At 45.2% G+C, this 50,417-nt stretch carries 40 protein-coding genes, 1 tRNA gene and 1 pseudogene; 17 read left to right on the forward strand and 25 right to left on the reverse strand.

What is annotated here, in order from left to right:
• Nucleotides 1-339: 339 nt before the first annotated feature.
• The 7 genes from QUA80_RS22165 to QUA80_RS22195 all read right to left on the reverse strand — a co-directional run bounded on the left by QUA80_RS22165 (nucleotide 340) and on the right by QUA80_RS22195 (nucleotide 7,167).
• Nucleotides 340-413, reverse strand: a tRNA-Val gene (locus tag QUA80_RS22165).
• A gap of 86 nt (nucleotides 414-499) precedes the next feature.
• Nucleotides 500-2,491, reverse strand: a complete 1,992-nt coding sequence (locus QUA80_RS22170) for a serine/threonine-protein kinase (RefSeq protein ID WP_333427228.1) — start codon at nucleotides 2,489-2,491, stop codon at nucleotides 500-502.
• Between the two features lie 259 nt (nucleotides 2,492-2,750).
• On the reverse strand, nucleotides 2,751-3,197 hold the full coding sequence (locus QUA80_RS22175; RefSeq protein ID WP_333427229.1) for an SRPBCC family protein: 447 nt from the start codon (nucleotides 3,195-3,197) through the stop codon (nucleotides 2,751-2,753).
• A 102-nt stretch (nucleotides 3,198-3,299) separates the two neighbouring features.
• Nucleotides 3,300-4,736, reverse strand: coding sequence for a 9,9'-di-cis-zeta-carotene desaturase (gene zds / locus QUA80_RS22180; protein ID WP_333427263.1), 1,437 nt, complete (start codon nucleotides 4,734-4,736; stop codon nucleotides 3,300-3,302).
• 60 nt (nucleotides 4,737-4,796) lie between these two features.
• On the reverse strand, nucleotides 4,797-5,168 hold the full coding sequence (locus tag QUA80_RS22185; RefSeq protein ID WP_333427230.1) for a type II toxin-antitoxin system PemK/MazF family toxin: 372 nt from the start codon (nucleotides 5,166-5,168) through the stop codon (nucleotides 4,797-4,799).
• Nucleotides 5,158-5,412: a hypothetical protein gene (locus QUA80_RS22190; protein ID WP_333427231.1), complete on the reverse strand. Its 255-nt coding sequence runs from the start codon at nucleotides 5,410-5,412 to the stop codon at nucleotides 5,158-5,160. Before QUA80_RS22190 ends, QUA80_RS22185 begins: the two co-directional genes overlap by 11 nt.
• Before the next feature lie 108 nt (nucleotides 5,413-5,520).
• Nucleotides 5,521-7,167: a DUF6930 domain-containing protein gene (locus QUA80_RS22195; RefSeq protein WP_333427232.1), complete on the reverse strand. Its 1,647-nt coding sequence runs from the start codon at nucleotides 7,165-7,167 to the stop codon at nucleotides 5,521-5,523.
• Nucleotides 7,168-7,410: 243 nt separating this feature from the next.
• Here QUA80_RS22195 and QUA80_RS22200 point away from each other — a divergent pair, with 243 nt between their 5' ends.
• From QUA80_RS22200 to QUA80_RS22210, 3 genes are all read left to right on the forward strand, one after another.
• Complete coding sequence (locus QUA80_RS22200) at nucleotides 7,411-7,764, forward strand: iron-sulfur cluster assembly accessory protein (RefSeq protein ID WP_333427233.1); 354 nt, start codon at nucleotides 7,411-7,413, stop codon at nucleotides 7,762-7,764.
• A gap of 118 nt (nucleotides 7,765-7,882) precedes the next feature.
• On the forward strand, nucleotides 7,883-8,299 hold the full coding sequence (locus QUA80_RS22205; protein WP_333245352.1) for a tetratricopeptide repeat protein: 417 nt from the start codon (nucleotides 7,883-7,885) through the stop codon (nucleotides 8,297-8,299).
• Between the two features lie 196 nt (nucleotides 8,300-8,495).
• Nucleotides 8,496-8,693 (forward strand): hypothetical protein, encoded by a 198-nt coding sequence (locus QUA80_RS22210; RefSeq protein ID WP_332984883.1) that lies wholly within the window; start codon nucleotides 8,496-8,498, stop codon nucleotides 8,691-8,693.
• A gap of 172 nt (nucleotides 8,694-8,865) precedes the next feature.
• On the opposite strand, the gene QUA80_RS22215 is transcribed toward QUA80_RS22210, so the two are convergent.
• Nucleotides 8,866-10,500, reverse strand: coding sequence for a DUF3352 domain-containing protein (locus tag QUA80_RS22215; RefSeq protein ID WP_333427234.1), 1,635 nt, complete (start codon nucleotides 10,498-10,500; stop codon nucleotides 8,866-8,868).
• A 148-nt stretch (nucleotides 10,501-10,648) separates the two neighbouring features.
• Between QUA80_RS22215 and thyD the strand changes: the two genes are divergently transcribed.
• Complete coding sequence (thyD, locus tag QUA80_RS22220; RefSeq protein WP_333427235.1) at nucleotides 10,649-11,575, forward strand: thylakoid membrane protein ThyD; 927 nt, start codon at nucleotides 10,649-10,651, stop codon at nucleotides 11,573-11,575.
• A gap of 710 nt (nucleotides 11,576-12,285) precedes the next feature.
• Here the strand turns inward: thyD and QUA80_RS22225 are convergent.
• The 8 genes from QUA80_RS22225 to QUA80_RS22260 form a co-directional block, all read right to left on the reverse strand.
• Nucleotides 12,286-14,028: an EAL domain-containing protein gene (locus QUA80_RS22225; RefSeq protein WP_333427236.1), complete on the reverse strand. Its 1,743-nt coding sequence runs from the start codon at nucleotides 14,026-14,028 to the stop codon at nucleotides 12,286-12,288.
• A gap of 278 nt (nucleotides 14,029-14,306) precedes the next feature.
• Nucleotides 14,307-15,581 (reverse strand): response regulator, encoded by a 1,275-nt coding sequence (locus QUA80_RS22230; RefSeq protein ID WP_333427237.1) that lies wholly within the window; start codon nucleotides 15,579-15,581, stop codon nucleotides 14,307-14,309.
• A 244-nt stretch (nucleotides 15,582-15,825) separates the two neighbouring features.
• A complete protein-coding gene (locus QUA80_RS22235; protein ID WP_333427238.1) occupies nucleotides 15,826-21,285 on the reverse strand; it encodes an AAA family ATPase in 5,460 nt (1,819 codons plus the stop codon).
• 165 nt (nucleotides 21,286-21,450) lie between these two features.
• Nucleotides 21,451-22,572, reverse strand: coding sequence for a 3-oxoacyl-ACP synthase III family protein (locus tag QUA80_RS22240; protein WP_333427239.1), 1,122 nt, complete (start codon nucleotides 22,570-22,572; stop codon nucleotides 21,451-21,453).
• A gap of 129 nt (nucleotides 22,573-22,701) precedes the next feature.
• Complete coding sequence (locus QUA80_RS22245) at nucleotides 22,702-24,540, reverse strand: thiamine pyrophosphate-dependent enzyme (protein WP_333427240.1); 1,839 nt, start codon at nucleotides 24,538-24,540, stop codon at nucleotides 22,702-22,704.
• Between the two features lie 84 nt (nucleotides 24,541-24,624).
• Nucleotides 24,625-26,187 (reverse strand): long-chain fatty acid--CoA ligase, encoded by a 1,563-nt coding sequence (locus tag QUA80_RS22250; protein ID WP_333427241.1) that lies wholly within the window; start codon nucleotides 26,185-26,187, stop codon nucleotides 24,625-24,627.
• A gap of 7 nt (nucleotides 26,188-26,194) precedes the next feature.
• Nucleotides 26,195-26,527 carry a hypothetical protein gene (locus tag QUA80_RS22255; RefSeq protein WP_333427242.1) on the reverse strand — a complete coding sequence of 111 codons (333 nt, stop codon included), beginning with the start codon at nucleotides 26,525-26,527 and terminating at the stop codon, nucleotides 26,195-26,197.
• Between the two features lie 230 nt (nucleotides 26,528-26,757).
• A complete protein-coding gene (locus tag QUA80_RS22260) occupies nucleotides 26,758-28,455 on the reverse strand; it encodes an aromatic amino acid ammonia-lyase (protein ID WP_333427243.1) in 1,698 nt (565 codons plus the stop codon).
• 434 nt (nucleotides 28,456-28,889) lie between these two features.
• Here QUA80_RS22260 and QUA80_RS22265 point away from each other — a divergent pair, with 434 nt between their 5' ends.
• Nucleotides 28,890-29,261 carry a helix-turn-helix transcriptional regulator gene (locus QUA80_RS22265; RefSeq protein WP_333427244.1) on the forward strand — a complete coding sequence of 124 codons (372 nt, stop codon included), beginning with the start codon at nucleotides 28,890-28,892 and terminating at the stop codon, nucleotides 29,259-29,261.
• A gap of 232 nt (nucleotides 29,262-29,493) precedes the next feature.
• On the opposite strand, the gene QUA80_RS22270 is transcribed toward QUA80_RS22265, so the two are convergent.
• The gene (locus QUA80_RS22270; protein WP_333427264.1) at nucleotides 29,494-30,435 is read right to left on the reverse strand and encodes a glutathione S-transferase family protein; all 942 of its coding nucleotides are present in this window, start codon (nucleotides 30,433-30,435) and stop codon (nucleotides 29,494-29,496) included.
• Between the two features lie 208 nt (nucleotides 30,436-30,643).
• Nucleotides 30,644-31,546 carry a hypothetical protein gene (locus tag QUA80_RS22275; RefSeq protein WP_333427245.1) on the reverse strand — a complete coding sequence of 301 codons (903 nt, stop codon included), beginning with the start codon at nucleotides 31,544-31,546 and terminating at the stop codon, nucleotides 30,644-30,646.
• A 331-nt stretch (nucleotides 31,547-31,877) separates the two neighbouring features.
• Here QUA80_RS22275 and QUA80_RS22280 point away from each other — a divergent pair, with 331 nt between their 5' ends.
• The 5 genes from QUA80_RS22280 to QUA80_RS22300 all read left to right on the forward strand — a co-directional run bounded on the left by QUA80_RS22280 (nucleotide 31,878) and on the right by QUA80_RS22300 (nucleotide 35,270).
• A complete protein-coding gene (locus tag QUA80_RS22280) occupies nucleotides 31,878-32,819 on the forward strand; it encodes a class I SAM-dependent methyltransferase (protein WP_333427246.1) in 942 nt (313 codons plus the stop codon).
• A gap of 145 nt (nucleotides 32,820-32,964) precedes the next feature.
• The gene (locus QUA80_RS22285) at nucleotides 32,965-33,873 is read left to right on the forward strand and encodes a macrolide 2'-phosphotransferase (RefSeq protein WP_333427247.1); all 909 of its coding nucleotides are present in this window, start codon (nucleotides 32,965-32,967) and stop codon (nucleotides 33,871-33,873) included.
• Nucleotides 33,874-34,072: 199 nt separating this feature from the next.
• Nucleotides 34,073-34,198 carry a hypothetical protein gene (locus QUA80_RS22290; RefSeq protein WP_333427248.1) on the forward strand — a complete coding sequence of 42 codons (126 nt, stop codon included), beginning with the start codon at nucleotides 34,073-34,075 and terminating at the stop codon, nucleotides 34,196-34,198.
• A gap of 248 nt (nucleotides 34,199-34,446) precedes the next feature.
• Nucleotides 34,447-34,716 carry an ACP S-malonyltransferase gene (locus QUA80_RS22295; RefSeq protein ID WP_333427249.1) on the forward strand — a complete coding sequence of 90 codons (270 nt, stop codon included), beginning with the start codon at nucleotides 34,447-34,449 and terminating at the stop codon, nucleotides 34,714-34,716.
• 230 nt (nucleotides 34,717-34,946) lie between these two features.
• A complete protein-coding gene (locus tag QUA80_RS22300) occupies nucleotides 34,947-35,270 on the forward strand; it encodes a hypothetical protein (RefSeq protein ID WP_333427250.1) in 324 nt (107 codons plus the stop codon).
• Nucleotides 35,271-35,451: 181 nt separating this feature from the next.
• On the opposite strand, the gene QUA80_RS22305 is transcribed toward QUA80_RS22300, so the two are convergent.
• Nucleotides 35,452-36,804, reverse strand: a complete 1,353-nt coding sequence (locus QUA80_RS22305; RefSeq protein ID WP_333427251.1) for a cytochrome P450 — start codon at nucleotides 36,802-36,804, stop codon at nucleotides 35,452-35,454.
• A gap of 346 nt (nucleotides 36,805-37,150) precedes the next feature.
• A complete protein-coding gene (locus QUA80_RS22310) occupies nucleotides 37,151-37,351 on the reverse strand; it encodes a hypothetical protein (RefSeq protein WP_333427252.1) in 201 nt (66 codons plus the stop codon).
• Nucleotides 37,352-37,542: 191 nt separating this feature from the next.
• On the opposite strand from QUA80_RS22310, the pseudogene QUA80_RS22315 reads away from it, so the two are divergent.
• Nucleotides 37,543-38,760: pseudogene (locus QUA80_RS22315) on the forward strand (ISAs1 family transposase).
• 471 nt (nucleotides 38,761-39,231) lie between these two features.
• Here the strand turns inward: QUA80_RS22315 and QUA80_RS22320 are convergent.
• On the reverse strand, nucleotides 39,232-39,639 hold the full coding sequence (locus QUA80_RS22320; protein ID WP_333427253.1) for a hypothetical protein: 408 nt from the start codon (nucleotides 39,637-39,639) through the stop codon (nucleotides 39,232-39,234).
• Nucleotides 39,640-40,112: 473 nt separating this feature from the next.
• Between QUA80_RS22320 and QUA80_RS22325 the strand changes: the two genes are divergently transcribed.
• Nucleotides 40,113-41,042 carry a serine/threonine-protein kinase gene (locus tag QUA80_RS22325; RefSeq protein ID WP_333427254.1) on the forward strand — a complete coding sequence of 310 codons (930 nt, stop codon included), beginning with the start codon at nucleotides 40,113-40,115 and terminating at the stop codon, nucleotides 41,040-41,042.
• Here the strand turns inward: QUA80_RS22325 and QUA80_RS22330 are convergent.
• From QUA80_RS22330 to QUA80_RS22340, 3 genes are all read right to left on the reverse strand, one after another.
• Nucleotides 41,036-41,662, reverse strand: coding sequence for a J domain-containing protein (locus tag QUA80_RS22330; protein WP_333427255.1), 627 nt, complete (start codon nucleotides 41,660-41,662; stop codon nucleotides 41,036-41,038). The genes QUA80_RS22325 and QUA80_RS22330 overlap by 7 nt on opposite strands.
• Nucleotides 41,663-41,792: 130 nt before the next feature.
• A complete protein-coding gene (locus tag QUA80_RS22335; RefSeq protein WP_333427256.1) occupies nucleotides 41,793-42,386 on the reverse strand; it encodes an ATP-dependent Clp protease proteolytic subunit in 594 nt (197 codons plus the stop codon).
• 237 nt (nucleotides 42,387-42,623) lie between these two features.
• A complete protein-coding gene (locus QUA80_RS22340; protein ID WP_333191593.1) occupies nucleotides 42,624-43,283 on the reverse strand; it encodes an ATP-dependent Clp protease proteolytic subunit in 660 nt (219 codons plus the stop codon).
• A gap of 72 nt (nucleotides 43,284-43,355) precedes the next feature.
• Here QUA80_RS22340 and QUA80_RS22345 point away from each other — a divergent pair, with 72 nt between their 5' ends.
• The 5 genes from QUA80_RS22345 to thrB all read left to right on the forward strand — a co-directional run bounded on the left by QUA80_RS22345 (nucleotide 43,356) and on the right by thrB (nucleotide 47,436).
• A complete protein-coding gene (locus QUA80_RS22345; protein WP_333427257.1) occupies nucleotides 43,356-44,591 on the forward strand; it encodes a VWA domain-containing protein in 1,236 nt (411 codons plus the stop codon).
• A 155-nt stretch (nucleotides 44,592-44,746) separates the two neighbouring features.
• Nucleotides 44,747-45,313: a Uma2 family endonuclease gene (locus QUA80_RS22350; RefSeq protein WP_333427258.1), complete on the forward strand. Its 567-nt coding sequence runs from the start codon at nucleotides 44,747-44,749 to the stop codon at nucleotides 45,311-45,313.
• Nucleotides 45,314-45,317: 4 nt separating this feature from the next.
• Complete coding sequence (locus tag QUA80_RS22355; protein ID WP_333427259.1) at nucleotides 45,318-45,794, forward strand: tetratricopeptide repeat protein; 477 nt, start codon at nucleotides 45,318-45,320, stop codon at nucleotides 45,792-45,794.
• 52 nt (nucleotides 45,795-45,846) lie between these two features.
• A complete protein-coding gene (locus tag QUA80_RS22360; protein WP_333427260.1) occupies nucleotides 45,847-46,416 on the forward strand; it encodes a Uma2 family endonuclease in 570 nt (189 codons plus the stop codon).
• 87 nt (nucleotides 46,417-46,503) lie between these two features.
• Nucleotides 46,504-47,436: a homoserine kinase gene (thrB, locus tag QUA80_RS22365; protein ID WP_333427261.1), complete on the forward strand. Its 933-nt coding sequence runs from the start codon at nucleotides 46,504-46,506 to the stop codon at nucleotides 47,434-47,436.
• An 89-nt stretch (nucleotides 47,437-47,525) separates the two neighbouring features.
• Here thrB and QUA80_RS22370 read toward each other — a convergent pair.
• A partial coding sequence (locus tag QUA80_RS22370; RefSeq protein WP_333427262.1) for a WD40 domain-containing protein occupies nucleotides 47,526-50,417 on the reverse strand: 2,892 nt, incomplete at its 5' end.

Consider the following 50,417-nt stretch of genomic DNA (forward strand, 5'->3'; position numbering starts at 1 on the left):
TTACTTATTATCTCGGATGATTCACTTTTATCCCCTCCATCTGCCTATGTGCCAGTTGGGGGTGCGGAATGTGGGTTAAGGATTAATTTAATTGCTGGAATTTACAATTATGACCTGTATTTATCATTACAACAGGCGAGTACTTGATATTTTCGCAGGAAGTCTAACCAGTTAAAAGCGCGGCGTAAAAAGTCGAGGGCGGACTTGGCTGATATGGAGGTGGTTTTGGAAATACTTAGCTATGCTCAAGAGCAAGATTGAGCGACAGATGAGCGGAAAAAGGAACTTTTGCTAGGACGACAAACCTAAAACCTTTGACCGCTAAAGCATGGAAATTCATGGACACAACTGGACTCGAACCAGTGACCCCTACGATGTCAACGTAGTGCTCTAACCAACTGAGCTATGCGTCCTCACGAATTCTTAATGTAGCAGAACATTCGATCGCCTGTCAAGCATAAATATAAGATTTTTTAGGCTGGCACTCTTGAGATCGCCCCTAATCCCCAATCCCGCGCCAAATCTTCACTGTTCGATCGCCCGCACCGCTAGCCAAACTCCTTCCATCCGGACTAAACGCCACCGACAAAACCTCCTCCCCGTGGCCCGTCAGAATTTCCAGCAAACCCCCCGTGCCGGCATCCCACAAATAAATGGTGCCATCCCGACTCCCCGTCGCCAAAACCAGACCATCGGGACTAAACGCCACACACAAAACATCCCCAGAATTGTCCCTCATACTCCGCAACAGCGTTCCTCGCCCCTGTGCATCCACCCGCCACAGCTTCGCCGTACCATCCCGACTCCCCGTCGCCAAAATCAATCCTTCTCCTACTCCCCCCCTTACCAAAGGGGGGCTGGGCGAGTTCGCAGCAAAAACGATCGCCCGCACCCAATCCCCGTGCTCTGCTAAAGAACAAATCGATCGACCATTTTGCCAATCCCACAACTGCACAGTCTTGTCCCGACTGCCACTTGCCAACAACTCCCCGCCAGGACTAAAAGCCACAGCCTCCACCCCGCCAGCGTGACCCGTCAAAGCCGACATCCGCCTTCCCTTATTCAAATTCCACAACTGCACAGTTTTGTCCCGACTGCCGCTAGCCAAAACCTGACCGTCCCGACTGAATGCCACAGCATAAACCCTGTCTTCGTGACCCCGCAAAGCGTACCACCACTTACCCTTATTCAAATCCCAAATTTGAATTGTTTTGTCCCGGCCACCACTAGCCAAAGTCGCCCCATCAGGACTAAACGCCACACAAGTCACCCAGTCAGAATGACCCGTAAGAGTGTACCACCGCTTACCCGCATCCAACTTCCACATCTCGATCGTCTTGTCCTCACTGCCGCTAGCTAAAGTCGCGCCATCGGGACTGAAAGCTACCGACGTGACAGCACTAGAATGCCCTACCAGAGTATAAACACACCTCCAAGTGGGCGCGCGTGCGGGCCGGGCCCGCTGCATCCGCGGCACAGGTATAATTGTGCCTGCAACCGTTGGCGGCACAGCATTCTGCACCGCAGGCGTCCTCTGCGGCACGGAAATTTTAGGCGCTGGTAGGGGCGATGCCCCCGTGCCCGCCCCCGCCGACTGCAAATCTTTCAATACCTCAGCTACAGATTTGTAGCGGCGACTGAGACTCGGTTCGATCATTTTGTCGAGGATGCGGCTTAATTTCGGATCGATTTGAACCTTCAAAAAGTCTCGCCAAACCCAAGCATCTTGATTGATATCGAACAAATCAAAAGGAGATATTTGAGTCAGCAAATAAATGCAAGTTACTCCCAAACTGTACAAATCGCTGGCATAAACCGCTTGACCTCTAATTTGTTCCGGCGCGACGAATTCGGGAGAACCGATGACTGTACCGGTTTCTCTCAAACCCTCCACAACTTTTGCAGCGCCAAAATCAACTAAAACTAATTCCCCGGTTAATGTGGGGTAAGTATAAAGGATGGGAGTTTGAGAAATGCGGCGGATAATATTGGGCGGTTTAATATCTCGGTGAATTACACTGCGATCGTGCACGAACTGCAATACTGGCAATAAATCCTTCAGCAGACTGAGAATCTGGCTTTCGCTGAAAGGCCCAGTCCGCACCAACTCTTCCTGTAAATTGTGACCTTCTATAAATTCCTGTACCAAATACTGATAGCGTTCCTGCTGAAAGTGCGCCAGCAGTTCGGGAATTTGGGGGTGTTTCCCCAACTCGTCCAGCCGCACTGCTTCTCGGTTGAATAATTCTGCTGCTTTCTCGCTGCTGCTGGTACCTTGAGATAGGGGGAAAAACTGTTTAATTGCACAGCGCGGTTTTGAGGGTTTGTCTTCATCTACTGCTAAAAAAGTGCGGCCGAAACCGCCGCGCCCGAGGGGTTTGATGGCGCGGTAACGCTCTCTGAGCAACAGTTTGGAGCCGCAATTCAGGCAGAATTGGGTACGATCGGCATTTTGCGGCTTTTGACAGGTGGGGTTTAGGCAGTAACTCATAACTGAACCGAGAAGGAATCAGCAGCATCTCTCTATGATACTGAGGGAAAAGGGCGATCGACTCTCGCGTTACAATTATATTTCTGGACGCACGGGCGAACAGAAACCCAGTTTTTAACCAAAATATTTGCTTAAAACGGTCAATCTCGGTTCAAAAACCCGGTTTCTTGGTTCTGGTGCATAAGTCCTAAATTAGAACTTAAAAAACTAAAGTCATGACTACAAACTGGTTAGTAGTCATGAGTTTAGTCCTCATAATTTAAGATGTCGCTTTCACCTTCAGAGCATACTCTTTAAACCTTTCCAAGTCAGCCTGAATTGTCGATTCAACCACGCGGCCGAGAAATAGGTTATCCATCAATTTTCCCAGCCAGCCGGGAATTCCGTAAGCCACTGTCAGCTTGACGATACTGCTGTCTTTGCGATCGTAAAATCTTACCGCACCTCGATTTGGTAAGCCGTCTACCGATTCCCATTGAATTATCTGATGCGGAACTAATTTGAGAATCCGAGAAAGCCAGCTAAATTCTAACCCGCCAGTTGCGAGTTTCCAGCGAGACAATTCTGGATTTTCTTCGAGAACATGAACAGATTCTATCCACTTCATCCAGCGCGGCATTTGCTCTAAATCTGACCAGAGTTGCCACGCTAATTCGATGGGAATTGCCACTTCTACTTGGACGCTGTGTTCTAACCAATCAGTCATGCGATTTTAGATTTTAGATTTTAGATTTTAGATTGAAGAATTGTTTCTTTTTTGTTCCCAGGCTATGCCTGGGAACGAGAGAAAACGAGAGAGGACTAATGACTAATGACCGTAAGCTTCGAGAATTGCCTTAGCCGCTTGATGGCCTGAAAGTGTCGCTCCTTCCATGCTATCAATGTAGTCTTGCTGAGTGTAACTTCCTGCTAGAAAGAAATTGGCGATCGGAGTTTTTTGAGCGGGGCGGAAAACATCCATGCCCGGTGCTTCGCGATACAAAGATTGAGCGAGCTTAACTACACTGTACCATGTCATATTTAATTCCCGCGCTGAGGGGAATAAATCCTGAACTTGCTTGAGTACGTGTTGGGCGATCGCCTCATTGCTTTGTTTGATAAACGGATCTCCCGGTGTCAGCACCAACTGCAACAGCGAACCTTGTCCTTCTTGATAATAATCCTTGGGACTTGTCAGCGCCAAATCTGCAAAACAAGAAAAATCTGCATCTGCTGAATATAGCAAATTATCGATTCCTACAGCATGACTCAACTGTTTGCGCTTGGCTTCGTCTTCCAGTTCCGTTACCCAACCGTCGAACCGCAATTGTACAGTCGCCACCGGCACCGCATCTAATTTATAAATGTTGTCAAATTCTGACCATTTGCGCCAAGCTGGGGGCAATATTTTCTGAATTCCCGGCACGTCGCAGGCGAAAACGTAAGCGTCTGCGGTAATATTTTCTTCTGTTTCGCCGTTAGCTACTACCAAGCCTGTCACGCGGGTTTCTTCGCCTTCTTCAAACTGAATTTCTCGGACTCTGCGCCGCGTGTAAATTTTGGCTCCTTTCTTTTCCAAATATTCCACAATTGGTTTGTGCAAATATTCGTTGGGAGAACCGGCCAGCATCCGCATGACAGAGGCTTCGGTTTTCGATGCAAAGAATTGAAATATTGTCAACATACACCGGGCTGAAATATTTTCAGTGTCGATAAAACCCAGTGCGTAGGCGATCGGATTCCACATTCTTTTGAGCGAGTTTTGGTTGCCACCTTGGCTGCGGAACCAGTCAGCGAAGCTAATTTTATCCAAATCGCGGATAGTTTTCATTGCCCCGTCAAAGTCTATCAAACCCCGAACGATCGGGCTAGTTCCCAGGGCGATCGCATTTTGAATTTTGTCTTGTACGGATAGCTGGGATGTAGTAAAAAATGCCTTCAATCCGTGAAACGGAGCACCGACGGGGAAGCGAAAATCCAAAGAACCAGTTTCGCCGCCTCGATTGATAAAAGTGTGGACGTGTTCTTTGAGGAGCAAATCGTCAAAAGCTCCCACTTTTTTCATCAGGGCAAATAAGTTATAATAGCAGCCGAAGAAGACGTGCAAACCCATTTCAACGTGATTGCCGTCGGGATCTACCCAACTGCCGACTTTGCCGCCGACAAAGGGGCGGGACTCAAAAATTTCTACTTCGTGGCCGGCCTCCACTAAATCGACTGCTGTGGTCATTCCAGCCAGTCCCGCACCTGCGATCGCAACCCGCATTTTACCTATCCTTTCCAGTATTTTTACAGATTGTAACAAATTTTAGAATTTCCGAAACATTCAAAGTTCATAAATGCCGATCGACACTTGTACAGCCCTCTGAATTCTTGCTAGGACATCAGCACTAAGTTGACCGTAAGGGCCTTGTTCTAGGAATGTCTGGCGCAAAGCAGAAACGTTTTCACATACAGCTAGAGAATCAGCTTGCAATCCTCCCTCACCCGCAGGAATCAAGACACGAGTAGGATTTTCTACTCCTGCAACGTTACTGGTGAAAGGAACAACAATGACAGAATCCGTAAACTCGTTGCGGATATCGGGGGAAACCACAACTACAGGTCTTTTTTTGGTATCTCCTAACTGACGCAAAGCCCTTGAAAGGTAAATCTCACCTTGGCGAGGATAAGTGTTAGCTTTTGAGTTAGAGTCCATCGCTGCTCCATGTTTCTTCTATCTGTTCCTCTACCAAATTAAACCATTCTTTTTCATCCTCAATATCTTCTTGGCTGCGGTTTTGATAAAATTTCCGCAACTTATCTTCGATTTGCTTAGCGTACCAGAGACGGAGAGCCTGCTCGATCGCCTCCGTCCAATTATCAGTAAATTGCTCTATTTTATCCGCGAATTCAGCATCAATGGCGACTAATACTTCTCGCTTTTGAGTAGAATTTGACACAATCATTCTCCTGAATAATTTAAAAACTACGGTGCGCTGCGGCGCACCTTACAAATTACTTTTACCTCTTCCTTCTCACAACACTCAACACTCAACACTCAACTAACTTTAAAACATCGGCATCAACTGAAGCGGCCCAATTCCCAAGTCTTTAGCAGACACCCAGCGCACCTCAAACAAAGCGACCATATCCTTAAACTGAGGCTGACCGCGAGAAGCACCCATCAAGCCTTTAGCAATTACCAAACCGCACCAACCGTTGGTAAATTTACAGCGGCGCTCCCACTTTTGGCGAGCTTCCTGATGCACCGGATCGTTTTCATTAAACTCCCCAAACAAATACAGATCCCCATTTTTAGCTTGCAAAATACCCAAGTCGTACTGCTCATCTTGAAAAGGATCTTCGCCCGGATTAAAACAAATTGCCTTCACTCCTCCAGCTTCCTTCAAATCTTGAATCATAGTTTTCGCCTTCGGATGAGAAGTTTGGATCATCACCACCGGCAAACCATCTCCGGCGCTATTAATATCAGTTTCTGCACCTTGGTGAAACTGGGCAGTTGCCCGCAGAAACTCTACCGTTTCCCAAGGTACGACGCCCAGACTCAAAAATGAATTTTGCGGCACCAAATCGTCCCGCAGCAGCGGCATTTCAAATTCATCATCATCCTCATCATCATCACCGTCATCACCGAGCATCTCTAATAATTCGTCAGACACCTCGGGCATCGTCGAAACTTTAACGGATACCTGTTGAATTTCTCCGTCAGGCTGCGGAACAGGGATGCGGTAGCGGCTGCTAAGACTGGGAAAGGTCTCTGCTCCCAATTTCCGGCGGCCGTTGCGGAAAAAGCGGTGAAATGCTTCGAGAGCAACTAACATCGTGAGGGCTTCTTCTTCGTAAAGAATCGATCGCAATCCTTCTAAAGGATGCAGGTTGCCGAAATTTGGTTCAATTTCCGATGGAGGCAAATCGGCTAAATCAATTTCTACACCATCGTCCTCATCAATATCTCCTGCACTTTCAAAGGTGAGAAACAAACAGTCTTGCCCTAAAAAAGCCTGTTCTAAATCTTCAAAAGATTCATCGTTGACGACTCGTTCTCGAAACCGCTTCAAGGATTCTAGAGAACGGTACAGTAAAACTCCGTAATCCATTCTGCCTTGCCCCAATACGGAAACGTAGAGGCTGGCGACATCCCACTGATTGATTTCAATAGATATAATTTGGTGTTCGCTCAAAGTCCGCCACGGAGCGTCGTGCCAAATTTGAGCAGCTTTTTCCATTAAAACTTCAGCATACTGAGGGGGCAACTCAGGAGGTCTGTTGGTCGCGACCTCTTCCATGCCGCGAAATATTTCGTCAATTAGGGGCAATTCCGGCACGTAGTCAATGGAAATGCCTAAATCTTGAAGTACGCCCCGCAGATAAAATTGAATTTCTCGGTTTTTGACTACTATTTTTTGGGGGCGGACTGCGGGAGCCGGACTTTGGGGATGTTCCATTGCCCGTAGCAGGGCCCGGACGATCGCCTCTGGGCCGGCATCTGGGCCTACCATGTCCATAGCCCTCACGACTCCTTCGGAGCCATCGACCCAGAGAATGCACTCGCCACCAGCTTCTAGAACGTCATCGTCATCTATCATCAGGTGTGAGTCAGCATTAGATAAGGGTCGGCGATCGCCCTCCCACACGCTGGGAATTTGAGGTAAGTTTTGTAGCCGACGAAGAGTAGAGCGATTCAGCGCTGCCATAGAGTAAGCCCGTTGGGTGAAGCATTGTTGCGGTGCCGGTAGCCGGTCAACCGCTGCTTCTCAATCATAAACCCTATAGGGGGAGAGGACATCGAGCTTGGGAACGAGGCTCCACGGGAATTAAAAATTAAAAGCTCGATATTCAGCCTCAGCATCTAACTGAATGCCTTCTGGCGAATGGCTGTACAATGGACGAATAAGATCAAACTCTTAGCATTAGACAGTCTCAGGAGTTCGGCAATTATGACTCAAGCCATTTCACAAAAGCGGGGCATTCAAATGACGGACTCTGCAGTCCGTCAAGTTTTAGCTCTGAGAGAAAAACAAGGTAAAGACCTCTGCTTGCGCGTAGGGGTGCGCCAGGGCGGATGCTCTGGAATGTCCTACGTGATGGATTTCGCAGATCCGAGCACTGTGAAAGCCGACGATGAAGTGTTCGACTACGACGGTTTTCAGGTAGTTTGCGATCGCAAGAGCATTCTTTATCTCTACGGTTTGGTGCTCGACTTCAGCGATGCTATGATCGGGGGCGGCTTTAAGTTTACAAACCCCAACGCAACTCAAACTTGCGGCTGTGGCAGTTCTTTTTCTGCATAAATTGGAAAATAGGGCATTGGGAATTGGTAATTGCTGAGAATGCCTCGAACTGCCTTGCGGCGTCCCGCACCCAATGCTCTTTTCCATCTAAAATCTCAAATCCCAAATCTAAAATCGAATGACCCCTGAAGAATTGTTTAAAGACGGTTTCGATCGCTACCAAGCTGGCGAAGCCCCCGCTAACCTGATCCCCGTGTTTAAAGAAGTGTGCGAGAAAGCTCCCAAAAATGGCAATGCCTGGGCTAGCCTCGCGTGGCTCTACCTGTTGGAAAATAAACCCGCACCAGCTCAAAAGGCAGCGAAAACAGCCGTTAAATTGAACCCTCACGACCCGCAAGCTCGCATCAACCTAGCAGTCGCGATCCTCGACCTCAAAGAGAAAGGGGTGCGCCCCCACGTAGAAGTAGCTCAGCAACTCCTGATGGCTTCGGAAGAGTTGCTCGACGAAGTTAAAAAAAATTTTGAAGAAGGATTAAGCAGAAAACCGGACTGGAAGAGTCTCGCCCGCGTTAAGCAGTGGCTGTTTGAGCCCTAACCGCTCAAACAAGTCGATTTTTGGGCGGGGATCGAGGGAATCGGCTTTGCGGTTTATTACGACATCGTAATAAATCAATAAATAACTTTATGGAAAACTCAGGAAGTCAGTGCTAGTATTTGAAAACTTAGACGATTGACAAATCCGCTCAGCGGTTTTCATACTTCACTACCATAATACTAGGAGTTGTAAAGACATGAGCACTGAAAGCCACGTTAACATCAAGCCAGCAACCCGCAACCACAAAGGTTTCTTTATTCAGCCCGCTTCTTACAAGTTGATGAGCATTGATAAGTCCGGCTGGGCATTGATTTGCATGGACAAAGCAGTTTGTCACTATGTAGATCCGGATGATTTGCAATTGCCGAATAAATCGGGAATGTCTGAAGGTTAATTCTGAAGTTTTGAGAGACTTTAAGATGCTTTATTTGAGTAGCTGCCCTCCCCAGAGAGGCAGCAACTTTTTTTTGAGCAACTTTTTTGGTCTGAAGGAAGTTGGCCAACGGGCAGTGTAAGGGATTTAACGGATAGAAGGATAGAAGGAAGAATTACTGATTCCCGATTAACTAATTGTTAGATTTCTTCAAGGCAAAAAGCATCTCCAACTCAGCATTTGTCGGTTGTGTAGAAGCTGTAACTACGCTAACTCCTCGGAGAGAATTCAGCAATTCAGCGGTGGGCGGCGAAACTAAATTTGGCTGTACTGCGAGCAAATATTGGTTAGCCCAAGACATGGTTTTTTCCATATCTATATAAAAGTAACCTTGGTTGGCTTGCGGTAAAGAAGTGGCGATCGCCTGAAAACTCGGACTGCTGCTTAGCGGTTGCGGTGGCGTCGAAGTAATCACATCAACTAAAGGCCCGCCGAAAGCTACAAACACGGAATTTTCATTCAGCCAACCGTGCCCGAATAAAGTGCCTTGCTGGGGTATTTGCCACTCGGTAACTTCTTTGCCTTGAACTTGTCTGGGGGCGACACTGACTGTAGGATTGCTTTTGGCGATCGCATCGAGTTTTTTCAATGTTGCTTCGGCTGCAGGGCGATCGCTGGTTTCAAAAATCATCGCCGCCCCCATGCCCAACTGAGACAAAATGCCTTGATTGGAACCGATCGCCCCGATCGCAAATTCCCCATTCATCCAACCAAAAACATCCCGATCCGCATCCAAATCCAACCGCTTAAAACTATCCCTCACCTGCTGAACTCCCCTGTCAACTTCCGGGCTATCTTTTGCCTCGGCGGTTGCTTGCGACCAAATTTTATCGATTCCCTTGCCACCAATTAAAGCAATAGTTTCATCCGGAAATTTGGGCAACAATTTCGATGCCAATTGTGGATTTTGCTGAACGAATTTAGGGTCTAACTGAGCAATAGTTTTTACCCTCAATCCCTCACTATCCGCCCCTATTCCCGCAACCAAAGACTTGACCTGTTTGAACTGCGAAAACACTGTCCAAGGCAACTGCATATCTGCGGGCAAATTAGCTTTCAATTGCTCAATTGCCGCAGGATAGTCAGCAATATAAACAGTGGCGATCGGATTTTTGACACCAGCACTCTCTGCAAAAAACTTAGTTGTGCTCTGCTGCGTAGCGAGAGAGGGTTCTCCTGTAAAAGTATCGATCGCCAATTCCACAGGCTTTTTCAAAGGAGCCATCACTAATTGGTCGTTCAGCAAAGCCACACTGTAGCGCTTGCCAGTTGGCTCTGCAATCTCGTAAATTTTAACTCCTTTATACTCGGTTTCTTGAGTAGTTGCACCCGGCTGAGATTTTAATTTATTCGCAAAATTCCAAGCGCTAATTTTATTGTTGACGCTGACTACAACCAGCAGCTTGGGAGGCTCGGTTTTCGCTGCAGCATCAGGGGGCAGCAAAGCGACCATCACCCCCCCCAGCCAAGGCTTTAAGTCCCTGTCAAAGTCAATTTGAGTGCCTGCCAAGCTTTGTTCTTGAAAGGCGTTCAAACCCTGACCGACCAACTTTTGAGCCCCAGGGGTGCCAAATCGCTGCAAATGTGACAGCGCTTGGGGATTGGGGGAGATGAACGCGGCCATCATTGCTTCGTCGGGCACAACTTTGGCGCTGTCTTGAGGGTTGAATACTTTGTTCTTCAAACCCTGGAAGTAAAAGTAGACCGCGGCGCTACCTGCTGCGACGATGGAGGCAGCAATTAGAAGCTTTGGTTTTTTTGCAGGCATTGTTTTTAATCCTCGCGTCCTTTATCAGTTTAATGAAAATACACTTGGCTTGTGTGGAGGCGATCGAGGCTGCTGTTTATTTTTGTATAATTCAAAACAAGTTTGGACGATCGTCTAAAATACTAAAAATGTGCATTGCGGGTAAAAGATGAAAGTAGCGATCGCGGGAGCAACGGGATTTGTAGGTAGCCGACTGGTGGAAAAGCTGCAAGCTGCGGGACATCAAGTTGTGGTTTTTAGCAGGGATGCGGCGAAGGCTGGGCGAGTTTTTCCGGCTTCAGCTTATCCGAATTTGGAAGTTGTCGCCTACACTCCTGCGGAGTCTGGTGATTGGCTGCATTCGATCGCGGGCTGCGACGCTGTTGTCAATTTAGCAGGAGTGCCGATTGCGGAGGAAAGGTGGACCCAGGCGCGCCAGCAAGAAATTCTGGACAGTCGCAAACTGACGACGGCAAAATTGGTCGAGGCGATCGTCAATGCTAATCCTAGGCCATCTGTGTTAGTTAGCGCATCGGCGATCGGCTATTACGGAACCAGCGAAACCGCTGAGTTTGACGAAACGAGCCCTGCCGGAAACGATTTTTTAGCAGCAGTGTGCAAAGACTGGGAAGCAGCCGCCCAACCTGCAAAAAATGCGGGAACGCGGCTGGCAATTTTGCGGCTGGGGATAGTTTTGGGAATGGGAGGCGCGCTGGCAAAAATGCTGCCACCTTTTAAACTATTTGCAGGCGGCCCGATTGGCACAGGAAAACAGTGGTTTTCTTGGATTCATCGCGAGGATGTGGTTGATTTAATTTTGTACGCTTTGCAAAATCCGCAAGTTGAAGGAGTTTTGAATGCGACAGCACCGAATCCGGTGCGGATGAATGAATTGTGCCAAACTTTAGGAGAAGTTTTGCAGAGGCCTTCTTGGTTGCCGGTGCCTAGTTTTGCTTTAGAAATGCTCTTGGGAGACGGGGCAAAAGTTGTTCTGGAAGGGCAGAAAGTATTGCCGAAACAAACTTTAGCTAGCGGTTTTCAATACCAATATCCGACCCTGAAATTAGCACTCGAAGAGATTTTATCTGGAAGTTAAATTCCCCCGTTACCCTCGTTTCCAGGCTCTGCTCATTGGTGACAACTTAAGCCTCCAGTCCGCCAGGGACTTAAGTCCCTGGCTAATAGCTTAAGTCCACAGCAAGGAAGACTGATGAGTTTAAAAGTCTGCTTCTGGGTTCTCCTCGCTGTGGACTCAACAGGACAAAAACTCCGTTTTAAGCCCAAATAAAGCCAAAACAGGCTTTATTTGAAACAAATATAGCGGTTCTCAGAAAGATGAGGTACGTAGTTGGGCTTTAGCCCTCTTAGTGTAGTGGTTATATAAGCTGTCAGTCATACCTCATCTTTTTGAGAAAGGCTATATAGCCTTTCGAGCGAAAGATGAGGTGCTATCCGGCATAGGCCTGGAGTGGGCATAGGGCCTAGGCCTGGAGCGGGCATACCTCACCACGCTTGAGAACCGGTATACATGGAATATGCTGTATATAGCCTTTCGAGCGAAAGATTCGCGGACGTAGTTGGGCTTGGGCCCACGTTTAAGTTGTTATATAATCTATCAATCACACCTCATCTTTTTGAGAAAGGCTATACGTTGAGAGTAAGTTGTTACTATCCATGATGCTGTTCCCCGCGAGCGCGGCAGCATTAGTCACTAAATAATCAACTTCTGTTGCGGTGGAACAAGCCGGAGCATTCATGACGATAGCGACTGTTTTTGATATGAGTTTGCCTTGAAATATCCGCCGTTTAAGCATCGCCCAAGAGCGTTGCAGCCCTCAACAAAGCAACAGCCCCTTCCTCCTCCAAAGGCCGCGAGAAAAAGTACCCTTGATAGGAATTGCATCCCAAAGAACGGAGTATAATTAGTTGCTCTTGCGTCTCCACCCCTTCTGCGATTGCCTCTAATTCCAAAGAACTCGCCAGATTTAAAATTGCCTCCAGCAAAGTCAAATTTTTCCCTCCTTCCTCCACGCAGCAAACAAAAGAGCGGTCTATTTTGAGAGTATCAATCGGCAGCAATTGCAAGTAAGATAAATTTGAATAACCAGTGCCAAAATCATCCAAACAAACCTTTATATGCCGAGCTTTCAATAGCTCTAGCACCCCAGCAGCCTCCTCAGCATTTTCCATTAAAACACTCTCGGTAATCTCTAACTTCAAAAATTCGCCTTTTAAGTTATGCACTCGCAGCAGTGAGTCTAAAAGCGGCAACAAATTAGGAGCAAATAGCTGAATTCCAGATAAATTAACACTCATATTTAAAGGCAAATAGTTAGGGAATTGCAACTGCCATCTACTTAAACAAGCCACTGCTTCCGACAGTACCCACTCGCCTAGTGCCACAATCAAACCCGTTCTTTCCGCCACCGGAATAAACTCGCTCGGAGAAACCAACCCGCGGGTCGGATGCCGCCATCTTACCAACGCTTCAAACCCCACTATTTTACCCGTTGCAAAAGATACAATCGGTTGATAATTAAGATAAAACTGTTGCAAATTAATGGCATTTTGCAAGTCAGTTTCTAACTGGAGTAGCTCTAAAGCTCGCGACTCCATATCAATATTAAATACAACAGCGCTACCGGCACCCCGAACAAAAGCCTCATGCCTAGCCGCATCAGCCGCCCGCAGCAAATCTTCCGGCTCTTCTGTGCCTATTGCACCTAAAGCAATGCCAATACTAACACTAGAAAAAACCGCAGTTCCATTCAAGTTAGACGACATTTCTAAAGATTGGCGAATGCGTTCTGCTGCATCTAAAGCTAACTGAGAATTAGCAATATTTGCCAGCCAAATCGCAAACGCATCTTCTCCAACTCTTGCTATAAGATTCGCATTCAGAGCGCAACCCTCTAACCGCCGCGCTACTTCTACTAGCAACTGCTCTCCTCTAGAATGACCTAAACTATATTTAACAATTTGATAGCGGTTAAGCGTCAGAAAAAAAATAGCTTCTAAATGACCCAATTCTATTATATAATTCATGCCACTACGCATTTCCTTTAAGAGCAAATTGCGGTTAGGCAAACCCGTCAGCTCGTCGTAAAATGCTTGGTAGCGGATTTGTGCATTCGCTCTAGCAAGTTGCTGCTCTTTTTCCCTAGCAAGTCGCACAAACTCTAAAGTTTTATTAATGGTAATTTTTAAGTCATCAAAATCAATCGGCTTCGTTAAAAAATCAAAAGCACCCCTATTCATAGCTGTCCTAATATTTGGCATATCCCCGTAAGCTGAAACCACTACAGCTTTGAGCGTAGGGTCAATAGCTGGCAGATTCTCTAGCAAAGTTAAACCGTCCATTTCGGGCATACTAATATCAGTTAGCACCAAGTCAAAGGAGCCATCAGCTTGCAGTTTATCTAAAGCTTGGAGTCCATTAATTGCAAAATAAAACTCAAATTCTTGAGTCCTGATTTGATGCCGAAATAGCTGAAGGATTACATATTCTAAAAGTGGTTCGTCATCAATTACTAAGATTTTAGCTGTCATGGAATTGCTCTTGTTAGCAAGTAGCCAGGAGTTTAATTCTCTTGTAGGGGCAATTCCCCTGTGGTTGCCACCCTCTGATTGCCCCCCTGGGGTTGCAGCGTAAGTAAGTTTGGGGCAGGCATGGAGGCACTGCTGCTACAGAAAACTCATCATTTTCAGGACTTACGCTCAGAAACCGGGTTTCTCTGAAAAATTGAAGATTCTCACTAGATATCTACGAAGAAACCCGGTTTCTGGTCTCGACGTGCCTATGTCCTGATTTTATCAGTTTCCAACCCTTAAGTGGGAATTTCAATAATAAATTCAGTTCCCTCGCCTGGTGTAGAGTTACAACTGAGCCATCCCCCATGTTTTTCTTCAACAATAGACCGCGAAATTGACAAACCCAATCCCGTCCCTTTACCCACAGATTTTGTAGTAAATAAGTGGTTAAATACCCGCTGTTTCACCTCTTCTGTCATTCCCATCCCGTTGTCAGCAATAGAAATTATAACATGAGAATTTGAACGCTCAGTGATAATTTTGTCGCTCTCATCTGTAAGGAAAGTCCGAATCGTAATTTTATTAGGATTCACCTTAATTTCATCGCGGCTCCGCCCTGCATTCGACTCTTCCAATGCGTCAATGGCATTAGCAATGATATTTAAAAATACCTGATTTAACTGTCCGGGATAACACTCTAATGGTGGAATTTCTCCGTAGTCTTTGATCAATTTAATTTCGGATTTACCGTCATGCGCTTTGAGCCGATGTCTCAAAATTAATAAGCTACTATCAATTCCTTCATGAATATTGAAAGGAATTTTGGATTTAGTATCTGTCCGGGAAAAAGTCCTGAGAGAAACGCTGATTCCCCGAATGCGCTCAGTTCCTTCTTTCATAGAACTGAGCAGTTGTGGTAAGTCTTCTAAGAGAAAAGGGAGGTCAAGAGCTTCAATTTTAGTTTGTACCTCTGGATTATTTAGGGAGCTGTGTTGTTGATAAATATTGAGAGCAGCCATCAATTCTTGAAAGTAGCTTTCGGCGTGTTCAATGTTTCCTATAATGAAGCTAATGGGATTGTAAATTTCGTGGGCAACTCCGGCCACTAACTGGCCGACGGAAGCCATTTTTTCGTTTTGAATGAGTTGAGTTTGCACCTCTTGAAGTTCTGTTAAGTTTTGTCTGACTTGTTTGACAGTTTCTAAGGCTCTTTGAATGGTAATTTCCATGTCCTGAAAATCAATGGGTTTTGTCAAAAAGTCAAAAGCTCCCCGGTTCATGGCAGTTCTGATATTTTGCATATCTCCATAGGCAGAGATGACAACTGCTTTTAATGTATTGTCGATTTCTGAGAGCTTTTCTAGTAAAGTTAGCCCATCCATTTCGGGCATATTAATATCTGTTAGCACTAAATCGAAGGGTGGAGATTCTGCAATTTTTTCTAAGGCCTCTCTGCCATTGTGAGCAAAAACAAATTCAATTTCTTTGACCCTAATTTTTTGCCGGAATCTTTGTTGAATGACGTATTCTAAAAGTTGTTCATCATCGACGACTAGGATTTTGGCTGTCATGGGGAGCTATCCTGTATCCTCTGGTAGAAATAACTAGGGTCATTAGCTTCACTATAGCGGGTTGTTTAAAATTTGTAAAGGATTAAATTAGATGCGGTGTTTTAAAACCTATAAGCTGTGGCGGTCTTTAAATGGTATGTAAAAAAAAATCCAAGTCTTGTGGGGAGTAGGGGTAGGGCCAGAAAGCCCGCGCCGTGAATATACAATTTAAATGCGCGACAGCTTATCATTCACTAAAAATTATTTAACTTTTGGGCAAAGTAATGATAAATTCGGTGTAATTTTCAGGTTCGGTTTGTACTTCCAAGTTGCCTCGGTGTTGTCCAACAATAATATCGTGAGTGATGGATAAACCTAAACCTGTTCCCTGTCCGGGAGGCTTGGTAGTGAAGAAAGGGAGGAAGATTTTTTGTTGATTTTCTTTAGGAATGCCAATGCCATTATCACGAATGCGAATTTCTATTGCAGTGCCTAAATTTTTAGTGGTAATAGAAACAGTGGGATTGAAATCTGCGGTCATTTTAAATTGTTTAATATGGGAGGCATAGCAAGCATTATCAATGATGTTAATTAAAGCGCGGCTGAGGTCAGAAAAGGCAACATCTAGTTCTCCAATTGATTTGTCATAGTCAGTTTCAATGGTCAGATTAAAGGTTTTATCTTTGGCGCGAATGCTGTGATAAGCTAATTGTAAGGCTTGAGCGACGAGGGTGTTGATGTCAGTCATTTGGCGGTTACTGCCGTCGCTGCGAGCGTGCATGAGCATACTTTGAATAATGCTGTTAGCGCGTTGCCCTTGTTCGTTAATTTCGGATACGTTGCGCTTAAGATAAGTCAGGTTTTCGTTAATTAATTCCAGAGATTCTGAGTCAAAGTTTTGGGATAGGCGGCTTATTTCTTCTCCGATTTCAGATGTTAAGTCTTCTGAGAGAGTAGCAAGAGAGGTGACGAAGTTGAGGGGGTTGCGAATTTCGTGGGCAACACCTGCGGTGAGGGCTCCGAGGGAGGCGAGTTTTTCTGAGGCTACTATTTGTTTTTGAGCTGTTTTTAATTCGGCGGTTCGCTCTTCAACTTTTTGTTCTAGGGTTTCCGAATAGGCTGCAAGTTGTTGGTTGGCTTGTTCTAAGTTTTGGTTGAGTTGATTGACTTCTGCGTAGAGTTTGGCATTGGTAATGGCGATCGCAGCTTGTCCCGATAGCATTTGTAAAACTGTGAGTCTGTCAGCGGTAAATGCACCGGTTGTCAAATTATTTTCGAGATAAATAATCGCTGTAAGTTGACCTTGATTGAGCAGGGGCGTACACAAGATTGATTTGGGCTGATTTTGTTGGATGTAGGGGTCTTTTTTAAAGATTCCTTCGTGGCTGGCATCGTTTAAAACGACTGTTTCTTTAGTGCGAGCAACGTAGTTGATAATCGCGGCTGGAACTGCATTTTCTAGGAGAGGAACGGAAATACTTTCTTCTTCGGGCTGTTGGGGATTGGTCAATACGGTGAGGTCGTTACCTTCCACGATTCCGGTGGCTGAAATCACCCACTGATTCTCACTTGGGTTAGATGAAAAAGTGGGTTTGGTGAGCAATGAGCCGCGAGTAGCACCCGCATTTTCTATGAGAATGGTCATTAATTTACTTAGCAGTTCGCTGAGAACAATTTCTCCAGATAACGCCTGCGCTGCTTTCATAATCGTACCGAGGTCAAGTGCTGTTGAATTGCCGGAAGTAGAGGTTGTCATCCAGTTTGAGGTGGTTGTGCTAGTGGGGTCGAGACTCATAGTTTCAGGCTGTTGCGTGCGGGAGATGAGATGGGGATATGTTTCTTCTAAGTCTCTGACTTTGGCGATCGCTCCCCAGCGAATGTAGCAGTAATAGGCTTCGGTCATGTAGGTTTTGGCGACTTTTTCTCTACCGAGGGCGAGGTAAAATTCGGCAGCGCATTCGTTAGCGAGGGCTTCTTCTTGGATGAATCCTTGTTCTTTGGCTCCTTTGATGGCGCGATCGTAGTAGGTTGTTGCTGTCTCGTTTTGTCCTAATACTCGCGCTTTTTCTGCTTCTACGAGTTCGTATTTATGTTGGAAGTTCATCGGGGCGTGATGTGCCCAGGTTTTCATTTGTTTTTGATGGGTGGCGACTTTCTTGAGGTATTCTTTTTGTTCGGTTTTGGTGGTGGTGGGGTAGTGGGCGAGGAGGGCTAGGGAGTAGTAGAAGTTGTGTATTACAGACATCATTATCCCAGTCATATTTTCTTTGTATATTTCAGCTAATCTGGCAGTTTCAATAGAAAGAATATTTTTTTTAAACGAAAAAAATAAAATAAATTTAAACAAATAATTAAAAGCTATTGGCGTATTATTACAAGTTGCTAATATCTCTGAAATCTTGTTTTTTTCATCATCAATATTTTCTCCAAACAACAAAAACTTTTGTTGCTCTGATATATTATCCAGAAGATTTAACACAAACATTTGCATTGATTTGGTAGAATAAATCTGGCCAACTTGCTTATGCTTAATCATCATATTAATATATTGTGTTTGAATTTTAGCTACTGATTCTAAATGTTCCCCCGTAGCTAAAATGTGATTGCAGTAGCACCACGCAGAATAAAAAGTGTATTCTATATCTCCTGTTTCTAGTCCACTTTGAAATGCTTCAAGCAAAGGTTGTATAGTTGTTTGAATATGCTCTTTCCAATGCTTTATAAAACAATTAAAATACAAGTCAATTTTAGCTTTGAGTTCCTTAGCATGAAATTGTTCTACTAACCTAATAGCCAATTTCCCAAATTGATATCCAGAATCGATGTCAGACAGCACTCCACAAAGTAGCATTCCATAAGTCACATACCCCAAAGCAGACAAGGGCGAATTACCATATTGGAGAGAAAGATTGACCATTTTAAAGATAATCAGCGGAAACATCATCGGATTCGCCATGAAAGCAGCCGGAATGATAGCAACTAATATCCGCTGGGCTGCAAGCTTATATGGGTCATTCATTAATGGTAAAAAAGCTAAATCCTCAATCCGCTTACTGCCTATTGCTATTTTGTTGCGAATTAATCCTACTACTATGCTCAGTTTCGTTGGATTTCTAGGAAGGGAAACTCCAAGCAATTTCAGGACTTTTATACCCGTATCTAGCGCTGCTTGTGGTTGGTTTTGAGATAAATAAAATGGTATTCTTAGTTCATAAACCTTGATTGTTTCTAGCTGAGTTTTAGATTGGAACAAAACAACTTCTGATAGCTCTTGTGCTCGTTCAAAGTTAGTATTCAGGTATTCGGTTTCTAGTGTTTCTAAGTGAAGATTTCGCGTTAAATCGTAGTGATTTTGCCAGCTAGAGTCTGGCAGAAGTTCTAAACCTAGATTCAAATATCTGATAGCGGCTTCATAAGCTGTCGCTGCTTTTGCTTTTCGTCCAGCTATCAAATTAAAATTGGCTAGTTCATTTTTTTCTGACTCTTGCGTGATGAATTCCAACCCAATATTCAACTGATTAACAATATCAAATATATTCTCTTCCAGGGCAGTTTCCGCGTATTGCTGCAACAATAGCTTACCAATTTTCAAGTGAGTAATTTTTTTCTGATTTTCAGGAATCATTGAATAGGCTGCTTGTTGCACCCTATCATGTAAAAATCTATAGCTAACTTTGGATCGATCAAAAAGTAGCGTTCCTTGTTCTTCTGACTGAAAAGCCAAGGGAATTTTGTAGTCGTTACTAAGAGGTAAAACAAGACCAGATTGAAGTGCATACCACAATTTATCTGCTGTCTCTATCGGAGATTTTTCATTAACTATCGCGCAGACATCTAAGTTAAAACGGTTGCCAATACAAGCGGCTAATTGTAATATTTCCTGTGTAGATTCTGGCAGTTTTTGAATGTTTCTGGCTACGAGTTCCACAACGTTATAATCAGCAATGCCCAGGGATTTAATCTGCTTGATATCCCATTTCCAGGAACTTTTGATAAAATCAAATATTAGCAGTTGTTCTGAGTGTAGAGTCTTGAAAAGTTGTGTTAAGAAGAAGGGATTACCCTGAGTTTTATTGAAAAGTAGGTCTGCTAATTCTCTTGATTTGTTGTCTCCCTGAAGCGTATCGGCAACTAATTGACGGACGTTGCTAATATCTAACGCCTGGAGGACGATGTTATTTACAACCACGCCTGCTTTTTCTATCTCTTCAATGGTTTGAATTGTGGGATGAATTGGGCTAACTTCGTTATCTCGATAAGCGCCTATTAGTAACAGATATTCGCTATCGGTGTCTGTTATCAAGAGTTGCAGCAACTTCAAAGATGCTGAATCAGCCCATTGTAAATCATCGAGGAATAGAACAAGCGGATGTTCGGGTTTAGTAAATACATGAATAAATTGTTTATAAACCCGATTGAAACGATTTTGCGATTCAGTTGGGCCTAGTTGTGGTACTTCTGGCTGTTTGCCGATAATCAATTCTACTTCGGGAATTACGTCAATAATGACTTGTCCATTTTCTCCCAAAGCTGTTAATAGTTGCTCTTTCCAAATTGCTATATTTTCCGCATTTTCTGTTAATAGTTGTCGAATTAATTCTTGAAAAGCTTGAATTAAAGCGGCATAGGGAATATTCTTTTTAAATTGGTCAAATTTCCCAGCGATAAAGTAACCGCGTTGGCGAACTATGGGTTTATGCACTTCTTGGACAACGCAGGTTTTACCAATCCCTGAATAACCACTAACGAGCATCATTTCTGTTGAGCCAATTGCTACTCGTTCAAAGGCTGCCTTTAGGGTTGCGACTTCGGTTTCTCGTCCATATAGTTTTTGAGGAATGAGAAATTGACCGAATCGATCGATTTTTCCGGCTCTGAATTTTTTAATTTCTCCTGATTTTTCTAGTTGTTTAAGACATTCTTCTAAATCAGCTAAAAGTCCGCGAGTGCTTTGATATCTGTCTTCAGCAGTTTTGGCTAATAATTTCATTACGATATCAACAACGGCCTGGGGAATTTCTGGATTTAGCTGATTTAGAAGGGCGGGATGTTTGGCGATGTGACAATGCACCAATTCCATTGGGTCGTTAGAATTAAATGGTAGTTGACCCGTCAACATTTCGTAGAAGGTAATGCCAAGGGAGTAAAAGTCGGTGCGATAGTCAAGGGTGCGATTCATTCTCCCAGTTTGTTCGGGAGACATATAGGCGAGTGTGCCTTCGATGTAGTTGGGGTTACTGAGGGTAGGATTTTCTTTTTCTAGGCGGGTAGCGATGCTAAAGTCGATGATTTTTATTTCTCTGGTTTCTGGTTTTATGAGGATATTTTGGGGTTTAATGTCTTTGTGAATTATTTGATTTTGATGCAGTTCTCCGATAATTTGGGCGAGTTGACTGGCGATTTGAATAAAGTTTATTAAGGAAGTTTTTTGGGAGGTCATATATTGTTTGAGGGGTTGACCGCCAAAGTCTTCAAGAATTAAGACAAGTCCATGCTCATAAGGTTTTAAGTCAATGGCTTTGATAATTCCTGGGATATTTATAGATTGAAGAATTTGATATTCGTGTCTAATTCTGGCAACTTCTTGTAGGGTAGGATACTCGGAATTGAGGGTTTTAACAATGACACGGGTGGATTTTAGCTCATGGCAAGCTTGATAAATAACAGTTTTTGTACCTTCGTGAAGCGGGGCGATCAGTTGGTATCCAGGGAGGGGGGTTCTCATTGTCTATCTGTAAAAAGGTTGGACTGATGAACTGGGATATTGATGAACCCAGGGTTTTGTTTATGTTATCAGTTTTGAGTTTATCCTTTGTATACAGTATCACTTTTGGGATGAAAATACTTAAGATTTAATTAATTAAATCTTAAGTATTGACAAAACTCTAGTTTACAGAGCACCTATTAACTTTTCTGAGAAGATAGGAGCAGGGCCCAGATCCACATTGCCCCAGCGTATTACGGTGGCAGCGGCGTTAGATACTCCACCAAAGCTATAAAGAAGAATCAAGTCATTTTCACGAATTTTGCCTGCCTGTGCAGCATGGTACAAATTGACAATTGCGGATGGCGCTCCAATATTTCCATACAAAGGGTTGCAGTTGATTGTACGCTCCGGATCTATGCCTAGTGCGTGTATGTGGACACTTGAATACCAAGCAGTGTTCGTGTTAAAAACAAAAAAGTCGATTTGCTCAATGGTAAGACCTGCTTGCTCAATTGCATCAAGGCAACATTTGCGACAAAAATCTACAAACATATCGCGGAATACTTTGTTAGCATTCTTACTGATTCTTGTAAAGATCCGTGGGTTGCCTAATTGGTCTATTGAGAGTTCGTTTAAAAAGACACCTGTGGTGTCGGCGGTATTCACAATTTTGGTGCTTATAATCCCTTGATTTGCAGTCAGTGAACCAACTACAAAAGCAGCGGCACCATCGCCCATAAAAAACGATAGAGTATCATCTTCATCACAATTCCGAGAGGTTGTCTGGGATAGTACAACCAGTATATTACGATACTCGCCAATTTGGATCAGCGCACAAGCAGTCTGGAATGCAATAATCGGTGAACTACAAGTTGACTGCAAATTCCAGGCTCCCCCAGTAAAACCTAGTTGACCAGCTAAGTGAGAAGCATTGCCAAGCTCAGTATTCTCAGGAAACATTGAGGTGACAATTATTAGATCTATATCTTTAGAGGATAGCTTTGCTGCTTCTAACGCATCTTTAGCTGCACGATACTCAAGCGTCAAAGATGACTCACCAGCACTAAGCACTCGTCGCTCAATGATGCCCCGGAAGGGATCTTGAAGATACGGTATCATCTCTCGTGTCCAGATGTCCAACTCATTAATGGGGATGCCTTCAACAGGTGAAAAAGTTCTGGCGTAGGTTTTAAGCTCTGCCTGAGCAACTAAATCAGGATAATTTTTCCGAAAATAATCATTGGTGCGTATTGTACTCGGAAAGCTAACAGCAATGGCTTTAATTCCAACAGGTAGATTTGTCATCAGATTTCTCCTTCAAATTCAAACATTGATTTTTCAGACTGTTGATCCGAGCTTCAGTTAGTGCCTCCCGACTCGGATCGATGCAAACATCAACCACAAACGCTAACGCTATAGATAACGTTCCTCCTTTTATTTCAAGGATTGATTTTTCAAACTATTCATTCGAGTTTCAATTGGAGCTTTTCGACTCGGATCGATATACACATCAACCACAAATGGTGCAGTCGCTTCCATAGCTTTTTTTAACGCTGCCTCTAGCTCTGACTCCCTTTCTACCCGAATGCCATCTGCTCCCATCGATCGGGCAAATTGAACGAAATCAGCTTGGGGAATCTGCACTAAATCCTTACAACTTAGATGTGGCAAAACTTGGTTAACCATGTTGTAGCAAGCATCATTAAGAACGATCCAAACCGCAGGAACTTGATACCGAACAGCGGTACTGATCTCGTTATTCATCAACATCGCCCCATCACCAACAATGGCAACTGCTTTCCTGGGTTTATTAGTCATAGTCGCTGCAATTACTTCAGCAACGTTGTGACTTTGATTTTGTCTACTCTCAACCTTTCTTTTTGGCAGTGCCACAGTTGCTCCAATCACTCCAGTAACGTTGTGACCCATAGATGCAAACCCAGTAGTAGTGCGGTAACGACCAGGAACCTTAAATCGCAGTATATTGGTTGCCCAAGCAAAGGAATTACCGGGTTCCGCCATCACCAAAGCGTCACTACCTTCAACTATTTCCTGCTGAATTGCTTGCATCAGCACTTCAGGCCGCACTAAGTCATTTGTACTAGGGTCAATTGGTTTGAGTTGAGGGCGAGGGAATTCCTCTAATGTCAATTTATTGGCACAATTGAGCATTTGATCCTCGTTTTGCTTGCTCAGTTTCTTGATCTGTTTGAGCAGTTTCTTGAGAAATATTTTTGTATCGGATTGAATAGAAAAAGTCTTGGCATGTGGATAGGCAGTACCCGGTACTTGCGGATCGAGATCGACGTGAATAAATCCTTCAGGGGGAACCATTGCTGGATTCCAGAATGAAGTAAACTCACCCAAGCGAGTTCCTAGTACCAACACCCGTTCTGGCAAGTATTCGTGCATATAAGTAAGCACGGAGGAATGATCGCCTAAACCCGTCACTCCGACAAATTGCGGGTGATCTTCGGGAAAAATCCCCTTCCCTCGTGGCGAACACATCACCACTGCTCCAGTCTTTTTAGCTAACTTGCGGATCTTTTTAGCTGCACCCCGCGCCCCAAATCCTACCCAAATTGCAAATCGTTTTTGGGTTAACAACTGGGCACATTTCTTGACAGCTTTCTTTCTGGTAGTAACTACAGATTGGGAGAAATTCTCTTCGTCAAGCGGTAGCGCAACGTTGCTCATGCTTTTTTGAATGGTCGTCGTAATATTGATATGAGCGACAAAACCTCCAGACTGTGAAATTCCTTGGTTGAGCCGACGCGCCATTCCTGGAAGTTGTTCGGAAGATTCCAAAGTTACAGCATAATGAAACAAAGTTCCGGCAGTCAAAAGTCCTTCAGGCATGGTGTGGGGGCTGGTTTCCTGGCAAGCCCACCGTCCTTGCAGCCCGTGAGAAGTAGAAGCAGAAAGAAATATTACCTTTGCACCTTCCCAACGGGCAGCAAATAGCCCAGTTAGAGTATTCGTGATGCCGGGGCCAGTTGTGGCAAATACGGCAACAGGACGATCGCTAGCAAACGAAGCTTCTATCGCCGCAAAAGCCGCACCTGCTTCGTGACGAAAGTGCATCACCTTGATAGAACTGTTTTCCAAGGCCACCCAAATAGGCGCGATCGCACCTCCCGAAACCCCAAAAGCATACTCCACTCCTAAATTCTCCAAGAGCTTAACCACCGCTTCAGCAACAGAAACCGCTGGTGTTTCCATCTGACTGCTAACTACAGGTGCAGTGGCTAAAATCCCTTTTACGTTTGTCATTTTTCACTCCAAAACCACTCAGAAAAAACCATTGAGATTTGAAGTTAACAATTCAAATCTCAACCTCTATCAAGCAAATTACAATCAGCTATGCGCCTCGCGCAAAAGCCGCCTCAAAACCTTACCAGTCGCATTCTTTGGCAGCGAATCAACAAACCGGACAAGATGAGGAACCTTATAAGCAGCTATCTGCTTAGAACAGAAAGAAATCACATCCTCTGGGGCGACAACTTGCCCATTGTTAAGGACAATATTAGCCAAAATTTTCTCACCTTTCACTCTGTCAGGAACGCCACAGATAGCTACTTCCGCCACCGCTGGATGTTGAGAAATTACCCGCTCCAATTCACTCGGATAAACCTTAAATCCAGAAACATTGATCGTGTCCTTCAAGCGGTCAACAATATAGAAATAGCCCTCTTCATCCATTCGGCCCAAATCTCCAGTATGAAACCAACCGTTTGACATAACTTCGGCAGTTTCAGCGGGACGGTTCCAATAGCTCGACATCACATTCGGCCCGCGAATAATAATCTCGCCAACTTCCCCGACATCGACTTCTGAACCCTCACTATCCACCACCTTCATTTCCACATTATCAATTGGCATTCCAATCGAACCAGGCTTATATTTCAAGTAATGGTTGTAACAAGAAAAAGGCGAAGTTTCCGTCAAACCGTACCCTTCATGAATCACCAGACCATACTGTTCTTGCCACTGCTCTACAACTTCCAAAGGCATTCTGGCAGCAGCGCTAAAATAATAGCGCACTGAGTTAAAGTTGCATTCATCCGGCGACATTTCTAACAGCTTGGCAAAGGCAGTCGGCACTCCAAAAAACATTGTAATCCGCTCCGCAGCCGTTACCTTCAAAACTTCTGCTGGATAAAATCTACGCTGCAAAATGATAGTCGCACAAGCATTCAATCCCGCATTTAGAATGAAATTCTGACCGAAACAATGGAACAACGGTAAATACAAAAGCAACCTATCTTCAGCCCTCATACCGCAGCAGTGCTTGACAGAGTGCATATTTGAAGTCACATTACCATGAGAAAGCGCAGCTCCTTTAGGAAAACCAGTCGTCCCCGATGTATAGATAATTGCAGCGGGATCTGTGGGTTCCATTGCAACAGCTTTAGCTTCAGGAGAAGCATTTGCTAGGAGTTGTAACAAACTGATTTCTTTACAGCTTAAACTCAGCTTACTTCCAGAAATATGAGAAGAATGACTAACAACCACACTCGGTGGCTTAATAACTCCATCTTCAGCAATCAAAATGTATTGAAGGTAAGCTAAATCATCATCAGGCACTTGCATTCGCAATGATTCTGTCGCAATTACTATCTTAGCAGCACAGTCATTGAGAATAAACTGAACTTCATCTGTTTTGAGCATCGCATTGATCGAAACTGCGACAGCACCAATCTTTAAGATGCCCAGATAAGAGATGACAAATTCTGGAATATTAGGCAGGAAGAGAGCGACGCAATCTCCCCGTTTAATTCCTAATCCTTGCAAACCATTAGCAGCACAGTTTGCTAATTCATTTAGCTGCTTGTAAGTAAAAGATTTGCCTTCAAAAATTAAGGCAGTTTTCTGAGGAAAAAATCTACACCCTCTTTCGATATGCTCTGCAATGTTCATCCCTGTTTTATCCTCGGTAAAATTGCTGCCAAACAATAGGTTTTGTGTTCATGATGTGAATGCACTGGTGCAGTGTCGCTAAGGCAAATATAAAACCACTACCTAAAGCTTTTGAGCCCTCTTTCTTTTCTGAGGAAACCTCCCCCACGCAACCAGGATGAATTGCTTGACAAAATTGTTGCCAATCCCTTGGTTCAAGTTGATAAATTTTGACGCACTGGCGAACAGTATTCGTCAAAAAATGTTGATGAGTTGAGAATCTTTCTGTTTTTTCACTTGGGTAAGTATTTACCTGAAAAGCAGTTTCAGAAATGTTAGATGAAATATTGTGAGTAACCATTTTTGTGTCTTTCTAGTAATGTTCAACAATCCTTTATAGCCGCAAAATTGTGACTGTTTGTGTAAGGGACAAGCAGCTCTTAACAAGTTAAATTTTTAACTCGTTTTTTACGCCGTTTTGCAGGCTATTATTAGCTACAAATGACCTGTTTTACACAGAAAACAGAGGAAAAAAGGAAATGAAATAATGTAAATCTTTGGCAAAATTTCTTCCCCTTCCCTTTCTGCTTCCTACTTCAAACTTGATAAAATATGGTTCACAGCTTGTACAATTCGTCCTTCCCGTGCAATGTCAGCAGCAATCATGGCAATGTGTATATCCAAAGATTGCTCGTTGTCATTCCAAATGTAAGATTTATCAACATTCGGCGGCTGTCCCACAACTTCGCGCACTGCCTCATATAGCGGCAAGCTAAGTGGCGACAAACACTCCCGCGCGTCATAATGACCGGCGACTTCACGGGTTCGCAAGTCAACAGCTTGGACGGCAAACATTAGGGAAATTGCCATATATTGCTGGAACAATTCAATTGAGCGACGAGCTAAATTAGCTGAAGCAAATCCTTGGCTATTGATATTCTGATTGAATTGTTCAGCGTGAGTGGGGAAGCGGTCAGCAATTGAGTTTCCGTAAAAAGTCAACAGCGGCATAATCGAGTTTCCAGCTATTTGCAGACCTTTTAATCCCATGTTGACCTTACGTTCTGTGTTGCCAACCAGAGAAGGCGACAAACCATTATTAAATTCAGGTGCAGCTAACAGCGCAATTTGCACATCCAAATGCTTAGCTAGCAGACCTAAAAGATAGCGCAACCGATCCATCCCAACGCCAACATATTGCCCTAAGAAATTACCGCCGTGATAGCTAGCTTGATTCTCGGTATCGATTAAAGGGTTGTCAGTAACAGAGTTAATTTCAACTTCAATCTGTTGGGCAATTTCTGCAATTCCATCCACAATCGGCCCTAGGTACTGAGGCAAACAACGCAGTGAATAACGGTCTTGTATCGGATGCTCGCCGCGAGAATCATGCTCCCCATCTAACTCATCTCGATTCAAGCAGGAACCTGCGAGGAGTTCAACCATTTGGGAAGCCGCCCACACTTGACCAAAATGAGGTTTGAGCTTGTGAATGAAGGGGTGAAACGATTGATTTGTTCCGCCTAATCCTTGGATGGTCAAAGCATGAGTACCCATTGCCAAGGCAAGTATTACTTGTGAATCCCGGACGCAGTTGGCAGCAATGCCGGTCATTACAGATGTACCATTAACCATTGCCAACCCTTCTTTGGGGCGCAAATCGATTCTTGGTAAATCTAATAATTCCAGCGCTTGAATTGCTGACATTTCTCTGCCGTTAAAATCAACAGTGAAACTGTCATCTAGACCTATTAATGCCCCTGTAATGTGCGCTAGGGGAACTAAATCGCCGGAAGCGCCGATCGAACCCAATTCACAAACGTGAGGCGTGACTCCTGCATTGAGAAATGTGATCGTCCGTTTAATTAACTCCAGCCGAATTCCTGAAGCGCCCTGAAGGTGGGAGTTAATTCGCAACAGCATGGCGGCGCGGACGCAAGCTGCGGGCAGCTTTGGTCCTGCACCAGCTTTGAGAAACCAAATCAAATTGTTTTGCAAACTCGCGGCTTCTTCAGGTGCGATCGCTGTATTGGCCATCCCACCAAAGCCAGTTGTAACTCCGTAAATCGGCTTTCCCGACTCGACAGCATTCGCAATGTAGTCGCAGGATGCTTGCACTCGTTCAGCAATATCGCTTGCATCATTCAACCGAACTCTGGTTCCACAGCGGGCAACCCTGGCGACTTCCTCTACACTCAGCCTTCGGTTCCCCACAGTTACGTTACTTAAATTAGGCTCAGGCCATTTGGGTAATTGTAGAGAAATCGGCTGTGTTAAGTTTCTTGACACTTCTTAGATCCTAAATTTATAAATAGATGCCACTAAAATGTGACTCTAGTCACAGCACGCTCGAAACCCGTATGTTAATTTGAATTAAATGACAGAGAAATATGACTGGATACCATACTCTGCCATTTGTATTCAAATCTTGCCTTTCGTTTCGTAAAACAAGCCACAGCCATTAGACCTCACCGATGATGAGTCTACAAGCCTGATTGCGTCAAGCCTGGAAACTAAAATTCGGTTGGTGTATATTGTGCTCAGGGCAAAATAAAACTGCGCCGACACTACATAATGCGGGCAGAGTTATAATTGATTGAGTTATTAAAGCTGTGGGGCTGTTAATTGGGCTATTGACCGATAACTTAATGACAATACCACCGCTAAAGGCTAATCATAGATTATTGTCACAAAAAGTTACAATGATTTCCGAAATTTTTAGGATGACTATTGAACGCTACAGGATATCTGGAAAACAGTTATCCAAGTTTTCAGGCGTTAGCGAGAATCATATTTCTGAGTTTCGGCGGGGGAAGACTGGCATTTCTACGGAGGTGCTGTGGAAATTAATCGAGGCAATGGACGAGATCAAGCCGGGAGCCCGCGCTTACTTCTGCAATCGGCTGACGGGGGGAGAGGGATTTGGCAACAGCAGTCAGATGTCAGTGCCAAAGCAACTAGAGTCTTTGTTAGATATGCAGATATTGGTTGATGGGCTCTCTAACGACAGTTTGGCTTTGCTACTGATGGTGGTGGCGGGGCGGATGAAGAATGGTGTTTCCTCTGATGCGAAGGGTTTGGAGCTAATTGGCTAATAAATTTTGAAGTTGAAGACGAAGAAGTAAACTGTTGCGCGTTTAAATTGCATATTCGGGACGGGATCGCGTGCCCATCCCACAAGAATTGGAGTGATTTTTGACACACAATTTAAATGGAGAACAGCTTAAACCAGCCAATAAATGAAATTCAAGCATAAGATGGACTCCGCCCAAGCATCCAAGAAACCGGGTTTCTGCGATAATTTTGGCATCCTCACGCCCGATTTTGTTAAGAAACCCGGTTTCTGATCTCTGCGCGTGAGTGAGCTTTGAGCAAACTCGCCGGATCGGGGCCAGCGGGGATAATGCAGCCGGGATTCAGCGGGAACAAATTGCCGTAATAATCGCGCTTCACAGCCTCCAAATCGCAAGTGCCAGCAACGCCCGGTAACTGGTACAAATCGCGCAGATAAGCTCCCAAATGCTCGTAATCTTGAATGCGGCGCAGATTGCATTTGAACAAGCTGTAGTAAACAGCATCAAAACGGAATAGAGTAGTAAACAGCCGCACGTCTGCTAAAGTCACCCGATCGCCACACAGGTAACGACTCCTCAACAGCGATCGATCTATCTCGTCTAAAACAGCAAACAATTCACTGCAAGCCGAGTCATAAGCAGCTTGAGATTGCGCGAAACCGCAGCGATAAACGCCGTTATTCACCGATTGGTAAATCTTCTCATTCCACTCATCAATTTGCGATCGCAAATCCAGAGGATAAAGATCCATTTCAGGATTGCTAGCAAACTCGTTAAACTCCGAGTTTAGCATCACAATAATTTCCGAACTCTCGTTATTGACGATCGTCTTTGTCGAGTCATCCCACAGCACCGGCACCGTACACCGCCCCTGATAGCCCGGTAAAGCCAACTGGTAAAGTTCCGGCATCGTGTTGCAGCCAAAAGTCTCCGACTCCATCACCCACATTCCCCCTTCCGAGGGATAGACAACAGAAACGGATATCGCATCTTCAAGCCCTTTGAGCGCCCTCGTCACCAGAGTGCGGTGCGCCCAAGGGCATCCCGTACCCACGAAGAGGCGATACCGTCCCGCAGCGGGTTGGTGAGGGTTGTCTGGTGCTGTGCTGACAAAGTTGCGGAAACTGCTGCTGGGGCGAATGTATGCTCCCGTGCGATCGGGCGGCGCTAGTTTTGACATCATTAATTGCCACATTGATGTCCAGACAAATTTGCCGAGCTTGACTGTTACCGATGAAGGAAGCGATTTGTTTTTCACAATGCGATTAAAAGAGGTTTGCTAAACATAATCAGCTTATTTTAACTCACATTGCCAGGTTTATTCTCTCGTCCCCAGGCTCAGCCTGGGAACGCATATCCAGAGGCTGGGCCTCGCACTGTTCCCTCACCTGAGAACGAGTTTTCTAGTATCTGCCAGAGGCTATTTCAGCATAAGCTCGATCGATCAATCGGCGAGCAACCGTCTGAATTCCCGTATGTTCGTAATAATTGGTAGTCATGTCTAAAAACGCCGCCACATAATCCAACTTGTCATCGGCAACATCAATGTATTGCTTGAGATGACCTAAAACTATGGCGGGAGTTAAGCCCCGAGACTGCACTAAATTGTTCATCCAACCTTGAGCTGAGGCGAAACTTGCTGTCACAAATCCGAACTTTTGTGAATTATTTGCGCCGGGAATTAGGTTGCTGATATTTTGGAATGTTGAGTTTTGCTGCAAGGTTGAAGGATTCAATCCGCCTAGGGTATTTTGCGCTACTCGAATGAAGTCCGGGCCGAGGGGAATTAAACCGTCAGCACATACTAATGCAGCCATCCGCATCAGAGATTCGCCTTTGTAATGAGATAAATAATTACCAAAATTTCCCACATTGTCAAGGGAAATATTGTTCAGTTTGCAGAAGGCAATTAGCTCGATCGCCACTTTGACGCACAAGTCGATCGTTTGAGTTGTGTCAGCTTTGGGAGTGAGGCGGTTGAGAAAGGAAAGAAAGCCGATGTTTTCGCCGATTTTATTCGCCATAGCCGTTGCACCTAACGCACTGTCGGCGCTGTCTGCTAACTGGTAAAGCCTGACGACGCCTTGATATGGTTCGTTGGGGTTGGCGTAAAGCTCGATCGCGCGATCGTGAATTTTCCCAACTAATTTGCGCTTTGTTTCCCCTGTCACCGCTTGAATAGTATTATCAAAACCCGTTAGATTGTTCCACTCCCCCGGCACCACAAAATCGAGAGATTTTAACAGCCTCACAGTGACGCCACCAGACTGCAAATTGTCAACCAATTCCACAATAGATTTGCTCATCACAACCTCCTGAATAGCCAGATTTAAAGTGTTCTTCCAAATACTCCAGCTTCGGCAAATCCGATTCCCGATTGCGGGTAAATTCCCCAGCACTAAGTAGGTAGGTGCAAATAAATATTATACCACCCGAGCCACTTTTGCCCAACTCCAATCTTTGCTCTCTTTTCTAACTCTGCGTTCTCTGCGCCCTCTGCGGTTCATTAAAAAAAGCCTTTTTCACAAAACATTTGCATTTCACTCGCCAGCACAAAGTTAAGTTTCATTATATCGACCGACTCGAAATCACCCAAATGTGTTAAAATTGAGGGCGCAAAATAGAAAAACCTAAAAGATGACTGTTGCAGTTAACAAAACTCCCGGATTAGCCTCGCGTTTAGTAAATGGCGTACTCTCCATCAAGCCTTTAGCTAATCTAGCCAAGCACCAAGCGCGGGAAATGATGATAAAAAGAGCCGCAAAAATCGGAGTGCATTGGCGACAAGAATCCCAAGCACTTTTAGCTCGAAATTGGGATGCAGAATTGCTCAGCGTCCAAAATCCCGATCTGGTTTACCCCAAATATTATCTAACTTCATTCCACGCTTACGAACAAGGTAATATGAGTTGGGAAGCTGCTACAGAAGTTGAAGTTGCTGCCCGTACAGTTCATGCCACAATTTGGCCGGAAGCGGGTGCAAAAGGCGATGCTAAACTCCGCGCTAGCTATCACGAAGTCATCAAATCTCAGATTGCTTCTTCACCGCAAGATATTGTGGATTTGGGATGCAGTGTGGGATTGAGTACGTTTGCTCTTGGGGAAGTTTACCCGGAAGCGAAGATGACTGGGGTAGAGTTGTCGCCTTATTTTTTAGCAGTTGCTAAATACCGTTCCCAACAGCGAGAATCTAAATCTTTAAATCAAAAATCTCCGACTTGGGTTCACGCTGCTGCTGAATCTACTGGTTTGCCGGCGGCTGCTTTTGATTTAGTTTCTATTTGTTTAGTTTGTCACGAATTGCCGCAGAAAGCTACTAGAGAAGTGTTCCGGGAAGCGAGGCGTTTGCTGCGTGTTGGCGGACATTTGACAATTATGGATATGAATCCTCAGTCGGAAGTTTATGCCAAAATGCCTCCTTATATTTTGACTTTACTCAAGAGTACGGAGCCTTATTTGGATCAGTATTTTGGGTTGGATATCGAGCAAGCTTTAATTGATTCTGGTTTTGCTCAGCCGACAATCACTTGCAATACCGTCCGACACCGCACTATTGTTGCTGAGGCAATAAATAGTTAGGTTTGGGGGAATGTGTTTGCGGTCGATCGTACTTTAAAAGTGGATTCGATCGCAACAGCGTTATAATTAACAGTTGTGTAGCTGCAAGCAGCATTGTTGATATGCAATAGTAAAAAACTCGATAGTAAAAAACTCGATCGAAAAGATGAAATCACCGCAAGAAGTGCTTGAGTTAGCTCATCAGCACGGTTTGACTATTGAAGAAAGCTCACTGCAATTTAATGAATCAGGACTCGATTTTCAAGTCGTGTTGGCAACCGACACTGAGGGAGAACGTTGGGTTTTGCGTCTTCCTAGGCGGGAGGATGTTCTGCAGTCGGCGAACAAGGAAAAACGCACGCTGGAACTGATTGCTCCTCTTTTAAGCGTGGAAGTACCGCTATGGACTGTTGCCACAGATGAACTCATCGTTTACAGGGCATTAAAGGGCGTGCCGGCGGGTACAGTTGATTTAGAAGCCAAAGCCTATGTGTGGGAAATTGATCCAGCTAATGTGCCAGATAAATTCCATGAATCGCTAGCTAAAGGTATAGTTTCCCTGCACCAAGTTAGCATCGAGAAAGCGCGCGCAGTAGGTATTCCCATTATTGAGACAGCGACAGAAGTAAGGGCGGCAATGAAGCTGAGGATGGATGCAGTAAAAAACGAGTTTGGGGTTGGTCAAGAGTTGTGGAACCGATGGCAATCATGGCTCCAAAGAGATGAAATTTGGCCGAAAGAAACGGTGTTAACTCATGGTGATTTACACGCTGGACACATTCTTATTGATGCACAGGCACAGGTGACTGGTTTTATTGACTGGACTGAAGCAACCGTCAACGATCCAGCAATTGATTTTGTCGCTCATTACCGCACGTTTGGTGAAGGCGCTCTCAATCAGTTAATCTCAGCATACGCTAAGGCAGGCGGGCAGGTTTGGCCTCTGATGGCAGAACATGTAATTGAACTCACTGCTGCTTATCCCGTAGCAATTGCAGAATTTGCGCTGAAGTCAGGTTTGGATGAGTACAAACAAATGGCTAAACAGTCACTTTGTGTGAGGGATTTGGAGTAAAATGTTTAGTGAATTAGATCCGCTGATTCAGGAAATTACAGCTCTTTTCGGATATATGAGGTAAATAGCCAAAGTAGGGACCAGGCTTAGCCTGGTCCCTACAGGATATTGATGTACCTCATAAACCTGCAATCTGCTGTAACTGTACAACCGATTGCATGAGATACATCCGATACATAAATAATAGAAGGCTATAGGTATGACTTCAGTATCTGAAACAGAAGCGACTATTATCCGCACGCCGCGAGGACTGACGATTTCAGGCACTCGATTGACTCTATACGATGTCATAGATTTTCTGAAAGCTGAGTATTCACCAAAATAGATTCGTAATAAATTTAACCTGACAGAGGATCAAATTAACGCTGCTCTATCTTAGATTGAAGCAAATCGCGCTCAAATCGAAACTGAGTATCAACAGGTATTACAAACAAGAGCAGAAATTCGCTCCTATTGGGAAAATCGCAACCGCGAACGGTTCGATCGCATTGCAATGACGCCGCACAAGCCCGGACAAGAAGCTCTCCGGGCAAAACTTGAGGAGCAAAAAGCGAGACGTGTCGCACAGAAACAATGACTTTCCTAGTTGACTACAATCTTGACGGCTACGCTCTTCTTTTGCTCGGAATCTTGACAAAACTCGGTTGGCTTGAACTCGTGTCGATCCGATTTGTTACTTTTAGGGAAGCTGGACTATTGATGGACGCTAGCGATCGTTTGGTTTGGCGTTACGGTCAAGAAAATCAAATGATGATACTCACAGCCAACCGAAACATGAAGGGTGAGGATTCACTTGAACGGGTAATGCGTGAGGAAAATACAGCAGATTCGTTTCCTGTATAGACAATTACAGATATCGATCGCCTTGACGAATTTGACTACCGAGAGCGATGTGTTAAGCGTCTTGTTGAGATTGTTTTAGACGCAGACAATTATATGGGAGCTGGTCGGTTATTCATTCCGTGATATCGACATCAATTTACCTAATTCGATCGCAATAGCGGTAGAATTAACAGTTAGACAGCAGTCTGAGCTAGAAGATTTTGATAGCACCCTAAAAGAAGGACATCTTCATGAACCCGACAGCCCCCGCTCAAAACATCCTCGATTGTTTGCAGGTTATCTTGGATGCCACGGCATCGAAAAATTACGAGCTTTTTACCACAGTGGGAGATGCAGGCTACAAAGCGAGCATTACACAACAAATGTTTGACGATGTTAGCGAGCAGCTCGCTTCACGCCTGCAACAGGGATATTCAATTACTTATTTTGGCGATCTAAAACAAGGTAATTCTCAGATTTATTTGTGGAAGCTGAGTTTTGAAGATGGTGGAGATGAATTTGTGGCACACATGACGATGAATGGAGACAAAGTTGCTGGGGTTTTCATCGAATAACATATCTTTCTTGACCGAAAGCACAGGATACAAGCCCCCGGATTCATTCCGAAAGCAGACTCAGGACCCAGAAATAAAAAACCTGTATCCGATGAAACTTGCCCCCCGAATTTATCCGTCGGCTCAATCTAAAATCTAAAATCTAAAATCTAAAATCGATTGACACGGCATTTCACTGAATCTAACGCCGATCGCCCACAACCGTTAATCGAAACCGATCGGGCGGCACAAAAGTGATTCCCCGGCGGGCGGGACGAATTGGCCGATCGAGATTCGATACAAACTCGCGCGAAGACAGCACTGTTGCTAAAACCAGCTTCATTTCAAACATCGATAACGCCATCCCGATGCAGCTTCGACTCCCGCCTCCAAACGGTAAAAATTCAGAGGCGGAAAACTTGCGGTGTAAAAAGCGATCGGGATTGAACCCGGCCGGATTTTCGTAGGTTTCAGGGCGACGGTGCGCCAAATAGACACACGGTACTAAAATCGTTCCCGGTTGATATGTATAGCCTTCGAGTTCGATCGTCCGTTTCACCTTGCGCGGCTGCGAAATTAAGGCAATTGGATAAACCCGCAGCGCTTCCTTGCAGACTGCTGTTAAGTAGGGCGAGTGCGAAAGTGCCACGGGATCGGGATTCTCGCCTAATTCATCCAATTCCTGCCGCAACTTAGCGAGACATTCGGGAAACTGATGCAGCCAGTAAAACGCCCAAGTCAACGCCGATCCAGTCGTTTCATGTCCCAACAACAACAGCGTCATCAACTGATCGCGCAATTCTCGATCGCCGATGGATTCGCCGCTGTCGTCGCGGGCCATCATCAACACCGACAGAATATCGGTGCGAGACGAATCGAGAGAATGCGATCGCCTCTCGGCAATTTCCGCATAAATCAGCGAGTCAATCTGCGCCATCTGCTGCAAAAACTGCCCCCACGGACTCCAAGAACCCAAATTTTGCTGCAACGGTTCAAAGAAAAATTGTATCGAATACAGTTCAGAGGTAATCGCCTCTAAAAGCTTGCTGAGCAATTGTTTCAGCCGTTCGTAACGCTCTCCCGGCACTAATCCAAACACGACTTGCAAGATTACTTGCAGCGAAATTTCTGACATTTCTTCGCGGACTGCGATCGCATCTGGGGCTTTCCAGTCGATCGTCTGCTTTTTCGTCAAATCAACAATCAAATGCCCTTGACTGTGCAACTGTTCCCGATGCAGCGCGGGCATTAATAGCTGTCGCTGTCGCAGATGTCGCGGCCCTTCATTCATAATTAGGGATTCATTTCCCACCAGCGGCCGAAATACGTTGGTCACTTTGCCAAACTCAAAGGCATCGGCTAAGGTCGTAAACACCGCCTGAATCGCTTCTGGACGGCCCAGAAACACGACGGGGGGCGAAGCGGGCCCCAACACGCGGGCGGTAAATGTATCGCCGTATTTGGCAGAATAGCGATCGAAAAATGCGATCGGATCGGCTACCAGCGAAAGCGTTTGGAACAAAGCAGGAGAACGAGATCCGGGAGGCAGCGTCATTGAAAAACTGGCGATACACAATATTTCTAGTGTATATCGATCGACATTGCACCCTGAAATTTATCTGCGATCGATCGACATTGGGTAGAAACCGGGTTTTTGAGCGTAAGCTACACCAGAACTATGAATGGACAAAACACCAGTTGGTAAAAATGTTTTCACTCGTATCTCGAAAGTTGCCAGAGCAATGCTTAACTCAAAGACTTGATGCTTGTAAACTAGCCTTGACTTAACAGAGATAATTTCAGTTAAGCTAAAGTTACTCGCTGCCGCTCAATTTAGCCGTTGGGCGCTCCTATCTACATTGGCTAAATCTCTTTTGTCCCTGGGGGGGTGACAAAGAGGCCTAGGAGATAGACCGAATCAGGGTTGCAGCCCGCATACCTTGTTGGTAAAAGCGGCGTTTATTTCGAGTTAACTTTATTAACTGTTCCACCTCATGAGAATATTGTTCTAGATAATTAACCCACTTTTCTCCATCTTGCGCCAACACCAAATGTACTCCGTCTGCGATATCTTTTTTTAGGTTCTTGACGCCGACATACATATTTTTCTACTTGCTTTTTTCTCAATTCAGTGCCTTCAAATATTGCCCAAGTGTAGGCAGGGTAAGCGCATCTAATTTGGTATCAAATGTAACAGACTCCCAAAAGAGGGTGCAGTATTATAGCTGCCCGGTTTGTCCGAGAGATTCTATAATAACTCTCAAGCTCAGTAGAAAATAGGAATGAATACTCTATGAATAAAGGATTTTCACCCGTTGTTGCGAGTGCTAAATTAAAAACCATAAAAACCCAGCCTCAACCTATTTCTATGCAAGAACTAGAAGGGGGTTTGTTGAATTATTTTGATGAGCTACCCGATCCAAGAGTTGACCGTACTAAATATCACTTACTTAAAGATATTCTAGTAATTGCTTTGTTAACGATAATAGCTGGAGGTAACGGATGGGAAGATATGGAAAATTATGGAATAAGTAAACAATCCTGGCTCAAACAATTTTGAGAATTACCCAATGGCATTCCTCATCATGATACGTTTCGTAGAGTTTTTGAAAAATTAGAACCCCAAATTTTTGAACAGAAGTTAACTCAATGGGTGCAAAAATTTCTCGGTTCAGTTGTTAACCAAGTTATCCCGATTGACGGAAAAAGTCTTCGGGGGTCTTATGACCGAAACCAGGGCAAAAAAAATTTACATTTAGTGACAGCGTGGGCTGCAAAAAATCGTTTAGTCCTCTGCCAAGTTAAGGTAGACAGCCATTCCAATGAAATTACAGCAATTCCAGCTCTCTTAGAATTAATCGACGTAACCGGCGCAATTATTACGATGGATGCAATGGGAAATCAAACGGAGATTATTAAACAGATTGTTCAGAAAAAAGCTAATTATGTAGTTTGCTTAAAAAGTAATCACCCGACTCTTTATCATCGAATTAAATCTTGGTTTGAAGTCCAATCAAGTCGCCAATTTGCTGGGGTTAACATGACGGATTACCGTCAAATAGAAAAAGGGCATAACCGAATTCAGAAGAGAAGAGTTTGGGCCATTCCCGTTTCAGAATTTGGAGGTCTTTATAATCAAGATAAATGGGCGGGACTCCAGACGGTTGTTATAGTCGAACGGTTTCGACAAGAGTGGAATGGAACCTCTCATGAAGTCCAGTTCTATCTAAGTTCTTTAACCGTAGATGCTCAAAAACATGGTTCTATTATTCGCGAACATTGGATCATTGAAAATCAAGAACATTGGGTTTTAGATGTGACTTTTGAAGAAGATAAATCTCGGATCAGAGCGTTTAATAGCCCTCGAAATTTGGCGGTAGTCAGACGGATGGCCCTTAATGCCCTCAATCAAGAAACCACCCTATCGCGTAGCTTGAGACAAAAAAGGAACCGGGCAGCGATGAGTGAGGAGTACATGATGCTTATTCTCAAATCATTGTGTCAAGCCTGATTGAGATGCTCTTACCCTGGTGCAACCACTGCACGGATTTAACGCCGATGTCGAGTACGTTAAATGCTTCTTAGTGAGAGATGATATCGAAGATGGCATCACGATACCATCGAATTGCAAGCGGTTTATCCCACGAATTCGTTAAAAATTGCGATCGCGGGTTCAGCAGTGCGGATTTTTGTGACATAATAAAAGTTCTCAATTGATAGTTCCAATTGAGAAAACAGCAGTCATCGGGTTGCCGCCCGGTGGCTGTCTCTCGTCTTTTTACGATCGTCGAATTGAGTCCTTCAAGTCAACCCTCAAAATCGGGCAAATACCTTCATTTTTAGAAATAGGCGGCTATGATAGCCGCCTAAGGTGAAAAATACAGTTAAATACTCTTAAATACACTTAAATACTCTGTTTTACTAGGAACCGAAATAAAGCCCCGTCTTAAGGGGCGTAGCTTCCTAATTCCCTTTTTGGGGTTTACCGCTCAATCATCTCTAAAATTGCCTCGATATCTGCGAGGGAAACGGTTGATTTCTTCCTTTTAGCCTTTAGCCTGTTTAATCGGTCAGCAGCCTCTGGTAACTCGTTTTGGTTCCGCAAGTTACCTAACTCGTTCTGCAACCGTTCAACCTCATCCTTTAACTGTTTGACTTCACCACTTGAATCGCGTGTGTCAGGGGATGGAGTTGCGTTTACTTCTATTTCAGAGCTAGCGTTATTCACTGTGTCACGCGATTCAATACCTCGATCGAGTTGACGGGCATATTCGAGAGTTGTATCAGCTAAAACGATCGGCACTCGAATGGTGCGGGTAGCACCCGATCGCCAAGGTGAGGAAAACTGAGTTTTCTTGATTGAGTCGATATGTCCTGTTGGGTTTGGCACAGTAGTAGTTTAACAAGGTTTATCGCCTGTGTCAGGCGTTTCGCTTGCTGTAACAGTACCAGTTTAAGACTGTCAACCCCGTGACACAAGGATTTACTACTTTCAGTTACTCCCAAAACCCCTCAAACCGCTGGGGCGATAACTGGGTATAGCGAACACGGTGTGGTGTCGGTAGAAAATTGCTAGATGAGCTTGCTTGTAAGCTATTATCAGGTAAGGGACACTGGGACAAGTGAACAGGTCACAGCAGGGGTTAAAGACCCCCTAAATGACTGTTTTTGCTAGAGTGCTGATAGAAATTAGTCAACTATAGCCTGAAAGTTTTGGAAATAATAGGGTTGCATAAATTTACTGCGTTTTATGCTAATTGATCGATCCAAGTGATACGACTTCTCAAAAAAGAATGCAAAAGCAAGCTCTAAACCGATACAGCGTCAGTCATTTCCAATCTAAAATCTAAAATCTAAAATGGTATGATTTACTGCATCAATCCTCAATGCGAACAACGCGAAAATCCTGCTGCTGCTCAAAATTGTCAGGCTTGCGGCACGGTTTTGTTAATTGCCGATCGCTACCGCATCCTTAAACCAGTGCGATCGCCCAATCCCGCACGCCCCACTGACATCTTTGAAGTCGAAGATTTGGGAACAGGGGAAAACGAATGGGGAACTGTCAAAATTTTAAAAGTCTTGAAACACACCCACAATCCCGATTTACTTCGCTTGTTACAGCAAGAAGCGCGAGTTTTGATTTGGCTTGCCGGAAAGGCCCAAGTTCCCCAAGTCAAACCTGACGGTTATTTCCAGATTCCACTGCCCAATAATTCCCAGAAATTGTCTTGTTTGGTAATGGAAAAAATTAGCGGAGAAAACTTGGCAGAATTCTTAACTAAAAACCAGTACGTTTCTCAAAAGCTCGCTCTTGATTGGCTGCAACAAATGCTTCATATTTTGCAGGAAATCCACAAATATCATTTAGTACATCGGGATATTAAGCCATCCAACCTGATGCTTGCAGCGGATGGGAAATTGAGATTAATTGACTTCGGCGCTGCAACAGAAGCAGATATAGATACCGCACCCATAGGTTCTGCTGGATACGCCGCACCGGAACAAATTGCAGGTAAAGCAGGCGTGCGATCGGACTTTTTTGCCCTGGGGCGTACTTTTGTACATTTATTAACAGGCATAAAGCCGATCGACTTTCCCGTTAATGAAAAAACTGGTAAAATTAATTGGAGGAACCAGGCTGTAGATATTGACCCGTTACTCCTAGAGTCGATCGACGAATTAATGGAACCGCTACCGGAAAACCGACCTGAAAATACCCAAGTTATTTTAGAAAAATTAAAAATTTACGACGCAGACCCCCTGCAAAAGGGGGATGCAACATCGCTTCAATAAATCTCTTCCAACCGGCGAAAATCCCGCTCAACTTCCGCCCACAAAGCCCGATTGTGAGGGTCAGTTTTCACAGCCTTTTTCAAATAAATTCTCGCCTTATCAACCTGCTTTTCTCCGATCAAATGCCGTCCCCAGCGCTGATAGGCGATCGCCTGCCACTGACGCACCTCCAAATCTTCGGGAACCCGCTGCGCCAAACCCTCAATCAAGGCGATCGCCCGCGGGAACCTCTGATATTTCAGCAACTGCTGCAACTCAACATAAGCATCTTGCTTTAACTTTTGTTCTACCGCCGACAGATCCGCATGAGATTGAACCCCGACCTCTTTTCGAGTCACTTTAACTGCCTGCGGTTGAGTTTTCACCCCCCGATCCGGCGGTGTCGAAGTAGGCGGCACAGTTGAATTGGCAACCTTCGACTCCGCAACATCGGGGGGGGCAATTTTCACCAGGAACTTATAAGCCTCAGTAATAGCAATAAACTTATTTTTAGCCTGTTCGTTTCCCGGATTCACATCGGGGTGATACTGTCTGGCTAACTGCCGATAAGAGGTCTTAACTTGCGATAAAGTCGCACCAGACCTCAGTCCTAACTGTCGGTAATAATCTGCAATATCCATTTAGCATGAATGAGCGTTGATAATACCATTAAATATGGCAGAATCCTTAAATGTAAAGATTCTGCCAAAAATTACTGCGAACTAGGTTGTAGTGCGAGGGTTGCCCGCACTGCGGTCGCGCAAAAATAACTTACGGACGCTCTTCGATCACTCTGTCAATCAAGCCGTATTCCTTGGCTTCCTCAGCGGACATGAAATAGTCGCGATCCATGTCCTTCTCGATTTTCTCGATCGGCTGGCCAGTATTCTTAGCATAGATATTATTGAGTTCGTGGCGCAGCCGCAGGATCTCTTTCGCCTCAATCTGAATATCCGTTGCTTGTCCCCGCGTGCCCCCAGAAGGCTGGTGAATCATGATGCGCGAGTGAGGCAAAGCTAACCGTTTTCCTTTCGCACCGGCAGCTAACAGGAAAGAACCCATCGAAGCAGCCAAGCCCACACAAATCGTCACCACGTCCGATTTAATGTGCTGCATGGTATCAAAAATAGCCATGCCTGCCGACACCATTCCGCCTGGCGAATTGATGTACAAAATAATATCCTTACCTGAATCTTCCGAATCAAGATAGAGCATCACAGCGATGATTTGATTGGCAATTTCATCGTCAATGTCCCTGCCCAAGAAAATAATTCGTTCCCGGTAGAGGCGATCGTAGATATTAATCCACTGAGTATCATAACCACCCGGCATTTTGTAGGGAACTTTTGGCACACCTATAGGCATAATTCGGAACTCCGTTTAGTTAGTAATTGGCGATCGGACAATTGGGCATCGGGCCTAAAAGCATCGAGCATTGGTAATTGGGAATCGGTACTTGGGAATCGGTAATTGGGACTTGTTAGTCATAAAAAGACTGTTGAATAACTAATCAGGGTAGAAACTACTAGCGATTAACCCTTAATTCTTACTCATGCCCCATTACCTATTACCCATTACCTATTCCCCATTCCCCATTCCCAGTTAGATGACCCCAGCCGGCAGCGGTTTCGGCAATTCTTCCGAACTTTCAAGAACGCGATCGATCAAACCGTATTCTTTAGCTTCATAAGGCGTCATGTAAAGCAACCGATCCATATCTTTAGTAATCTTTTCGATCGGTTGGCCAGTACAGCTTGCAAAAATATCAAGCATCGTCGCTTTATTTGCCAGCACTTCCTTAGCCCGAATTTGAATGTCGCTTGCTTGACCGCGCGTGTAAGCCTTGGGTTGGTGCAACACAATAGAAGCGTGGGGCAAACTCGCTCGAAAGCCTTTTGTACCAGCCGCTAACAGCATCGCAGACATCCCCATTGCCGAACCGAGGCAAATAGTGTGTACGGGCGGCTTAATGTACCTGATCGTATCGCAGATAGCGAAGGCTTCTGTTTCAAAGCCGACGGGTTCGCCGCTGTAACCAGAAGTGCCGGTCGAGTTGATGTAGATTTTGATCGGCTTCTCGGGGTCTTCGTACTGCAAGAACAACAGTTCAGCGATAATCAGTTCTGTTACCGCAGGCACTAGAGGCATACCCAGATAAACGATCCGCTCCTTCAGCAACAGGGATGGCAAATCGGGAGGTGGCGTCCGAGAGTTCCCTTCCCCGTAGTATGGCGATTGCACAGCTTTAATTGGTGTGTTCATATAACCGAAATGTTGCCTGAACTGATGGAGCTATTCTTAAAGAAATAGTAACGCAATCTTTAGGTATCCCGCATGAAAGTTAGTTTGCTCCCGGTTTTAAACGACCCTAACCTTGACGCTGCCGCGCCCTCAACGCAGCGCCAGCTAGCGATTTCGGTATCTGCGACGGCAAGCTCGATCGACTCCAGCGTACCCTTAAACCTGTGCCTGATTCTCGACCACAGCGGCTCGATGGGCGGACGCCCCTTGGAAACCGTCAAACAAGCCGCCGGACGTTTGCTCGACAGGTTGAAGCCCGGGGATCGCTTTTGCGCGGTGGCTTTCGACCACAAAGCCAAAGTCCTCGTCCCCAATCAAATTGTGGGAGAGCCCAGCAGCATTAAACGGCAAATTGAGCAATTGCGCTCGGCCGGCGGCACAGCAATTGATGAGGGCATTAAGTTAGGTATTGAAGAGTTGGGCAAAGGCAAAAAAGAAGCTATATCTCAGGCATTTCTGCTGACTGACGGCGAAAACGAACACGGCGACGACAGCCGCTGTTTGAAGTTGGCTAAATTGGCTGCCGACTACAACATGACTTTAAATTCTCTGGGATTTGGCGATAACTGGAACCAGGATATTTTGGAAAAGATTGCTGACGCTGGCGGCGGTGCTCTGGCTCACATTCAGCGTCCCGAAGATGCGGTTGACGAGTTTAGCAAACTATTTACTCGCATCCAAGGTGTAGGTTTGACTAATGCTTATTTGCTATTTTCACTGATGCCAAAAGTAAGGTTAGCCGAACTCAAACCGATCGCCCAAGTTGCCCCGGATACGATCGAATTGCCAGTACAGCAAGAGGGCGATCGTTTTATGGTGCGCCTGGGAGATTTAATGAAGGATATAGAGCGAGTAGTTTTGGCTAATATTTATATTGGACAGTTGCCCGAAGGTACACAGACGATCGGGCAATTGCAAATTCGCTACGACGATCCGACTGTCGGTCAAGGTTTGCTTTCCGATCCCGTTGCAGTTTCTGCTAATGTCTTAAAAGTTTATCAGCCGGCACTTAACCCGACTGTGCAGCAGCACATTTTAGCTTTGGCTAAATACCGCCAAACTCAACTCGCAGAAACCAGATTGCAGCAGGGCGATCGGGCAGGCGCGGCGACAATGCTGCAAACTGCTGCGAAAACTGCTCTGCAAATGGGCGATAAAAGTGCCGCAACTGTGCTGCAAACTTCTGCTACTCGCTTGCAGTCTGGCGAACAATTGAGTGAAGCCGATCGCAAGAAAACTCGGATTGCTTCTAAAACTATTTTGAAGTAATCTCATGATTTGTAGTAAGGACTTTAGTTCCGATCGACTAAAAGATAAAGAGAGGACTGAAGTCCTCACTACAAACAGCAAGTAAAACCTGTGGATGCTTTGCTTTAGATGCTCGATCGTCTAGAATGTTTCTATCATCTATCAAGAGTGCTTGTATGAACCAGACAATATCTGATAAAGTACGCTGGACTAGCGCCGATTTAGAGCTATTGCCCGATAACGGCGATCGCTACGAAATTATTGATGGAGAGTTATTTGTGACTAGAGCACCGCATTGGGGTCATCAACAAGCTATAGGCAACCTCTACCAAGAACTTAATACTTGGTCGCGAGAGACTAATTTAGGACGAGCAGGAATCAATCCGGGTATCATTTTCACGAATGCTGATAACGTTATTCCTGACCTAGTTTGGGTGAGCAATGAACGCTTGGCTATCTTGCTAGACGAAGCCGGCCATTTAACCGCCGCACCTGAGTTAGTTGTTGAAGTATTGTCCCCCGGTGCAGACAATCAGAGACGCGATCGAGATTTGAAACTCAGACTCTATTCGGTACGAGGAGTACAGGAATACTGGATTGTGAATTGGCAATTGCAGCAAATAGAAGTTTATCGCAGGGAACAAGCAAGTTTAAGGCTCATTGCTACGCTGTTGAGCGCTGATGAATTGACCTCGCCTTTGTTACCTGGTTTTAGTTGCTCTGTCGCTCGAATTTTTGCTTAGATTTATGAAACACTTTTACCGGGCGATCGTCATTTTAGGATTTGTTACCGTTTTGGGTGGCATATCCCCTGCCATTCCAGCAGAGTCAGCGCCAATACTCATCGTTCAAAATCCTGCTGAAGACTTATTTAATAGCGCTTTAGCCAAGTCAGAAGCAGGAGACATTCAAGGGGCGATCGCCGATTATACCGAAGCCATCCGCCTCAACCCCAACTACGCCAAAGCCCACAACAAACTCGGCATAATTCGCGCCCGCAATCTCAAAGATTATCCAGCAGCTAAAGCAGATTTCGATCGCGCAATTGAAATCAACCCCAACTACAGCGACGCCTACTACAACCGCGCCAGAGTCCGCGAGTTCTTAGAAGACAAACCGGGGGCGATCGCCGATTATCATAAAGCAGCCGAACTCTATCAAAAAGATGGCAATACCAACGATTATCAAGATGCCATCAAGCATCTGGAAATGCTGCAAGAATAAATTGCTTTTGAAAACATCGTATAATATGGTTAGTCTTTAACAAATACCAACTATGATTGCCAACAAAAGTCACAACTACGCATCCCCAGAAGACTATTTAGAAGGGGAAAAAATCAGCCCCATCAAACACGAATACAGACAAGGCGAAATTTATGCAATGGCAGGAGCAAGTGATGCTCACGAGACAATTGCAGGCAACTTATTTGCACTGCTGAGAAACCACGTTCGGGGTAGAGGATGCCGAATTTACATAGGAAACATGAAAGCCAGAATCGATCGAGCAGACGTGTTTTACTATCCAGACATCATGGTGAGTTGCGACGAAAGAGATAGAAGCCTGGAATATTTCAAACGCCACCCGCGTTTAATCGTAGAAGTTTTATCTCCAACAACAGCAGCATTCGATCGCGGAAATAAATTTGCCGACTACCGCACCTTAGAAACTTTACAAGAATACGTGCTGATTAACCAAGAAAGAATCAGTGTAGAATCCTACCAGCGCAATTCAGAAGGCCGCTGGGAACTTTACCCTTACGTTGCGGGCGAAGAAGTTCGCTTGGGTAGCGTAGATTTTCAATGCCCGATCGCACAAATTTACGAAGATGTTCTAGGAATCAGTTAAAATAGTCGATCGAACCGATATCAAAAATTTATCTGCGTTCATCCGCGTCCATCTGCGGTTAAACACTCCAAATTAACTATTCAAAAAATGTCCGCAATCTCTACCGTCACCGTTACCGTACCCGCTACAACCGCCAACCTGGGCCCAGGATTCGACTGCATCGGTGCCGCTTTAAGCCTCTACAACCGCTTACAATTCTCCCGACTCGAACCCTCAGCAACCGAGAAACTAAAAATTACCGTTACGGGCCAAGAAGCCGCCAAAGTCAAGACAGACGACAGCAATCTCCCTTATCAAGCTTTTCTCAAGTTATACGATCGCCTCCAACAATCGCCGCCGCCCGTAGCGATACATATAGATATGCAAGTGCCGCTGGCTAGAGGTTTGGGGAGTTCCGCTACAGCTATTGTCGGCGGGTTAGTCGGTGCAAATCAATTAGCCGGTGCGCCTTTGAGTCAGGTGGAAGTGATGCAGTTGGCGATCGAACTTGAAGGACATCCCGACAACGTTGTCCCCGCTTTACTCGGAGGATGTCGCCTCGCTGCTAGCAATCCACCAAGCGGTTCCTGGGAGATTTGCGATATTCCCTGGCATCCGAATATTGTCCCGGTGGTAGCGATTCCCGATTTTGAACTTTCTACAGCCGAAGCGCGCCGAGTTTTGCCCAGCGAGTACAGCAGGGCTGATGCGATTTTTAATGCCGCACACCTCGGTTTGCTGTTGCGGGCTTTGGAAACTGGCAATGAAAACTGGCTGCGCTGCGCCCTCCAAGACAAAATTCACCAACCTTACCGGCAATCTCTGATTCGGGGATATGAAGCGGTGCAACAAGCTGCGTTGAATGCAGGGGCTTGTGGAATGGTAATTAGCGGTGCAGGGCCGACGCTTTTGGCTTTAACGGATGCTACTAATGCTGGTGCGGTTGTGAGGGAAATGGCGGCTGCTTGGGGGGAATTTGGGGTGAAGGCTGATGTAAGGGCGATCGACCTCGACACCCAAGGAGCACAAGTCTCCAGTTAATTATTCCACTCCTGGAGGCCAGGATTAAGACAAATTCGCAAACTTTGCGTTCTTCTGCTGGAACCACAGCCGCATTTTTTGCCTAAATCCTATTGGATTGACTCTTGGCTGAGGTAATCAGCACACATCTGTTTATCCTCTTCTGTTGCTTTCGGGTTGGTTCGGAGATAATCGCTAATCCAGTTGTAGCCTAATGCCATTAGTTTATCAAAATCCCAAATCCAGAGTTTGATGGTTTTATCACTGCTTGCAGAAGCCAAAGTTTTGCCATCAGGACTAAAAGCGACGCTCCCGACAGAATCGCTGTGCCCGGTGAGGCTAGAGATGGGTTTTTGGGTTTGCAGGTGCCACAGTTTGATGGTCTTGTCAAAGCTTGCAGAAGCCAAAATCAAGCCATCGGGACTAAAGGCGACGCTCCCGACAGAATCGCTGTGCCCGGTGAGGGTAGCGATGGGTTTTTGGGTTTCCAGGTTCCACAGTTTGATGGTTTTGTCAGTGCTTGCAGAAGCCAAAGTCAAGCCATCGGGACTAAAGGCGACGCTCCCGACAGAATCGCTGTGCCCGGTGAGGGTAGCGAGCGGTTTTTGACTTTCCAAGTGCCACAGTTTGATGGTGTTGTCAAAGCTTGCCGAAGCCAATCTCTTGCCATCTGGACTAAAGGCGACGCTATAAACCGAATAGCTATGCCCGGTGAGGGTAGCAATGGGTTGTTGGGTTTGCAGGTTCCACAGTTTGATGGTGTTGTCACTGCTTGCAGAAGCCAATGTCTTCCCATCTGGACTAAAGGCGACATTATAGATTGGATTGCTATGCCCGGTGAGGGTAGCGATGGATTTTTGGGTTTCCACGTTCCACAGTTTGATGGTGTTGTCACCGCTAGCAGAAGCTAAAGTGTTGCCATCTGGACTAAAGGCGACGCTTCTGGCAGAACTGCTATGCCCGGTGAGGGTAGCGATGGGTTGTTGGCTTTGCAGGTTCCACAGTTTGATGGTGTTGTCACTGCTTGCAGAAGCCAATGTCTTCCCATCTGCACTAAAGGCGACGCTCAAGACCGAATTGCTATGCCCGGTGAGGGTAGCGATGAGTTTTTGGGTTGTTTGCAGATGCCACAGTTTGATGGTGTTGTCAAAGCTTGCAGAAGCCAATGTCTTGCCATCTGGACTAAAGGCGACGCTATATAGCGGATTGCTGTGCCCGGTCAGGGTAGCGAGCGGTTTTTGGCTTTCCACGTTCCACAGTTTGATGGTGTTGTCGAAGCTTGCAGAAGCCAAAGTTTTGCCATCGGGACTAAAGGCGAGACTAATAACAGAATTGCTGTGCCCGGTGAGGGTAGCGATGGGTTGTTCGATTTGCAGGTGCCAGAGTTTGATGGTGTTGTCAGTGCTTGCAGAAGCCAAAGTTTTGCCATTGGGACTAAAGGCGACGCTCAAGACCGAATTGCTGTGCCCGGTAAGGGTAGCGATGGGTTTTTGGCTTTGCAGGTTCCAAAGTTTGATGGTGCTGTCACGGCTTGCAGAAGCCAAAGTTTTGCCATTGGGACTAAAGGCGACGCTCCAGACCGAATTGCTGTGTCCAGTGAGGGTAGCGATGGGTTTTTGGCTTTGCAGGTTCCAAAGTTTGATGGTGCTGTCACGGCTTGCAGAAGCCAATGTCTTGCCATCGGGACTAAAGGCGACACTAATGACCGAATTGCTGTGTCCGGTGAGGGTAGCGATGGGTTGTTGGGTTTCCAGGTTCCACAGTTTGATGGTCTTGTCAAAGCTTGCAGAAGCCAATGTCTTGCCATCTGGACTAAAGGCGACACTAATAACCGAATTGCTGTGCCCGGTGAGGGTAGCGATGGGTTTTTGGCTTTCCAAGTGCCACAGTTTGATGGTGTTGTCACTGCTAGCCGAAGCCAAAGTTTTTCCATCTGGACTAAAGGCGACGCTAATGACCACATTGCTATGCCCTTCCAAATGATTGCGCTCTTTTACTGCGGACACTGCTTGTTGCAGCGCAGCTATCACTCGTCCTCTAAGATGTTTTGTCGTCTCGGCTGAAGAATCTAGTTGTTTGAATGCTTGCCCTGCCTTTAATGCTTCCAACAGTGCTTGGAATGTCTGTCCTGAACGAAATGATTCATTAGAAAAAGCCGTTTCCTGGATGACATTTGCTAAATTCTGAGCTTGAGTGACTTTATAGGTGGCCAATTGCTCTGCTTTAATTAGCGTCTGATTCGCTTGAGTCAAAATTTTATTCGCTTGTCTCTGGGCTTCTAACTCTCGTTCAACTTCCCGTTGTTGGACTTCCCGGCTGGCAGTTAAAAACTGATAATCCAAATCGCTCAAACTTTTGCCGACTGCCCAAGTTTGAGCATCTTGCAAAGCCTGACCCCGCAAGAGTCGCGATTCATCTTTACAATCAGACTCTATCCAAGCTTGAAAACTTTGGCTGTAAGGGCGGAGATTCGCTAATTGCTTTTCCACCCAATCTCGGTTAAAAACCGATTGATAAATTGGGTTATAAACTTTAAGTTTGCCAGAGTGCTTAACCACCAATCCAGTTAACCGCAGTTCCATTTGTTCGGGACTATCATCAGTCGCTATTTCATTGTGCTGCAAAATTTGCTGATATAGTCCCAATAACCTACTTGCCCGTTGTTCGCTGCGTAAAATGCGATCGCGAATCGTCTTCAAGTGTTCCGGTTCATCCTGCCCTTCCCAATTCTCAATCACCTTTTCTCTAACTAAATTTCCTACCCAGTCGGCGGGAGTTTCTATAAATGCATAGTTGGCACGATCGAGCAGTATTTTACAAATTTTTTGAGTTAAAAACGGCTGTCCGCCAGTCCAATATAAAACAGCTTCTAACAAAGCTTGCGAATTTTCTGCTGGAGTTTCTAACCCAACCGCCAAAGGCTGTGCTTCGGCTAATTGAAACCCCGTTAACTCTATCCCTCGACCAATATTAAACGGAGTGCGTCGCTTGTCTTGAATTAA

The sequence above is a fragment of the Microcoleus sp. F4-D5 genome, assembly GCF_036704885.1.
In the GTDB taxonomy this organism is placed as follows: domain Bacteria; phylum Cyanobacteriota; class Cyanobacteriia; order Cyanobacteriales; family Microcoleaceae; genus Microcoleus.

Bases quoted from the DNA above. Each gene is read 5' to 3' on its own strand.
- QUA80_RS22175 (WP_333427229.1), bottom strand. From the start codon at position 3,197: ATGACTGATTGGTTAGAACACAGCGTCCAAGTAGAAGTGGCAATTCCC.
- QUA80_RS22185 (WP_333427230.1), bottom strand. From the start codon at position 5,168: ATGGACTCTAACTCAAAAGCTAACACTTATCCTCGCCAAGGTGAGATT.
- QUA80_RS22245 (WP_333427240.1), bottom strand. From the start codon at position 24,540: ATGACAAACGTAAAAGGGATTTTAGCCACTGCACCTGTAGTTAGCAGT.
- QUA80_RS22235 (WP_333427238.1), bottom strand. From the start codon at position 21,285: ATGAGAACCCCCCTCCCTGGATACCAACTGATCGCCCCGCTTCACGAA.
- QUA80_RS22345 (WP_333427257.1), top strand. From the start codon at position 43,356: ATGAAAGTTAGTTTGCTCCCGGTTTTAAACGACCCTAACCTTGACGCT.
- QUA80_RS22285 (WP_333427247.1), top strand. From the start codon at position 32,965: ATGAAATCACCGCAAGAAGTGCTTGAGTTAGCTCATCAGCACGGTTTG.
- QUA80_RS22330 (WP_333427255.1), bottom strand. From the start codon at position 41,662: ATGGATATTGCAGATTATTACCGACAGTTAGGACTGAGGTCTGGTGCG.
- QUA80_RS22340 (WP_333191593.1), bottom strand. From the start codon at position 43,283: ATGAACACACCAATTAAAGCTGTGCAATCGCCATACTACGGGGAAGGG.
- QUA80_RS22195 (WP_333427232.1), bottom strand. From the start codon at position 7,167: ATGGCAGCGCTGAATCGCTCTACTCTTCGTCGGCTACAAAACTTACCT.
- QUA80_RS22255 (WP_333427242.1), bottom strand. From the start codon at position 26,527: ATGGTTACTCACAATATTTCATCTAACATTTCTGAAACTGCTTTTCAG.
- QUA80_RS22270 (WP_333427264.1), bottom strand. From the start codon at position 30,435: ATGTGGCAATTAATGATGTCAAAACTAGCGCCGCCCGATCGCACGGGA.
- QUA80_RS22325 (WP_333427254.1), top strand. From the start codon at position 40,113: ATGATTTACTGCATCAATCCTCAATGCGAACAACGCGAAAATCCTGCT.
- QUA80_RS22360 (WP_333427260.1), top strand. From the start codon at position 45,847: ATGATTGCCAACAAAAGTCACAACTACGCATCCCCAGAAGACTATTTA.
- QUA80_RS22200 (WP_333427233.1), top strand. From the start codon at position 7,411: ATGACTCAAGCCATTTCACAAAAGCGGGGCATTCAAATGACGGACTCT.
- zds (WP_333427263.1), bottom strand. From the start codon at position 4,736: ATGCGGGTTGCGATCGCAGGTGCGGGACTGGCTGGAATGACCACAGCA.
- QUA80_RS22295 (WP_333427249.1), top strand. From the start codon at position 34,447: ATGACTTTCCTAGTTGACTACAATCTTGACGGCTACGCTCTTCTTTTG.
- QUA80_RS22265 (WP_333427244.1), top strand. From the start codon at position 28,890: ATGACTATTGAACGCTACAGGATATCTGGAAAACAGTTATCCAAGTTT.
- QUA80_RS22290 (WP_333427248.1), top strand. From the start codon at position 34,073: ATGACTTCAGTATCTGAAACAGAAGCGACTATTATCCGCACGCCGCGA.
- QUA80_RS22275 (WP_333427245.1), bottom strand. From the start codon at position 31,546: ATGAGCAAATCTATTGTGGAATTGGTTGACAATTTGCAGTCTGGTGGC.
- QUA80_RS22250 (WP_333427241.1), bottom strand. From the start codon at position 26,187: ATGAACATTGCAGAGCATATCGAAAGAGGGTGTAGATTTTTTCCTCAG.
- QUA80_RS22225 (WP_333427236.1), bottom strand. From the start codon at position 14,028: ATGACAGCTAAAATCTTAGTAATTGATGACGAACCACTTTTAGAATAT.
- QUA80_RS22205 (WP_333245352.1), top strand. From the start codon at position 7,883: ATGACCCCTGAAGAATTGTTTAAAGACGGTTTCGATCGCTACCAAGCT.
- QUA80_RS22230 (WP_333427237.1), bottom strand. From the start codon at position 15,581: ATGACAGCCAAAATCCTAGTCGTCGATGATGAACAACTTTTAGAATAC.
- QUA80_RS22170 (WP_333427228.1), bottom strand. From the start codon at position 2,491: ATGAGTTACTGCCTAAACCCCACCTGTCAAAAGCCGCAAAATGCCGAT.
- QUA80_RS22215 (WP_333427234.1), bottom strand. From the start codon at position 10,500: ATGCCTGCAAAAAAACCAAAGCTTCTAATTGCTGCCTCCATCGTCGCA.
- QUA80_RS22355 (WP_333427259.1), top strand. From the start codon at position 45,318: ATGAAACACTTTTACCGGGCGATCGTCATTTTAGGATTTGTTACCGTT.
- QUA80_RS22310 (WP_333427252.1), bottom strand. From the start codon at position 37,351: ATGTATGTCGGCGTCAAGAACCTAAAAAAAGATATCGCAGACGGAGTA.
- thrB (WP_333427261.1), top strand. From the start codon at position 46,504: ATGTCCGCAATCTCTACCGTCACCGTTACCGTACCCGCTACAACCGCC.
- QUA80_RS22350 (WP_333427258.1), top strand. From the start codon at position 44,747: ATGAACCAGACAATATCTGATAAAGTACGCTGGACTAGCGCCGATTTA.
- thyD (WP_333427235.1), top strand. From the start codon at position 10,649: ATGAAAGTAGCGATCGCGGGAGCAACGGGATTTGTAGGTAGCCGACTG.
- QUA80_RS22305 (WP_333427251.1), bottom strand. From the start codon at position 36,804: ATGACGCTGCCTCCCGGATCTCGTTCTCCTGCTTTGTTCCAAACGCTT.
- QUA80_RS22280 (WP_333427246.1), top strand. From the start codon at position 31,878: ATGACTGTTGCAGTTAACAAAACTCCCGGATTAGCCTCGCGTTTAGTA.
- QUA80_RS22240 (WP_333427239.1), bottom strand. From the start codon at position 22,572: ATGACAAATCTACCTGTTGGAATTAAAGCCATTGCTGTTAGCTTTCCG.
- QUA80_RS22335 (WP_333427256.1), bottom strand. From the start codon at position 42,386: ATGCCTATAGGTGTGCCAAAAGTTCCCTACAAAATGCCGGGTGGTTAT.
- QUA80_RS22210 (WP_332984883.1), top strand. From the start codon at position 8,496: ATGAGCACTGAAAGCCACGTTAACATCAAGCCAGCAACCCGCAACCAC.
- QUA80_RS22300 (WP_333427250.1), top strand. From the start codon at position 34,947: ATGAACCCGACAGCCCCCGCTCAAAACATCCTCGATTGTTTGCAGGTT.